Source organism: Bradyrhizobium sp. USDA 326 (assembly GCF_049739485.1).
Taxonomy (GTDB): Bacteria; Pseudomonadota; Alphaproteobacteria; order Rhizobiales; family Xanthobacteraceae; genus Bradyrhizobium.
Genome location: NZ_JBMGQA010000001.1, coordinates 114,760 through 171,736 on the forward strand (window position 1 = coordinate 114,760; position 56,977 = coordinate 171,736).

Genomic DNA, 56,977 nt, shown 5'->3' on the forward strand with positions numbered 1-56,977 from the left:
GCGGCTTCCGCGAAGGCAGCCGTGCGGTCGATCGGCGGTGCATAGACGTCGGTGTCGACACCGTGCGGAATCACCGTCGCCTTCACCTTCAGGAACGAGGCCGAGATGTCGCTCGTTGCGATGATCGCGTCCATGCGCCGGATCAGCCAGCGCGTGATCCAGCTGTGATGCCGCTGCGCCGCCGAGGTGAACACGAGTTTCAGCGGCCAGCCGAGCGCGCGCAACGCGACGCCGGCGATCATCTCGTTGTTGCGGCGCGCATGCCAGATCACGGGCCGCTTGCGGCGCCACAGCTTCAGCAAATCGGAAGCGCTCAGCCGCGCGATCCCCTCCGGCGCATCCGAGCCGAACCAGGCCGCGCGGTACAGTTTCGCCAGCCGCGGCGCCACCATCCGGTTGGTCGCGGTGACCCCAGAATAGCGCCTGTGCAGATTTGGCACGATCAATTCGAGATCGCCGGGGACACCCGCCACGTTACGCTCCATTTCGCAAAGTCCCTATACGCAACATTAAGCATAGTGACCAGTTCAGCCGCGCCGATACCCCCTCTTCACCACGCAAGCGCTAGTTTGCGCGTTGATCGAGGACGGGTGAGATCATGACTGTGCTAGTCACCGGCGGCGCCGGCTATATCGGAAGTCACACGGTCCTGGCGCTGGCGGAAGCCGGCGAGGACGTCGTCGTGATCGACGATCTCTCCACCGGTTTCTCCGCCTACCTGCCCGAAGGCGTGCCGCTGTTCATCGGCGATGCCGGCGATGAAAACCTGCTCGAAGGCGTGATCGCCCAGCACGACGTCGAGAGCATCATCCATTTCGCCGGCTCGGTCGTCGTGCCGGATTCGATGCGCGATCCGCTCGGCTACTACCGCAACAACTTCACGACCGCGCGCAACCTGCTCAACGTCGCGGTCAAGCGCGGCATCGGCCGCTTCATCTTCTCCTCGACCGCCGCCGTCTACGGCAATCCGGACCAGGTGCCGGTGCCCGAGCACGCGCCGACGCGGCCGCTGTCGCCCTACGGCTCGTCGAAGCTGATGACCGAGATCATGCTGCACGACGTCGCCGCCGCCTACGGCATGCAATACGTGACGCTGCGTTACTTCAACGTCGCCGGCGCCGATCCGCAGGCGCGCATCGGGCTCGCCACGGTCGGCGCCACGCATCTGCTCAAGATCGCGGTGGAGGCCGCGACCGGCCAGCGCGCCAAGATCGACGTGTTCGGCACCGACTATCCGACCCCGGACGGCAGCTGCATCCGCGACTTCATCCACGTCACGGACCTCTCGCAGGCGCATCGCTCGGCGCTCGCCTACCTGCGCAACGGCGGTGCCTCGACGACGCTGAATTGCGGCTACGGCCGCGGCTATTCCGTGCTGGAGACCATCGACGCGGTGCGGCGGGTTTCGGGCCGCAGCTTCGCCGTGCAATACGCCCCGCGCCGCCCCGGCGACATCATGACGATGGTCGCCGACACCAGCCGCATCCGCAGCCTGCTCGACTGGCGCCCGCAATACGACGACCTCGAGACCATCGCAGCCCATGCGCTGGCCTGGGAGGACAAGCTGTTCCGCGAGCGCGATGGCGACCTCCGCCACGCCGTCTCGGCCTAGAATCATCCCAAGCGCAAGCCCTTAATTGGGCTTGAAAAACCCGGCTTGAGCGGGCACAGAGGCCCATCGATCCCTGACGCGCAGGCAGGTCTTGTCCCGCGCCGTCAATGGACACCGGATGGCCCAGTTTCCAAAGAAAATCACCGACGATCCCTACGCGGCTGCGGTCCTGATTCGCCGCCTGGTCACGGAACAGGGCATCGTCTACTGGCGACGCTACCTCGTCGCCTTCGCGCTGATGGCGCTCGCCGCTGGCGCGACCGCGGGCGCGACCTATGTGCTCGGCCAGGTCATCAACCAGGCCTATGTCGACAAGAACATCCCGGGCATCGCGATGTTCTCAGGGCTGACGGTCGCGTTGCTGTTCATCAAGGGCGTGGCGACCTACGGCCACATGGTGATCCTGACCAAGATCAGCAACGCGATTCTTGCCACCAACCAGCGCCAGCTGTTCGCCAAGCTGATGCGCGAGAGCGTCGGCTTCTTCTCCGAGCGGCATTCGTCCGAGTTCCTGGCCCGGCTGACGGCAGGCGCCAAAGCCATCACCGACGTGCTCAACATGCTGGTCAACGCCATCGGGCGCGACCTCATGATGCTGCTCGCCATGATCGGCGTGATGGTGTGGCAGGATCCGCTGATGTCGTTCATCGGCCTCGTTGCGGTGCCGCCGGCAATGCTGGTGCTGCGCAAGCTGGTCAAGCGCATCAAGGGGCTCGCCTTCAACCAGTTCACCGGCACCGCCGACATCATGGAGACGATGCAGGAATCGCTGCAAGGCATCCGCACCGTCAAGGCGTTCACGCTCGAAGAGACCATGCAGAAGCGCATCGACGAGAACATCGCGGTCGTCGAGCGCAATGCCAACAAGATGGCCCGCGTCGCCAACCGCTCCAACCCGCTGATGGAAATGCTCGGCGGCTTCGCGGTCGCCGGCTGCCTGATGTACGGCGGCTATGCCGTGGTCGCGCTCAACGCCACGCCCGGCGCGTTCTTTTCCTTCATGACCGCGTTCCTGATGGCGACCGAGCCGGCCAAGCGGCTGGCGCGGCTCAACATCGACCTCAACAGCCAGCTGGTCGGCGCGCGCATGCTGCTCGAAGTCGTCGACAGCCCGGCGAGCGAGCGGTCCGACGACGACAAGCCGTCGCTGAAGCTCTCCGATGCCAGGATCGAGCTGCGTGACGTCAGCTTCTCCTATCGCGATGGCGAGACCGTGCTCAACCGCATGAGCTTCACGGCCGAGCCGGGCAAGGTCACCGCGTTGGTCGGTCCCTCCGGCGGCGGCAAGTCGACCGTGCTGGCGCTGCTCTTGCGCTTCTACGAGGTGACGCAAGGCGACATCGTGATCGACGGCCAGTCGATCGGCGCGGTCTCGCGCAAATCGCTGCGGGCACAGACCGCCTATGTCGGCCAGGACGTCTATCTGTTCCGCGACACCATCCGCAGCAACATCGCCTTCGGCCGGCCGGGCGCGAGCGAGGACGAGATCGTCGACGCCGCCAAGGCCGCCTGCGCGCACGACTTCATCATGGGCTTCCCGCTCGGCTACGACACGCCGGTCGGCGAGCACGGCACGCAGCTCTCCGGCGGCCAGCGCCAGCGCATCGCGGTGGCCCGCGCGCTGATCAAGAACGCGCCGATCATCCTGTTGGACGAAGCCACCGCCGCGCTCGATTCCGAATCCGAGCGGCAGGTGCAGGAGGCGATCGAGCACCTCTGCCGGAACCGCACCACCATCGTGATCGCACACCGCCTGCACACCATCATGCACGCCGACGCCATCCTGGTGGTCGAGGGTGGCGAGATCGTCGAGCAGGGCCGCCACGACGAGCTGCTCCGCCGCGGCGGGCGCTATGCATCGTTCTTCCGGTTGCAGCACAGGGACACGGAGGCTGCGCCTGTGCTGGCCTACTCCGCCAACTCCTGATCCATCAGGACGGCGCCAGCCCTGCGCGGATCACGCGCAGGACGTTGCCGCCCATTACCTTGCGGATGTCCTCTTCGGAGAAGCCTGAACTGAGCAGGGCCTGCGTAATTGCAGCAACCTGGCTCGCATCGAAGCCGGTCGTGGTCGAGCCATCGAAGTCCGAGCCGAGGCCGACGTGATCGATGCCCGCGAGATCACGCACATAGGCAATCGCCCGCGCTGCAGCCTCCGGCTTGGTCGAGCAGACCGCCCCTTCCCAGTAACCGATTCCAATCACGCCACCGGTCCTGGCAATACCTTTGATCTCCTCGTCGGAGAGGTTGCGGTTGACTTTGCAGGTGGCCTGAACGCCGCCGTGACTGGAGACCACGGGTCTCTTCGCCATCGCCAGCACCTCGGCAACGGTCGTATGGCTGGAATGCGCGAGATCGACGATCATCCCAAGTGCCTCCATACGCTGCACCACCTGCCGACCGAGTTGTGTCAGCCCGCCCTTCTGCATCCCGTGCATTGACCCGGCCACGTCATTGTCGAAGAAATGCGTAAGGCCAGCCATGCGAAATCCCGCGGCATAGAGGACATCGAGGTTTTCGATGCGACCCTCGAGATTCTGCAGCCCCTCAATTGAAAGCATTCCGCCCACAGCGGCGGATCCGCCCTTCCTGTCCGCGAGCAGCCGGTCGACTTCCGCGGGCGTCGTGATCAGCCGAAGCCGGCCGCTCGACCTCGCGGCGAAGTCCCGCAGCTTCTCGGCATGCCAGAGCGAGCGCTGCAATAGTGAATTCCAGGTTCTTATCGGCTGCAGATCAACGATGGCCAACGAGGTTATCGTATCGCTGTCGGCACTGTTGGCGTTGTAGTTCTGGCCCTTCGGCGATTTGGTCACAGACGAGAAAACCTGGAGCGCGTAGTGCGCTTGGACGAGGCGCGGAACGTCCACATGTCCGCGATCGGATCGCTCCAGCAGGTCGCGCTTCCAGAGCAGGCTGTCGGCATGCATGTCGGCGACATCGAGCGTTGCATGCAGGGCTTGCGCTGCCGGCGTTACGTTCGACGCGACTGGAACGATCCGGTTCTGCCCCTGTTCGATGCGTCCCGGTGCGACCATGAAGAAACGAACGACAAGACCGAAGACCATGATCACGACGACGGCAGTACCCGCCAGTATCCATTTCTTCACGGCCGCCCCCTTACTTACATTTGCGCCGCTGTATCCAATCGGCAATGGCGCGGGTAGTGCTCCTTTTTCCGCCCGGCACCACTAGCCTCGCCCTCTGCAACCGCGTAAATACGACAGCGCCCTTTCTTTGCAACCCGCCGAGACCCTACATGAACGCCGCCTCCTACGTCATCCCGCTTCCGCCCCAGGCTTCGCTTCCCGTCGTCGGGGAGAGCGGTCGTTATCCGGTGCGCCGCATCTGGTGCGTCGGCCGCAATTATCTCGAGCACATCCGCGAGATGGGCAATGACGAGCGCGCCCCGCCGTTCTTCTTCGCCAAGCACGCCGACATGCTGGTGCCCGATGGCGCCACCATTCCCTATCCGCCGCTGACCAAGGACCTGCACCACGAGGTCGAACTGATCGTCGCGATGAAGAGCGGCGGCCTCAACATCCCCGCGGACAAGGCGCTGGACCACGTCTACGGCTACGCCGTCGGTATCGATCTCACCCGGCGCGATCTCCAGATCGCCTCGCGCAAGAAGGAGCGTCCCTGGGAGATCGGCAAGTCGTTCGACTATTCGGCGCCCTGCTCCGCGATTCAGCCGGCCTCGAAAATCGGCCATCCTTCCAAGGGCAAGATCTGGCTGACGGTCAACGGCAAGGAAGCACAGAAGGGCGATCTCACCGAGCTGATCTGGAACGTGCCCGAAATCATCTGGCAACTCTCGCAGCAGGTGAAGCTCGCCGCCGGCGACATCATCATGACCGGCACGCCCGCCGGCGTGTCGCAGCTCCAACCCGGCGACAAGCTCGAATGCGGCGTCGACGGCGTCGGAACGCTGAAGGTGAACATCGGCCAGCCGGAGTAGCCGCGGCGAATGGAACAAAGCAAAAGCCCCGGAGCATGCTCCGGGGCTTTCCATTTCGCGAAGGCGCATCGCCGCCCGATCACCGTAGCGCCGACCACACGATGAGGCCGAGGATCAGCGCCGTCAGCGAGTATTTCAGGGTGTAGTAGACGTTGCGGTTCCACTCCTTGACCTTGCGGCTGGCGAGATGGATCTCGTAGAGCTTGCCGAACACCTTGTTGAGCACGCCGACATTCTCGCCATCGACGTTCTGTGTTGCCGATGCCTTGACGATGTGGTGGCTGACCCAGCGGTTGATGGCGGTCATGAAGCCGTACTTCATCGGGCGCTCGACGTCGCAGAACAGGATGATGCGATTGACGTCGGTCGTATTCTCGGCGCTGTGGATGAAGGTCTCGTCGAACATGAAGGCCTCGCCGTCGCGCCAGACGCATTCGACTCCGTCGACGAGAATCCGGCACTTGTTCGAGTTCGGGGTGACCAAGCCGAGATGGTAGCGCAGCGAGCCCGCGAAGGGATCGCGGTGGGCACCGAGCTTGCCGCCCGGGGGCAGCATCGCGAACATCGCGCCGTGCACGCTCGGGATCGAGTTCAGGAGCTCCACCGTCTTCGGGCACAGCGTGCGAGCCGAGGGCAGGAAGTCGTCGTACCATTTCAGGTAAAACCGTTTCCAGCCGCTCTTGAAGAACGAGTAGAAGCCCCAATCGTTGTTCTTCGCGGCGGCGCGAATGAAACCTTCGTCGAACAGTCGCACCGCCTCGTCGCGGATGGTCTCCCAATTCTCGCTGAGGGGCTTCAGCTCGGGGAATTGATCGACGGAGATCACCGGCTTGTTCGGCACGGCCGAGCCCGCATACATCAGCACGTTATAGGGCGCGAGATAGGTCGAGTGATCGCCGAGCTGGCGCGCGAAGCGCAGCCGCTGCTTGCCGCGGAAGTGAACGTAAATCGTCGAGGCCGCCAGCACGTAGAGGATGACAAGTTGCGGCGCAAAAAGCTGTTTCAGCATTTCCCCAGTTCCCGAGTGACCCAGCCGGGACGTCATCTACTCCGGCCGGGCCCGGGCGACAAGATATTCACGGCTGGGTTGCAATCACGCTGGGGAGAACGTCCGGACGGAACTCGGGGCCAAAAGGACCGAAACCGTCCGAATCAAGCCCGTGACAGCGCCTGCAACCCCTTGAAGGTCAGCCGCTTGGGATCGGTGACGCCGGCCAGATAAAGTCGTCGGATGAAGGCGATAACGGCGTCGCGGTCGCAATCGGTCAGCGCGACGACAGCGTCGACCGCGATCTTCTGGGCTTCCATTGGGCTCACCTCGGCTTTGCGAGTAACCCCGGCCGAATCAGGCTAGGACTCATCCGTTAAATCGGCGTTAACCGTTCTGGAACCGTCGCCGATTCAGCTGGGCTGCCGTATACGCAAAACAACGCATTGCAGCAGCGCGAAGCAACTCAGCGCGCCTTGATGCTCTTCTTCAGCAGCGCAAACTGCTTCTTCAGCCGGGGCACCGCGAAGTCGGTGAAGGCCCGCACCTTCGGCACCGAGAGCCGGCCCTGCGGGCAGATCAAATGCGCGGGCATCTCCGGGTCCTCGTCGCCGGCCAGCACGATCTCGAGCTCGCCGCGCGCGACCTGCTCGGCGACCTGGTACGAATACATCCGCGCCACGCCGCGCCCGGCGACGGCAGAGGCCACTGCCGCATAGGTGCTGTTGACGACGAGCCGTGGGGTGAACTGCACCGGACGCGGCACCGATGAACCCGCCTGCGGGGCGAAGGTCCAGGAATTGGGCAGATGCGCCATGGCGACGATCTGGTGCTTGGCGAGATCGCCGGGCTCGGCGATGCGCGGATGCTGCTTCAGATAGCGCGGCGCTGCCACCACGACACGGCTGATCTCGCCGACCCGCATGGCAATCATCGCCGAATCCGCCAAGGGACCGATGCGAAGCGCGACGTCGACGCCCTCCTCGATCAGATTGACCGCGCGGTCGAACAGCAGGAGCTTTGCCGACACGGTGGGATAGGCATCGAGAAACGCATCGAGAATCGGCCGCAAGACCATCTCCCCCGAGACCACGGGAGCCGTGATCGTGAGCAGGCCGCGCGGCGCCGTACGCGGTCCGGCCGCGATGTCGTCGGCTTCCTCGAGCTCGGCGAGCACACGGCGGCAGATCGCGGCATAGCGCTCCCCCTCCTCGCTCAGCTTGATCGAGCGCGTCGTCCGGTGCAGCAGCTCGGCGCCGACGCGTTCTTCCAGAAAGGCGATGGCCCGGCTCACCGCCGCGGGCGAGCGGCCGAGCTTGCGCCCTGCGGCAGCCAAGCTGCCCTCGTCCACCGCAAGGACAAAAACCTTCATCGCATCCAGACGATCCATTCCCGTCCCGTCGCTCCCTGAGCTTCCGCTCGCAGGCTAGGCGTTCGCCGCAACCGCGACAACTCTCGCCGGGCGCCGACCCCGCATTCGTTCGCGCGGCGAAAGAGTGTCTGCCGGACAGCGGATCTTCGCACCCGGGCCACCGCGGCGTACCTCAGCAGGCAAGCCAGCACCTGCTGGCGCAGGTTCTCACAACCAACAACAGGAGCCCGTCATGGGTATCGAGCAGAAGGTCGCCATCATCACCGGTGCATCGCAGGGTATCGGCGCCGCCCTGGTCCAGGGTTTTCGCGATCGCAACTATCGCGTCGTCGCCACGGCGCGCTCCATCAAGCCGTCGGGCGACGATGATGCCCTCGCCATTCCGGGCGATATCGCCGACCGTTCCACTGCCGAGCGCGTAGTCGCGCAGGCGATCGCCCGCTTCGGCCGGGTCGACACGCTGGTCAACAACGCCGGCATCTTCGTCGCAAAGCCGTTCACGCAATACACGGCCGAGGACTATGCGGCGGTGATGGGAACGAACGTCGCGGGCTTCTTCAACATCACGCAGCTCGCCATCGCCGAGATGGAGAAGCAGGGGTCCGGCCACGTGGTGCAAATCACGACCACGCTGGCGGATCAGGCCAACTCCAACGTGCCGTCCGTGCTGGCCTCGCTGAGCAAGGGCGGGCTGAACGCTGCAACCAGATCGCTCGCGATCGAATACGCCAGGCGCGGCATCCGCGTGAACGCTGTCTCACCGGGCATCATCAAGTCGCCAATGCATCCGGTCGCGACACATGCACAGCTCGATGCGCTGCATCCGGTCGGTCACATGGGCGAGATGTCCGACATCGTCGACGCCGTGCTCTATCTCGAGGGAGCGTCCTTCATCACCGGCGAGATCCTGCATGTCGACGGCGGCCAGAGCGCCGGCCACTGAGACGAGGAGAAGCACGATGCCCATCGTCACCATTCAAGTCACCCGCGAGGGAACGACGCCAGGAGCGGCGTCGCTCACTGCGGAGGAGAAGGCCGCGCTGATCAAGGGTTCGAGCCAGCTCCTGCTCGACGTGCTCGGCAAGCCGCTCGATTCCACCTTTGTAGTGATCGAGGAAGTGGACACCGACAATTGGGGCTGGGGCGGCCTGCCGGTGCAGGAATTCAGGCGCCGCCGCGCCGCCCGGACAGGATGATCCGCACACCCTTGTGCGCAGGGAGGATGACATGACCAACGCGGACACGAAGCGACACTCCGAGATCGGTCCGCAAGCGCGGCCGGGCTCGGCCTCACGAACAACCTGGCGGTATGCCGTGGCGGGTTTGTCCGCATCGCTGGTCGGGCTTGGCCTCGCCCGCTTCTCCTACACGCCGCTGATCCCGGCCTTGATCGCCGCAAAATGGTTCAGCGCATCCGACGTCGTCTATCTCGGCGCCGCGAACCTCGCCGGCTATCTCGCCGGCGCGCTCGCGGCGCGAGCGCTTGCCACTCGCATCGGCGCAGTCCGCGCGCTACGGGCGATGATGCTGCTCGCCACCCTCTCCTTCTTCGCCAGCTCGGCCCCGGTGTCGTTCAGCTGGTTTTTCGCGTGGCGCTTCCTCGCCGGCCTCACGGGCGGCATCATCATGGTGCTGGCTGCGTCCGTCATCCTGCCGCATACCTTGGCCGCGCGACGCGGTATCGTCGGCGGTGTGATCTTCGCAGGCGTCGGCGTCGGCGTCGCGGCATCGGGCACGCTGGTGCCATTGTTGCTGCAACAGGGTTTGCAGCAGAGCTGGTACGGCCTCGGCATGCTGTCCGCCCTGCTCACGCTCGCGAGTTGGTGGAACTGGCCGGCTGAGATCAAGGCCGATGCTGCGCCTTCCCATCCAGCCAAACCTCATCGCGTCTCGCCGGCCGCCCGCGCGCTGCTGGTTCAGTACGGCCTCAATGCGGCGGCGCTGGTGCCGCATATGGTCTTCATCGTCGACTTCGTGGCGCGCGGCCTTGGCCAGGGCATTGCCGCGGGATCGCACTATTGGGTGCTGTACGGCCTCGCCGCGATCGTCGGCCCGCTGATCACTGGTCATCTCGGTGACCGCTCGGGTTTCGGTCCGGCCCTGCGCGCGGCCTTCCTGATCGAGGCGGCAGCCGTGCTGCTGCTAACCGTCAGCACTGCGCCGGTTTCATTGATCGTGTCGAGCGTCGTGGTCGGCGGCTTCACGCCGGGCATCGTACCGCTGGTGCTGGGTCGCATTCATGAGCTCGTGCCTCACTCCAGCCAACAGCAACGCGCGATATGGAGCCATGCCACCACCAGCTTTGCGCTGTTCCAGGCCGCCGCCGCTTACGGCTTCTCCTGGATCTACGCCGAGACGGGCGGCGACTACCTGTTGCTGTTCGGCCTCGGCGGCGGGGCCGCGGTGCTGGCGCTCGCGATCGATCTTGGGTTCGCGCTCACCACACGCAAGGCATAGAGGCGAGCGGCGGCGGGATCAGGAATATTGCATCACACCGTCGTCGATCCGGCCGAAGCGCAGGGAGACGATGTCGAGCGCGTAGTTCTGGTGCAGCCGCCACGGCCGCTTGGAACCCTGCTTCGGCAGCTTTGCGACCGAGCGCTGCACGTAGCCCGAGGTGAAATCGAGCGAGGGCTGCGCGGTGATCTCGGGGTCGTCATTGTGCGGCATGCATTGGCGGAAATTATGCCGGTCCATGTAGTTGATGAGCCGACAGACATATTCGCAGGTGAGATCGCATTTCAGCGTCCAGGATGCATTGGTGTAGCCGAGCGCCGAGGCCATGTTGGGCACGTCGGCATACATCATGCCCTTGTAGGTCAGCGTATTGGCGAAATCGACGACACGGCCGTCGACACTGACCTCGAGACCGCCGACAACCTGGAGCACCAGCCCGGTCGCCGTCACGATGATGTCCGCCGCAAGCTCGCGGCCGTCCTTCAGACGGATGCCGTCGCGCGTGAACGTGTCGATCTCGCTGGTGACGACGGAGGCGCGCTGCTCGCGGATCGCCTTGAAGAGATCGCCGTCGGGAACGAGGCATAGCCGCTGGTCCCACGGATTGTAGCGGGGCGTGAAATGGGTGGCGACGTCATAGCCGGGGCCGAGCGCCATTTGCACGCCTTTGAGGATGAGGTCCTTCACCTTGGCCGGACGGCGCCGGCTGAGCTGGAAGAAGAACATCCCCCACATCACGTTGCGCCAGCGGATCAGGTGATAGGCGAGCCGCGCCGGCAGATTGCGGCGCAGTTTGTTGGCGAGGGGATCCTGCGCAGGGCGCGACACCACATAGGTCGGCGAACGCTGCAGCATGGTGACCTGCGCCGCTTTCTTGGCGAGCTCCGGCACCAGCGTCACCGCCGTGGCGCCCGAGCCGATCACGACGACGCGCTTGCCCGCGTAGTCGATGTCCTCGGTCCACTTCTGCGGATGCACGATACGGCCGGCGAATTCCGCGGTGCCCTTGAACTCCGGCGTGTAGCCCGCCTCGTATTTGTAATAGCCCGAGCACAGAAACAAGAAATTGCAGGTGAGGCGCACGAGCTCGGTCGCGCCCTCGCCCGAGATGCGCTCGGCTTCAACCGTCCAGTGCGCGTCCGGTGTCGACCACGTCGCGCGCTTGACGCGATGATGATAGCGGATGTGCCTGTCGATGCCGTTCTCGGCTGCGGTCTCGCGGACATAGTTCAGGATCTGCGGCCCGTCGGCGATCGCCTTCGGATCGGTCCACGGCTTGAACGAATAGCCGAGCGTGAACATGTCGCTGTCGGAGCGGATGCCGGGGTAGCGGAACAGGTCCCAGGTGCCGCCGATGCAGTCGCGCCCCTCGAGGATGACGTAGCTCTTGGTCGGACACCTGGTCTGCAGATGATAGCCCGCGCCGATGCCCGACAGGCCGGCACCGACGATCAGGACGTCGACATGTTCTGGTTGCATGGTTTCCTCCGCCGCCGGCGAGTGTCCGCCCGCCGCCGTCGGCCGTCAATCGGCAATCAGCCGTGCAGCAACTCAAAAGCGAACCGAATTCCATGTGCCGAAACAACGAAGCCCCGGATCGCTCCGGGGCTTCGCGTCGAAATCGATCGAACCAGCAGATCAGTACCGGTAGTGGTCGGACTTGTACGGGCCTTCCTGCTTGACGCCAATGTAGTCGGCCTGATCCTTGCGCAGCTCGGTGAGCTTGACGCCGATCTTGGCGAGATGCAGGCGCGCGACCTTCTCGTCGAGCGTCTTCGGCAGCACGTAGACCTTCTTCTCGTACTTGCCGTCCTTGTTGTTGGCGAACAGCTCGATCTGCGCCAGCGTCTGGTTGGTGAAGGACGCCGACATCACGAAGGACGGATGGCCCATGGCGTTGCCGAGGTTCACGAGGCGGCCTTCCGAGAGCATGATGATGCGGTGCTTGTCGGGGAACTCGATCTCGTCGACCTGCGGCTTGATGTTGGTCCACTTCAGGTTGCGGAGCGCCGCGATCTGGATCTCGTTGTCGAAGTGACCGATGTTGCAGACGATGGCGCGATCCTTCATCGCGCGCATGTGCTCGATGGTGATGATGTCCTTGTTGCCGGTGGCGGTGACGAAGATGTCGGCGCGGGGCGCGGCGTCTTCCATCGTCACGACCTCGTAGCCCTCCATCGCGGCCTGCAGCGCGCAGATCGGATCGACTTCCGAGACCATGACGCGGCAGCCGGCCTGGCGCAGCGAGGCCGCCGAGCCCTTGCCGACGTCGCCGAAGCCGGCGACCATCGCCACCTTGCCCGACAGCATGACGTCGGTGCCGCGGCGGATGCCGTCGACCAGCGATTCACGGCAGCCATAGAGGTTGTCGAACTTGGACTTGGTGACGCTGTCGTTGACGTTGATGGCGGGGAACAGGAGCGTGCCCTTGTTGGCCATCTCGTAGAGGCGATGCACGCCCGTGGTGGTCTCTTCGGAGACGCCCTTGATGTTCTTGGCGATCTCGCCGAAATAGCCCTTCGGCTTCTCTTTCAGCAGGCGCTTGACCAGAGCGTAGAAGATCTCTTCTTCCTCCGATCCCGGCTTGTCGAGGAAGGCGGTGTCGCCCTTCTCGGCGCGGACGCCGGCATGCACCAGCATGGTGGCATCGCCGCCGTCATCGAGGATCATGTTCGGCGTGCCGCCGCCATGCCAGTCGAACAGCTTTGCGGTGTAGTCCCAGTATTCGGTCAGCGTCTCGCCCTTGACGGCGAACACGGGAATGCCGGCGGCGGCGATCGCGGCCGCGGCGTGATCCTGCGTCGAATAGATGTTGCAGGAGACCCAGCGGATGTCTGCGCCGAGCGCTGCCAGCGTCTCGATCAGGACCGCGGTCTGGATCGTCATGTGCAGCGAGCCGGCGATGCGCGCGCCCTTCAGCGGCTGCTTCGGCCCGTACTCCTCGCGGGTGGCCATCAGGCCGGGCATCTCAGTCTCGGCGAGCGAGATCTCCTTGCGACCGAAATCAGCGAGCGAAATGTCCTTGACGATGTAATCGGTGAAGCCGGCCTTCGCGTTCATGGGGGGTTCCTGTTTGTTGGCTGGCCATTCCGGGACGCTCTTAAAACGAGCGAACCCGGAATGAAGCAAGAGAACTAGAGCGCGCGCTTGAGCGGCTCGACGAGGTCGGTCTTCTCCCAGGAGAAGCCGCCCTCATTGTCGGGCGTACGGCCGAAATGACCATAGGCCGAGGTGCGCGCGTAGATCGGACGGTTGAGGTCGAGATGGCTGCGGATGCCGCGCGGCGTGAGATCCATCGCCTGCGCCGCCGCCTTCTCGAGCTGATCCTCCGACACCTTACCGGTGCCGTGGGTGTTGATGTAGATCGACAGTGGACGCGCCACGCCGATGGCATAGGCGAGCTGGAGCGTGCAGCGGTCGGCAAGACCGGCCGCGACGATGTTCTTGGCGACGTAGCGCGCCGCGTAGGCCGCCGAACGGTCGACCTTGGTCGGATCCTTGCCGGAGAACGCGCCGCCGCCGTGCGGGGCCGCGCCGCCATAGGTGTCGACGATGATCTTGCGGCCGGTCAGGCCGGTGTCGCCGTCGGGGCCGCCGATGAAGAACTTGCCGGTCGGATTGATGTGCCAGATCGTCTTCGGCGTGATCCAGTCCCTCGGCAGCGCTTCGCGCACATAGGGCTCGACGATGTCGCGGATTTGCTTGGAGGTGAGGTCCTCGACCAGATGCTGGTGCGAGACCACGATCTCGCGCACGCCGACCGGCTTGCCGTTCTCGTACTGCACGGTGACCTGGCTCTTGGAATCCGGGCCCAGCACCTTCTCCTTGCCGGAGTGACGGGCTTCGGAGATCAGGCGGAGGATCTTGTGGGCGTAGAAGATCGGCGCCGGCATCAGGTCGGGCGTCTCGTTGGTGGCGTAACCGAACATGATGCCCTGGTCGCCCGCGCCCTCTTCCTTGACCTCGCCCGGCTGAAGCGCATCGACGCCCTGGGCGATGTCGGCCGACTGCGGATGCAGGAGGATCTCGATATCGCAGGTCTTCCAGTGGAAGCCCTCCTGCTCGTAGCCGATGTCCTTGATCGCGCCCCGGACGACGCTCTCGATCTGCTCGTTGGTCACCGACTCCGGACCGCGGGTCTCGCCGGCGATCACCACCTTGTTGGTGGTCGCGAGCGTCTCGCAGGCGGCGCGGATGGCCCACGGATCGATGCCCGCCTTCGGCCCTTCACGATAGAACAGGTCGACGATCTCGTCGGAGATCCGGTCACAGACCTTGTCCGGATGGCCCTCGGACACGGACTCGCTGGTGAAGAGATAGGACGCGCGCATCAGTAACCCCTTGTTCCGCCGCTAGCCGGCGGGCGTTTGCGATGTTTACCTTTGATGATGTCAATCACGCCGGCGCGAGATGACGTAGGATTCGTCGAGAAACCAGAGACCATTATACTTTCGCAGCACGTCCCTGGCGGCATCCAGGGTCCGGCCGTTTTGAGTCATTTCCGTCAATCGGTCGTCCTCAATCTGAGCGACATACACCGCCGCATTCCACGCTGCAAAGGCTGTCGAGGTTCCGATAGTGCCGGTGACCTCGTTGGGCAGCGCTTCCATATCATACCTGAAGATCGAACGGTTGTCCGCGTATGCATTAAAATTTAAGTCGCGGCCCACCGATCCAAGTTCATATTTAACTGCGCGCAATAGCTCATGACGGCTCACTGAGAAAGGATTTTCTCCCGGCCAGATCGCCTGGATCATTTCCATGCCGGGATCCTGGCCATGGGAGTGGATTCCGATCAGCCGCCCCCCCGGCCGCAGCGCGCGCGCCAGGGGTGCAATGATGCGCTTGGCCCGGAAATTGACCGAGGACAGGGCGCGGTAAGGCTGGGAAGCGATGACGAGGTCGAAATTGGCCTCGGCCTGTCCCGGCCGCGGAATGGTCGAATCCAAAAGGAATCTGTGGTCCTCGCGATAGAGCACGAGGACGACGGGCCGCTCGTAGAGCGGCATGGCGGTGCGGGGGCTGATCGCGGCACGCCAGTTCTGCTCCAGGAAAGGCCTCAGCTCCGCGATCTGCTGCTCGAACTCGCCCGACGAAGCGCCACGGAGCGGCACTTCGTGCCAGACGGTGGCGGCCGCCGCAGCAGGCGATGCCGGCGTGAGCCAGGGCGCCTCCGCGTAAAACATGTTGGTGAAGACGAATACCGACGCGGGATGCTCGAAAATGCGATCCGGCACCTTCTCCAGCGTCAGGCGCAGGTCCTCCAGACTGAGCTCCTTGCCGGCGACATAGAACGGCATGTTTGGAAAGCGCTGGTGCGTTGCGCGCAGCACCCGCGCCAGCACCGTGCCGTCGCCGACGCCGGCGTCGAACAGGCGCAAGGCCGGCGGGCGCGGATGGATGGAGGCCAGTTCCAGCGCGACCCTGTCTGCGATCACCCGCTTTTCGCTGCAGGTGTGGACGAACAGCAGGTATTTCTGCCGGTTCTCGAAGAACCGGAAATTGCCGCGTGGATCGCGCTTTTCGGGCGGGACCTGAAGTCCGCGCGGCGGCGGCATGCCGCCGGCCATCGATGCGGCCATATAGGCCTGGATCCGCTCCAGCGTGTCGATGGTGATCCGCTTTCCCTCGCGCAGGCGATGCACCAGCTTCCCATCGTTCACCGCGCGTCGGCCGAACGTCGATTCCGCCATGTCCGCCTTGCGGCAGAACTCCGTGATCTGGCTCAGGATTTCGTCGTTCTTCATGGGGTGGGACGCAGTGGGCAGACAGGTTGGGATCCGTGTCTTAGCAAATTCTGCCCACTTAGGGAATAGGCGCATAGGTCCGGCGTCTCGATCGCTCCGCGGCGAGCCGCAGCTGATCGGGTACGCGACCGCGCCGGGCGAGATCCCACCCGACGGCGAAGGCGCGACCTCGCCTTGCTCCGCCGCTCTCGCGCCATGTCGGCACGCCGGGCGTGGCGGCGCAGGAGAATGCTGGCGCGGGTGCGGGCTGAGGTTGGTGTCGGCCGAAGAACAATCAGGTGCCGTGGTCGAACTCGCCGCTGCTTGGGGAGGTCTATCTGGCGGAGAGGTGAGATGCTCTCATGCCCCGGACGCAGCGCAGCGCTACTTCAGCGGTGCGCTGCAGAGCCGGGGCCCATATCTCCAAAGAGCAAGTCGAGCAGCATGGGTCCCGGCTCTGCGCAGTAACGCAAGAGCGTTGCAGCGCGTCCGGGCCACGCGTGAGCCTTGGCCGCGAGGACTTACTAGCCCCACACTTCCTTCGCGATCTCGACCGCAAGGCTGAGCTTGGCCCATTGCTCCTCCTCGGAGAGGACGTTGCCCTCTTCCGTCGAGGCAAAGCCGCATTGCGGCGACAGCGCGAGCTGCTCCAGGGGCGCGAACTTGGCGGCTTCTTCCAGGCGGCGCTTGATGTCGTCCTTCTTCTCGAGCTCACCGAACTTCGAGGTGATGACGCCGACCACGACGACCTTGTTGCCCTTGGGCAGGAAGCGCAGCGGCTCGAAGCCGCCGGCGCGGTCGCTGTCGTATTCGAGGAAGTAACCGTCGTAATTGGTGCCGGCAAGCATGGTCTCGGCCACCGGCTCGTAGCCGCCGGAGGAGATCCAGGTGGAGCGGAAATTGCCGCGGCAGACATGCGTCGTCACCACCATGTCGGCGGGCTTCTCGGCCAGCGCGTAGTTGATGATGCGCGCATAGATCTGCTGGAGGCCGTCGGGATTGTCGCCGCGCTCACGCGCCTTCTGCAATTCGTCCTGCGAACAGAGATAGGCCCAGACGGTATCGTCGAACTGGAGATAGCGGCAGCCGGCATCGTAGAACGCCTTCACCGCCTTGCGGTAGGTCTTGCCCAGGTCCTCGTAGAAGGCGTCGAGATCGGGATAGACGTCTTTGGAGATCGACTTGCGGCCGCCGCGGAAGTGCAGCACCGCCGGCGACGGGATCGTCATCTTCGCGGTGACGTGGGCCTGGTCGGCGTACTTCTTCAGGAAGCGGAAGTGATCCAGCATCGGATGGTTGTCGGGGAAGTCGAGCTTGCCGATGACGCGGACGGCATCATGACGAGTCTGCACGCCCGCGAACTGGATGCCAGTCTCGGGGTGGAACAGCTCGCAGCCGGTGAGCTTGGCCAGAAAGTCGAAATGCCACCAGGAGCGGCGGAATTCGCCGTCGGTCGCGAGCTTCAGGCCAATCGAGGCCTGCTTGTGCACGACCTTTTCGATCTCCATATCTTCGATCTTGCGCAGATCGTCGGCCGAGATCTCGCCCTTCTCGAGCCTGGCGCGCGCCTCCTTGATCTTGGCCGGACGCAAGAGACTGCCGACCTCGTCGGCGCGGAAGGGGGCTTTGGTTCGCTGCATGTGTTACTCCCTGGACATCTTAGTGGGCCGCCGCCCCGGCGACGCCGAGATGGCGCTCCAGGACGGAGGGGTCGGTCTTCAGCGCGGCGCTCGGGGCATCGTGGACGATCGTTCCGCGCTCCAATATCACAACGCGGTCGGCCAGCCCCAGAATCTTTTGGGCATTCTGCTCGACGATGATGGAGCAGATGCCTCCGGATCGCGTGATGGTCCCGATCGCCTTCAGCAGTTCCTCGACGATGATGGGCGCAAGCCCCTCGGTCGGCTCGTCCAGCAGCAGGACTTTCGGGTTCAGGGTCAGTGCGCGGCCGATCGCCAGCATCTGCTGCTCGCCACCGGAGAGCTGGTTGCCAAAGTTGCTGCGCCGCTCCTTCAGTCGCGGGAACATCTCGTAGACCTTCTCGACGGTCCAGGGACCGGGCTGCGCCACCGCGGTCATGTTCTCCTCCACCGTGAGCGAGCGGAAAATGTTGCGCTCCTGCGGCACCCAGCCGATGCCGGCGCGCGCCCGCTGGTCGGATCGAAGCAAGGTGATATCAGTGCCGGCGAGCGCGATGCTGCCTGCGAAACGGCGCGTGACGCCGACGATGGAATTGATCAACGTGGTCTTGCCGGTGCCGTTGCGTCCGAGCAGCGCCAGCACCTGGCCCTCGGCGAGGCGCAAGCTCATCTTCGGCAGCACCACGGCCTCGCCGTAGCCGGCGCGCAAGGAATCGATCGCGAGCAGGTCAGACATTGACCGCCTCCTCGCCGAGATAGACGGCCTTCACCTGCGGATCGCGCGCGACTTGCTCGGGTGGCCCCTCCGTCAGCAACGCACCGGAGACCAGCACGGAGATGCGGTCGGCGAAGGAGAATACGAGGTCCATGTCGTGCTCGATCAAGAGCACGGTGACGTCGCGCGGCAGGCTGCCTACGACGGCGAGAATGTCATGGCGCTCGCTCTCGGGTACGCCGGCGGCGGGCTCGTCGAGCAGCAGCACGCGCGGCTTGGCTGCAATGGCGACCGCGATCTCGAGCAGGCGCTGCTTGCCATAGGGCAGCGTCACGGTCTGCTCGTTCATGACGTCGAGCAGGTGGAAGCGCGCCAGCAGTTCGGCAATCTCGTCATTGACATCGCTGCGCGTGCCCATCCGCCGCCACCAGTCGCCGCCATGGCCGAGACGCTCGGAAACGGCAAGGCCGATGGTCTCGAGCGGGGTCAGGTCGGGATAGAGCTGGTTGATCTGGAAGGTGCGCGACAGGCCGCGCAGCACGCGCCTGTGCACGGGCAGGTCGGTGATGTCCTGGCCTTCGAGCAGGATGCGGCCCGAATTCGGCTTGAGCACCCCGGTGAGCTGGTTGATGACGGTGGTCTTGCCGGCGCCGTTCGGCCCGATCAGCGCGTGGCGGGCGCCCTGCTCGATCTTCAAGGAGAGGTCGCGGGTGACGCGCAGGCCGCCGAACTGCTTTTCGAGATTCTTCGTTTCGAGCGCGATGGTCATGCGTCGCTCTCCGGCACGGCAACGACGGCCTTGCGCCCGGCGACCTGCTTGATGATCAGGTTGGGCACGTAGAGCACCCAGCGATGCAGCCGCTGGCGACCGATCAGCACGATCACGACCAGCACGAGGCCGATCCAGAACTGCCAGTATTGCGGCGTGATGGTCGAGAACAATTCCTGGAGCATGCGGAACACCACCGCGCCGATCAGGCCGCCATAGAGATAGCCGGTGCCGCCGATGACGAGCACCAGCATCAGATCGGCGGAACGCTCGAAGGCGAACACGTCGAGCGAGGCGATCGCGGTGGTCTGGGTGAACAGCGCGCCCGCGATACCGGCATAGAACGCAGCCAGCGTGTAGATCGCGATCAGGCGGCGGTTGACAGGAATGCCGATGGCGGCGGCCCGGAGCGGATTGTTCTTGATCGCGCGCAGCGACAGGCCGAACGGCGAATGCACGACGCGGCGGGCGAACAGGAACAGTAGGAACAGGACAGCCAGCGAATAGAAGAAGCCGGCCTTGCCGAACATGTCGAAGGGGATCACGCCGAAGATCGGCTGCATCTCGATGCCCTGCAGGCCGTCGGTGCCGCCGGTGATGTTGGAGAAGCGCTCGGCGAGCGCCTCCAGCAGCAGGGCGATTCCAAGCGTGACCATCAGGCGCGTCAGGTCGACGCCGCGGATCACCAGGAAACTGGTGGCAAAGCCGAGCACCATCGCCGCAAGACCGGCGACGATCAGCGCCAGCACGGGCTCGTTGACGATGCCATGAAGCGCAAGAAGCCCCGCGGCATAGGCGCCGACGCCGAAGAACGCGGCATGGCCGAGCGAGACGATGCCGGCATAGCCGAGGACCAGGTCGAGCGACATCGTGAACAGCGCGAGCCGCAGGATGTCGGTCATGATCAGGTATCGGTTGGGAAAGGCGAAGCCGCAGGCCAGCACGATCAGCCAGAAGGCGATTTCGCCGTAGTGCCACCGCGCCTGGCGCTGGGCGTGATAACCGACGTCGGACGAAGCGCTCATCGGCGAACTCAACGCGCGGCCGTGCGTCCGAACAGGCCGTTCGGGCGCCAGATCAGGATCACGATCATCATGGTGTAGATCACGAAGGGGCCCATCTTCGGCACGTAATACTTGCCGGCGACGTCGCCGATGCCGAGCAGGAGCGAGGCCAGGAACGGGCCCGTGATCGAAGAGGAGCCGCCCACGGTGACCACGATCAGGAAGTAGATCATGAATTTCAGCGGGAAATATGGGTCGAGGCCGAGGATCTCCGCGCTGAGCGCGCCGCCGAGGCCGGCGAGCCCGCATCCGAATGCGAAGGTAAAGGCGAACACCTGCGGCACGTTGATGCCGAGGCCACTGGCGGCGCGCGGGTCATCGACCGCGGCGCGCAGGCGGCTGCCGAAGCGGGTCTTGGCCAGCACCATCTGAAGCGCGATGGTGAGCAGGCCGCAGATCACGATGATCATCAGCCGGTAGCGGCCGATGCCGATGCCGAACAGGTCGAACTGGCCCTGGAGCGCGGCCGGCAAATTGATGAAGACGCGCGAGGAGCCCTGGATGTAGTCGACGGCCGCCACCGACATGAAAGTCAGGCCGATGGTGAACAGGACCTGGTCGAGATGGCTGCGCGCATAAAGGTGGCGGTACAGCGTGCGTTCGAGCAGGATGCCGATTGCGGCTGCGGAGACGAAGGCGAGCGGCAGGGCGGCGAAGAACGGCCAGCCCATCCGGTTGACCAGCACCATGCAGACATAACCGCCGGCCATGGCGAAGGCGCCGTGGGCGAGATTGACGAAGTTCATCAGGCCGAGCGTGACCGCGAGCCCGCAGGCGAGCACGAACAGCAGCATGCCGTAGGCAACGCCATCGAACAGGTTGGTGAGGATTGCGGTCATCGGGGGCCGGGAATTATTTCAGGTTTAGCCAAGTGCCTTACTGCGCTCCCTCCCCCGCTTGCGGGGGAGGGTTGGGGAGAGGGTGCTTCAACGACGAAGACTCCCCCAGAGGAGACAACCCTCACCCGGCGCTTTGCGCCGACCTCTCCCGCAAGCGGGAGAGGTAAGAGGCGCGCCCCGGGATGACGCGCTCTCGCGCGTCACTTCTTGGTCTTACCGAGGTCCTTGACGGCTTCGAAGGTCGCGAACTCGACATTGTAGAGCTCGCCATCGACCTTCTCGACCTTGCGGATGTAGATGTTCTGCACGATGTCACGGGTCTCGGGATCGATCGAGATCGGGCCGCGCGGGCTCTCCCACTTCTGGCCCTTCATGGCTTCGATCAGCTTGTCGCCGTTGGTATCGCCGCCTGTCTTCTTCAGCGCCTCGTAGATCAGATGGATGCCGTCATAGCCGCCCACGGCCATGAAGCCGGGACGGTTGCCAAAGGCCTTCTTGTAGGCTGCGACGAAATCCTTGTTCATCTGCGAGGGATGCGCCGCGGAATAGAGGTGCGCGGTGACGGTGCCGAGCACGGCATCGCCCATGTTGTTGAGCAGGTCGTCATCGGTGACGTCGCCGGGCCCGATCACCTTGATGCCGGCCTTGTCGAGGCCGCGCTCGGCATATTGCTTCATGAAGTTGCCACCCTGGCCCGCCGGCACGAATACGAAGATCGCATCGGGCTTGGCGTCCTTCATGCGCTGCAGGAACGGCGCGAAGTCGGGGTTTTGCAGCGGCACCTTGACCTCTTCGACCACCTCGCCGCCGCCGGCCGTGAAATGCTGCTTGAAGAAGTTCAGCGCGTCATTGCCCGGCGCGTAGTCCGAAGTCAGGGTCGCAACCTTCTTGATGCCGTTCTTCACCGCCCAGTCGCCGATGATGGTCGAGGACTGCGCCAGCGTGAAGCTGGTGCGCACGATATAGGGCGAGCGCTCGGTGATGATGGAAGTGCCGGCTGCCATCACAACTTCCGGAATCTTGGCCTGCGTGGCGAGCGGCGCAGCAGCGAGCGCGGCCGGCGTCACGCCAAAGCCGGCGATGAAATTGACCTTGTCGTTGACGATCAGCTCCTGCGCGGCGGTCTTGGTCTTGTCCGGGATCGCAGCATCGTCCTTGACGATGATCTCGATCTTCTTGCCGGCGACAGTGTCGCCCTTCTGCTGGATGTAGAGCTTGATCGCGTTCTCGATCTGCTTGCCGGTCGAGGCCTGGCCGCCCGTCATCGGCAGGATCAGACCGATCTTGACGCTGTCCTGGGCCTTCGCAGGCGCGATGCCGGCAAGGCCTGCAATGGCCGCAACCGCGGCGGCCCAAGTCGCCTTATGCGACAGTTGTTTGCGTTCGAACATCAGATGTCCCTCCCCTTCATTCCTGACTCTTGTGCCCTGGACCGAGTGCCCGGCCCTTGCCTTCACCTTAGCTGCCGCAAGTGCTCTGGCGGCGCCACATGGGCGTCTTTCGCGCCGTGCTTGTCAATCGGACGTTCGGCGGCCCTTCGGCACAGCCCGAGTGCCCTGAAGACCGATCGACTGGACGCGGTGCCACCGCATCGGAGCAGCTCGAGCACCGCCTTCATTTGTACGAATGTACAAACAAAATGGACTTGTCAACGAAAACCCCTGCCGCGGGCTAAGCCATGTTGTCGCGAGCCTGGCACCAAGTCCAGAAATGCGAAGGATCGCGTGCATGGAGGATTTCGTCTTTCTTTTGCAGAATCTGTACATCCGCCCGCGTCAGCCGAGCACAACTCGGTAGTAAATTACCTACCTCGAATAAGTCTATTTTACCTTGTTGAAGGCTACTCCTCTCCTCGCCGGCCCGAGCCGGCGTCCAGTGACCGAACGCGCGCGCCCACACAATGCCCAAGTCTCTTCGTTCCGCCCTCGTCCTCGTTGCGCTCGCCGCAGCGCTATCCGGCTGCGGGACGGTCAACGAGAAACTCTCCGCCGGCATGGGCGACTACGTCCCGCAATGGGCCGGCGGCCTGCCCGCCGATGCTCCGCCGCGACCGGGCACGCCGCAATACGACGCCTACATGAAGGAGCGCGAACGCAAGCGCCTGCTGCCGGCGGCAGATCGCGAGAAGGAAGAGCAGGCCCAGAAGGCCGCAACGGGAACGGCGTCGGCTGGCGCGGGGCGCTGAGGAAGCGAATGGCGAATAGGGAATAGCGAATAGGACGCCCCCCGCTCCACTCGCTATTGGCCACTCACTGTTTGCTAGTCCACGAACACCACCGTCTTGCGGCCGTTGAGGATGACGCGATCGTCGAGATGATAGCGGATGGCCCGTGCCAGCACGCGGCGCTCGATGTCCCGGCCCTTGCGGACCAGATCTTCCGGCGTGTCGCGATGGCTGATGCGCTCGACGTCCTGATCGATGATCGGACCCTCGTCGAGATCGCGCGTGACGTAATGCGCGGTAGCGCCGATCAGCTTGACGCCGCGCTCATGGGCCTGGTGATAGGGCTTGGCGCCCTTGAAGCCCGGCAGGAACGAGTGGTGGATGTTGATGCAGCGCCCCGACAGCTTTGCCGATAGATCGTCCGACAGGATCTGCATATAGCGTGCGAGCACCACCAGATCGGTCTTCGTCTTGCCGACGAGGTCGATGATCTGCGCCTCTTGCTCGCGCTTGGTCTCCTTGGTCACGGGCAGATGGTGGAACGGGATGCCGCCGAAATCGAGCCCGGCATAGACTTCGCGCGGATGGTTGGAGACGATCGCCGTCGGGATCATCGGCAATTCGCCGGTGCGCCAGCGATAGAGGATGTCGACCAGGCAGTGGTCGGATTTCGACACCAGCAGCATCACCTTGCGATGCGCAGCGCGATCGCGCATCTGCCACTCCATGCCGAAACGTTCGGCGATCGCGGCAAAGCCGGTCTGCAGCGCCGACAGTTCCACGGCAAGATCGGCTGCTGTGAACACCACCCGCATGAAAAACTTCTCGGTCTCGACGTCATCGAACTGCTGGGCGTCGAGGATGTTCTGTCCGTTGTGGGCAAGGAACGTCGACACCGCCGAGACGATGCCGGGGCGATCCGGACAGGACAGGGTCAGGACATATTGATGGTCGGGCATGTTGATGAACGGGCTTGGCTCGTGATGAAGGTTTGTGCAGCGGAACTACCCGCGATTTGCGTCCTGCTCTAGCACCGACCCCGCCCTTGCGCCAATCCCAAGACTTGCTTCAACATGAAGCGCAGAGTCAGGATGAACGGACGATTGCGATTCATGACCGGAGCATACCCATGGCCGACCGTTTGAACGGCTACCGCATATTGATCCTGGAAACGCGCGAGGAGGCGCAGTTTTCGAAGCTTCTGGTCGAGCAAGGCGCCGATGTCGTGCAATGCCCGATGTTCACCATCCATGATGCTCCGGACCCTGCTCCGGTGGAGGCCTGGATTCGCCGTGCCATCGACAAGCCCTTCGACGATCTCGTGCTGATGACGGGCGAAGGCCTGCGCCGGATCATGAAGCTCGCTGGCGCCCGCGGGCTCGACACCACCCTTGTCGCGGCACTCGCCAAAGCGCGAAAATTCACCCGCGGCCCGAAGCCCGGCAAGGCGCTACGCGAGATCGGTCTCGAGGCAGAGCAGACAACGGAGAAGCCGACCACCGAGGGCGTGATTGAGATGCTGGCCAGGCTCGACCTGAAAGGACGACGCCTCGGTCTCCAGCTCTATCCAGACAAGGACCACGGCGCGCTGACCGGCGCGCTGACCGCGCAGGGCGCCGCCGTCGATACCGTGCTTCCCTATGTCTACGATTCCAAGGCGGCGGATGCCAACATCGTCGCCGCCATCGACGCCATGGCCGAGGGGCGGATCGATTCGATTGCCCTGACCAATCTCGGCCAGGTTCGTCGCCTGATCGAGGCCGCGAAGGCGCATGGCGTCGAGGCGCGTCTTCGCGCCGGGCTTGAGCGCACGCTGATCGCCTCGGTCGGCCCGGCAGTCTCCGGTGAACTCGCCGCGCATGGTCTGCGCACTGACATCTCGCCGCCAGAGGACGCCTATTTCATGCGTCCATTAATTTCGGCAATGGCCGCGGCGCTGGCCGAGCGGAAGCCGACGACCGCCAGATAGGAGCCAAGCGCGGGAGCGGCATGCGGCGGTTCAGATTGACACGCGCGGCGTCGGCCCTAGGTTGCGGGAAATGAAAAGAAATTCACACGGGCAGGGAATCGCCGTGACACGAGCCATCGCGCCTTGAGCACAGCACGACCTTCTGCGCTCGCGCCGTTCCGCATTCGCAATTATCGCTTTCAATGGCCATCCGATCTGCTCACCTCCTGGGCCTTCGAGGTGGAGACGTTGGTGCTCGGCTGGTACATCATGGTCGAGACAGGATCGGTGCTGCTGCTCACCGTGCTTGCCTCGCTCCAGTTCGTCGGGACACTGGTCGCGCCGGTGTTCGGCATGATCGGCGACCGCATGGGTCATCGCGATCTCCTGGTCGTGATGCGTCTTGCCTATACGGCGCTATCGTCGACCATCATGGTCCTGGCACTGACCGGTCATTTGTCGCCGCTGAGCGTCATGATCATCGTCGCGATCATGGGGCTGATTCGTCCCTCCGATCTCGGCGTCCGGGGTGCGCTGCTTGCCGAGATCATGCCGGCCGAGCAACTGGTCGGCGCCATCAGTGTTGCGCGCACGACCCAGGACAGTGCGCGCATCGCGGGAGCATTGACGGGCGCCGGGCTGTTCACCGTCCTTGGAATTGGGCTCGTGTATGTGGCGATTGCCGGACTCTACCTCATGGCCGCTCTTCTGATGCTTTGTCTGACACGGCCGAAAAGGTCCATCACCACGAGCGATCTCCCGCCGAACAGTCACGCCGTTTCGAGATTGCTGGGCGATCTGAAGGAAGGCATCGTCTATGCCTGGAATGGCCCGGGAATGCGCGCGGCGCTGTGCGTCGCCTTCCTGGCCAATCTCACCGCTTTTCCCTTCACGGGCGGATTGTTGCCCTACATCGCGCGAGAGATCTTTCATACCGACCAGACCGGCCTCGGTTATCTCTCGGCGAGCTTCGCCGTCGGCTCGCTGATCGGCTCCATCACGCTCAGCCTGGTCAGTGGCGTGCGCATTGCCCGGCTCCTGATCGGCGCGACGCTGGCCTGGTACGCCATGCTGCTGGTATTCGTCGAGGTCAGGACCTTGCCGGTGGCGATGGCCTGCCTCGTTCTCGCCGGCATCGCCCAGAGCATGTCGATGATATCGGCGGCGGTGATCCTGATGCGCACCGCGAGCGCACATCTGCGAGGCCGCGTCATGGGCGTGCGCATGATGGTGATCTATGGCTTGCCGATCGGACTGCTCGCGGCCGGCAGTCTGATCGACGTCATCGGCTATTCCGCGACGGGCTCGCTCTATGCCGCCGCGGGCTTCTTCGCGATGCTGGCGATCGCGGTGCGTTGGCGCGCCGACCTCTGGCCGGTCCATGCCCCCGCCAATGCGCGGTGACGAATATCCGCCCTAATCCCCATACCCGCGCAGCCGCTCGATATCGAGGATGGTGACGCCGCCATATTCCAGCCGCAGCAGCCCCTCTTTCTCCAGTCGGTTCAGCGCACGGTTGGCGTTCTGCCTGGACATGCCGGAAAGCGCCCCGATCTCCTCCTGGGTGATCTCCAGATGCGCGGTCGATTCGGGATAGAGGATCGGGTTGAACAGCGAAGCAATGCTGCGGGCGAGGCGCGCGGTGGCGTCGAGCGTCCGGTTGACCTCGAGCATGCCGATGAACTGGCCCAGCCGCTCATTGAGCTGGCGCACCAGAAAGCGGTTGAAGCCGACGCTGTTCTCGAACAGCCACATGAAGGCACTGCGCTCCATCAGTGCGACGCGGCTGTCGCGCAGTGCGACCACGTCATAGCGGCGCGGCTCGTTCTTGAGCACGCTGCCCTCGCCAAACCAGGCCCCTGCCGTCAACCCGGCAAGGCTGGTCTCCTTGCCGTCGCGCGAGACCCCGCCCATGCGGGCCAGGCCGCTCACCATGCCGGCCCAGTAAGCAAAAATGTCCCCGCGCATGAACACGGTCTCGCCGGTGCCGTAGGACCGTTCCGTGATTCCGGCACGCGCGACCTCGATCTCCGCTTGCGTGAGCTCGCGCGACCAGGCGGCGACGCGCTTCAGATGATCTTCTGAAATCATGATCTCGCGGCCAGCCGCACGGTTTCGTCACTCCGCCCTCTGCTGCATTGCAACATGATGATTTCGACCGCCATTCGACCAAAGATGAACGCCGCTGCCGTCCGGCAAACTTTGTCGCAGAATTGTCAGCCGGGAGACATTTCAAAATAGCGCTTTCCCCTATTGAGGACCACCTCGGGCGATACGGCTTTCGATCCCAAACGGGAACGAGAGTGCGGGGCTCCGGTCGAGACCATCTGCTGCATGGCCTCACCGTCACCGCCGTACTAGGATCGCCCGACAGAACGGACGAAGAGCGCCGCTAAAATGCGCCATGACCGGGAGGGATTCGTTTGGTGGCTACCAGTCTTGAAGTGCGCGGCGTGTCCTTGCGATTCGGCGGCGTCCGAGCGCTGACCGACGTCGGCTTCGCCATTAGAGAGGGCGAGCTGTTCTCGATCATCGGCCCCAACGGCGCTGGCAAGACCTCGATCGTGAACTGTATTTCCGGTCGCTACAAGCCCACCGAAGGCCAGCTCTTCTACCTAGGCCGCGACATCACTGGTTTGACGCCGAATGCCCGCGCCTCGCTCGGCATCGGCCGCACCTTCCAGAACCTGGCGCTGTTCCACCATATGAGCGTGCTCGACAACATCATGGTCGGCCGCCATCACCTCCTGAAGAACAATTTCCTGACGGGCTCGCTATACTGGCTCACCGGCGCGCGCAAGGAAGAGCTCGAGCACCGCCGCAAGGTCGAGGAGATCATCGATTTCCTCGACCTGCAGTCGGTGCGCAAGGCGACCGCGGGCACTCTCTCCTACGGCCTGCGCAAGCGCGTGGAGCTCGCCCGCGCCATGGCGCTGGAGCCGCGTCTCATTCTCCTCGACGAGCCCATGGCTGGCATGAACTTCGAGGAGAAGGAGGACATGGCCCGCTACATCGTCGATCTCAACGAGGAGTTCGGGATGACGGTGGTGATGATCGAGCACGACATGGGCGTGGTGATGGACATCTCCCATCGCGTCATGGTGCTGGATTTCGGCAAGAAGATCGCCGAAGGCGATCCGGTTACCGTGCTCGCCGATCCCCACGTCAGGCGCGCCTATCTCGGCGAGGAGGACGAGGTGCTGGTCGATCCCGACGACGCTCCGCCGGCGCAGGAGAGCGCGGCATGATGGATTATGCAGGGCGCGTCGCGCAGGCCGACACCTATCCGAAAATGCTCCGGCTCAATGCCAGGGAGCACGGCAACGAGATCGCGCTGCGCGAGAAGGATCTCGGGCTCTGGCGCATCTTCACCTGGAACGACTACCAGACACGGGTGCGCGATTTCGCGCTCGGCCTGGTCGAACTCGGTCTTGGTCGCGGTGATGTCATCGGCATCATCGGCGACAACCGGCCGGACTGGGTCGCGGCGGAAGTCGCGACGCATGCGATCGGCGGCCTCAGCCTCGGACTTTATCGCGACGTGCTCGACGAGGAGGCCTCATATCTCCTCAACTATGGTGAGGCGCAGCTGGTTTTCGCCGAGGACGAGGAGCAGGTCGACAAGCTGCTCACGCTCGCCGAGCGCGTGCCCAGGCTGAAGCACATCATCTATTCCGATCCGCGCGGGATGCGGAAATACGACGACCCCCGGCTGATGGCGGCGGAGAAGTTTGCCGAGCTCGGCCGGGCACGTGCTGCGCGGGAGCCGGAGCTTTACGACAGGCTGGTCGATGCCACCAAGGGCGAGGACGTCGCAATCCTCTGCACGACGTCAGGCACCACCTCGCATCCAAAACTTGCGATGCTCGCCGCCGGCCGCGTGCTCGGCCATTGCGCGACCTATCTCGCCTTCGACCCCAAGGGGCCCGATGACGAATACGTCTCGGTGCTGCCGCTGCCCTGGATCATGGAGCAGGTCTACGTGCTCGGCAAAGGCCTCTTGTGCCGGATGAAGGTCAACTTCGTCGAAGAGCCCGACACGATGATGAACGATTTGCGCGAGATTGCGCCGACCTTCGTGCTGTTCGCGCCACGGGTCTGGGAATCGATCGCGGCCGACGTCCGTGCCAAGGTGATGGACGCAACGCCCTTCAAGCAGCGCCTGTTCGACATCGGCATGAAGTCGGGTCTTGCCGCGCTTGAACAGGGCAAGCGCTCGGGCTTTGCCGACGCGATCCTGTTCCGCGCGCTGCGCGACCGCCTCGGCTTCACCCGCCTGCGGTCGGCCGCCACCGGCGGCGCAGCGCTCGGCCCCGAAACCTTCAAATTCTTCCAGGCCATGGGCGTGCCGCTGCGCACGCTGTACGGCCAGACCGAGCTGCTGGGGGCCTATACGCTGCATCCCGAGGGCAAGGTCGACCCTGATACGACCGGCGTGCCGATGGCCGACAGCATCGAGATCCGAATCGACAATGCCGACGTCCACGGCGTCGGTGAGATCGTGGTGCGGCACCCCAACATGTTCCTCGGCTACTACAAGAATCCCGAGGCGAGCGTCGCCGACATCAAGGACGGCTGGATGTGCTCCGGCGACGCCGGCTATTTCAACGCCGACCAGCAGCTCGTCGTCATCGACCGCATCAAGGATCTCGCGGAGACCTCGCGCGGCGAGCGCTTCTCGCCGCAATTCATCGAGAACAAGCTGAAATTCTCGCCCTATATCGCGGAGGCCGTCGTGCTGGGCGCCGGCCGCGACGCGCTCGCGGCGATGATCTGTATCCGTTACTCCATCATCTCGAAATGGGCGGAAAAGAACCGGCTCTCATTCACCACTTACAGCGACCTCGCCTCGCGGCCCGAGGTTTACGCCCTGCTGCAGAAGGAGGTCGAGACCGTCAACGCCACGCTGCCGCCGGCCCAGCGCATCTCGCGCTTCCTGCTGCTCTACAAGGAGCTCGATGCCGACGACGGCGAGCTCACTCGCACCAGAAAGGTCCGCCGCAGCGTCATCAACGAGAAGTATGAAGGGATTATCGACGCCATCTACCGCGGCGTCGCGGATATTCCCGTCGACACCGTGATCCGCTTCCAGGATGGCACCACGCAGCGGGTGCGTACCACGCTACGCGTGGTGGATCTCGGCGGGCATGGGCACATGGCGGAGGCCGCGGAGTGACACAAGAAGTCGCCATGCGCGGGCTTGACCCGCGCATCCATCCACTTCCGAACACGCTTTCCTCCGCATCGATGGATTGCCGGGCCAAGCCCGGCAATGACGAACTGGGTCAATCGGCATGAACACCGCCTTCCTCATCCAACTCCTGGTCAACGGCCTCGTGGTCGGCACGCTCTACGGCGTAGTCGCGATGTCGTTCGTGCTGATCTACAAGGCGACGCAGGTCGTCAATTTCGCGCAAGGGGAGTTGCTGCTGGTCGGCGCCTGGGTGTGCTGGGCTCTGCTGGCGAAATATCAGGTGCCGTTCTGGATCGGGATGCCGATCACGCTGGTGTTCATGTTCGTATTCGGCATCGCGATCCAGGTCCTGATCCTGCGGCCGATGATTGGCGAGCCCATCATCTCGGTGATCATGGTGACGATCGGCCTATCGACGGTGTTGCAGGCGACGCTGAAGTGGATGTTCGGAGTCAATCCGCAGCCGTTCCCGCGCGTGTTCGAGAGCCAGTCGGTCAGCCTGTTCGGGCTCCAGATCCAGACCGTCTATGTCATGAGTCTCGTCGTCTCGGTCGCGATGATGATCGGCATGGCCTGGTTCTTCCGCGCCTCCAAATACGGCCTCGCGATGCGCGCCACCGCATTCAACCAGCAGGTCGCGCAATCGCTCGGCATTTCCGTCAAGAGCGTGTTCGCGATGGCCTGGGCGATCTCGGCGACGGTATCGGCGGTCGCCGGCGTCGTCGTTGCAGTCGTGAACGGCGTATCCTCGGGCCTTGCCGCCTACGGCATCAAGGTGTTCCCGGCGGCGATCCTCGGCGGGCTCGATTCCGTCGGCGGCGCGGTGCTCGGCGGCATCATCATCGGGCTGCTCGAGAACGTCGCGCAATATGTCGACAGCGAATACCTGCATTGGGGCAATCTCTACGAGATCGCACCGTTCTACGTCCTCATCATCGTGCTGATGATCAAGCCCTACGGGCTGTTCGGCACCCACGACATCGAGCGGATCTGACCCATGGCCGGCCCTGCCCTCATTCCTGCTGGTGATTTCCGCACCTCCTACGCGGCCGACACCACGATCTTCCCGACCGCGACGAGTCGCAACTTCGCCGTCGCTGGCGTGCTGCTGCTGTGTCTGGCGCCGCAATTCTTCAGCGGCTATTGGCTCAGCATCCTGATCCAGATCGGCATCTTCTCGATCGCGGCGCTCGGCCTCAATATCCTGGTCGGCTTCACCGGGCAGATCTCGATCGGCCATGCCGCCTTTTTCCTGCTCGGCGCCTTCACCTCGGCCTACATTTCCAACAACGCGCCGATCCCGGTGTTCTTCGCAATCCCGCTCGCCGGCATCGTCACCGCGCTGGTCGGGTTGATCTTCGGCATTCCGGCGGCGCGGCTGAAAGGTCTTTACCTCGTCATCGCGACGCTGGCCGCGCAATACATCCTGCTCGACTTCTTCTCACGCGCCGAATGGTTCTCCGGCGGCTCGGTGCCGGCGAGCGCCGCTCCCTTCTCGATCTTCGGCTATACGCTGCGCGGCGACCGACAGTACTTCTACGTCGTGCTGGCCTATGTGCTCGTGAGCTATGTCCTCGTCACCAATCTGATGCGCACCCGGGACGGCCGCGCGCTGGTGGCGATCCGGGACCATTATCTCTCCGCCGAGATCATGGGCATCAACCTCACCAAGTACCGGACGCTGTCGTTCGGGCTTGCCGCCTTCTTCGCCGGGATCGCCGGCGCGCTCTACGCGCATTACCAGCTCGTGGTCTCGCAGGAGGGCTTCGGCATCGAGCGTTCGATCCTGTTCCTCGCCATGATCATCATCGGCGGCACCGGCTCGATCATGGGCACGCTGATGGGTACCGCCTTCGTGGTGCTGCTGCCGGAATCGATGGAGTGGCTGAGCCATCATCTGAAGGGCGGCGCGATCGACCAGGCGCTTTCGCTCAACAACAACATCACCTTCCTGCGCGAGATCGCGATCGGGGTGATCATCATCGCGTTCCTGATGTTCGAGCCTGACGGGCTCGCGCATCGCTGGCGACAGATCAAGGCGTATTGGAAACTCTACCCGTTCTCGCATTGAGGGCGGGCAACTTCACTTAAACAATAAAACAGGAGGAACCGACCCATGACGACAAAGTCCCTTTTGAGCACCGCATCGCTCGTGCTTGCGATCGCCGCATTCTCGGCGAGCGCGCAGGCGCAGATCGCGATCGGGCATCTCGCCGACTATTCCGGCGGCACCTCGGACGTCGGCACGCCCTATGGCCAGGCTGTCGCCGACACCTTCGCCTGGGTCAACAAGAACGGCGGCATCGGCGGCAAGCAGGTCAATCTCGACACCAACGATTACGGCTATCAGGTGCCGCGCGCGATTGCGCTTTACAAGAAGTGGTCGGCGCCCGACAACAAGGTCGCCGCGATCATGGGCTGGGGCACAGCCGACACGGAGGCGCTGACCGGCTTCCTCGCGCAGGACAAGATCCCCGACATGTCCGGCTCCTATGCCGCCGCCCTCACCGATCCCGAAGGCGTCAGCGGCAAGGCGAAGCCCGCTCCTTACAATTTCTTCTATGGTCCGAGCTATTCGGACGCACTGCGCGCGATGTTGATGTGGGCGGCCGAGGACTGGAAGGCCAAGGGCAAGCCCGGCAAGCCGAAATTCGTGCACATGGGCGCCAACCATCCCTATCCGAACGCGCCGAAGGCCGCCGGCGAAGCCATGGCGCAGGAGCTCGGCTTCGAGGTGCTGCCGCCCCTGGTGTTCGCGCTCGCGCCGGGTGACTACAGCGCACAGTGCCTGAGCCTGAAATCCTCGGGCGCCAACTATGCCTATCTCGGCAACACCGCTGCATCCAACATTTCGGTGATGAAGGCCTGCAAGACCGCCGGCCTCGAGATCCAGTTCCTCGGCAATGTCTGGGGCATGGACGAGAACGCGGCCAAGACCGCGGGCGATGCGGCCAATGGCGTGATCTTCCCGCTCCGCACCGCGGTGAGCTGGGGCGGCGATGCGCCCGGCATGAAGACGGTGATGGAGATCTCGAAGATGTCCGATCCCACCGGCAAGGTCTATCGCCCCGTGCATTACGTCGCGGCCGTCTGCTCGTCGCTCTACATGAAGGAGGCGATCGAGTGGGCCGCCAAGAACGGCGGCGCCACCGGCGAGAACGTCGCCAAGGGCTTCCACCAGAAGAAAGACTGGGTGCCGGCCGGGATGGAAGGCGTCTGCAATGCTTCGACCTGGACCGGCAAGGACCATCGCGGCACGCTCAAGGTCGACCTCTATCGCACCAAAGTGTCAGGTGCGACCGATGGCGACCTCAACGACCTCATGGCCAAGGGAACGATCAAGCTCGAGAAGGTCAAGACCGTCGAGCTGCCACGCAAGCCGGAATTGCTGGGGTGGTGAGGCCCTAATGCGTCGTTCCGGGACGATGCGAAGCATCGGACTATGGTGCGCAATTGCGCACCTGGGAACCTCGAGATTCCGGGTTCGGTCCTGCGGACCGTCCCGGAATGACAGGATCGAGCAGCGACGACACCGAGAGAGTAACTGACCATGAGTGAAACGGCTCAAATCGAGCGTCCCTCCCCCAGCATCGTCCCCGCGCCTCCCCTCCTCGCCGTGCGCAACATCGAGGTCGTCTACGACGACGTCATCCTGGTGCTGCGCGGCCTCAGCCTCGACGTGCCAAAAGGTGCGATCGTGGCTCTCCTGGGCGCCAACGGCGCCGGCAAGTCGACGACGCTGAAGGCGATTTCCGGGTTGCTCAAGACGGAAGACGGCGAGGTTACGCGCGGCGAGATCCTGTTCGAAGGCGAGCGGATCAACGGCATCGACCCCGACAAGATCGTGCGCCGCGGCATCTTCCAGGTGATGGAGGGCCGGCGCATCGTCGCCGACATGACGTCGCTGGAGAACCTCAAGCTCGGCGCCTTCACCCGCAGGGACCGCGAGGTCGATTCCGACCTCGACATGGTCTTCAACTACTTTCCGCGCCTGAAGGAACGCACTGGCCTTGCCGGCTATCTCTCCGGCGGTGAGCAGCAGATGCTCGCGATCGGCCGCGCCCTGATGGCGCGCCCGAAGATGATCTTGATGGACGAACCTTCGATGGGCTTGTCGCCGCTGCTGGTGAAGGAGGTGTTCTCGATCATCCAGAAGATCAACCGCGACCTCGGCGTCACCATCCTGCTGGTCGAGCAGAACGCGCGCGCTGCGCTCTCGGTCGCGAGCCACGGCTACATCATGGAACAGGGCAAGGTCGTGCTCGACGGCAGCGCGGACGAATTGCGCGACAACGAGGACGTCAAGGAATTCTATCTCGGCGGCGCCGGCGACCAGCGCAAGAGCTTCAAGAACCTCAAAAGCTTCAAGCGGCGCAAGCGCTGGCTGTAGCGTTTTCAAACGGAGTAGGAACCGGTTCGCGTGAAGAAAACGCGTCGATGCAAAAGAGTTTCAATTTTCAAGCACCTGTTCCGCTTCCGTGACTGCGCAGAGAACATGATAGAACGACGACGCAGGAATGATGTCGATCAGCGATTTGCCGTCGCGATCGAACTGGTCGTACCAGCCACCCTTCACGGGATGGCTGAGATAGTGCCGTTCGAGCCGCACCAGCGCCGCGCGCGCCTCATCCGCCGCCCCCACCTCGCCGGACTCGGCTTGCGCAATCCACGCCTTCGCGATCTCGGTCTGCGGCCACAGCCGACGCGTGCTGCGGCGGACGTTGCCGACGTCGTCCCCCTCGTCGATCAGGCAGCCGGTGGCCTCGTCGCGATAGCGCAGCGCGGTCGACAGCAGTTCGGCACGCCGCGGCGCAGTCGGGCAGCCCGTGATGCGCTCGAACCCCTTCAGCAGCCAGACCCATTCCGCCTGGTGACCGGGCTCGACGCTGACGGGCTCGATCTTCGACCAGTCTTCCTCGAAGTACTCGGTCAGGATGCGCTTCTGCTTGTCGTAGAGATTGGCCAGGAACAGTGCGAAGAATTCTCCGGCACGGTTCTGGAACGACAGATCGTGGGTCGCCTCGAAGCACGCGATCATGGCCTCGAACAGATGCATGTGCGGGTTCTGCCGGCGCGGCAGCGAGACCGGAAGACCTTCGTGAACGCCACCATGCGGCGAGCGCAGATGGCCGTCGAGGAAGGCGAGCAGCGCATCGATCTCGCCGCGGACCTGCGCATCCTGGTCAAGGGCGTAGACGGCCGCGAGCGCAAAGAGGATGAAGGCGTGGTCATAGGCATCGCGCCGGGCATCCAGCACCGATCCTTCCGGCGTCAGCCGGTGCACATAGCCGGGCCGGCCGTCGGGCGCCTTCGCTTTGGCCAGCAGATGCTCCAGCCCCTTCAACGCAATGGCGTGCCCCTGGGGGTACCAGCCCATTTGTGCGGCCTTGGCATAGCACCAGATCTGACGGGCCTGCACGAACACGCGCCGGGGCGCGGCCGCGTCCGCCGCGCCGTCGCGGTGCAGCCTGTCGATGAAGCCGCCCGCGGCGTGATCCCAACCGACCGTCGACCACAGCGGCAGCGCCTCGTCGACCATGCGGCGCTTCAGGCGCGCGACGACGTTCGACACCTCGTCCGCCGCAATGATTCCTTCGTCCGCCATCGGGTCCCCTTCAAGCCTAGCCAGTGGCGGTCTGATAGCCATGACGGTGGCGGCGCGCAACGGATGCCAACACGGAAAGAACAGCCATGACCGCCCATTACGACGCCCGCGAGACGCGTGAGCAAGCCGCGCGCGAGGCCGACCTGTTCTCCCGCCTGTCAGGGGTGCTGCGAGCCGCAATGGCCGCCCCGGCCTATGCCGAGCGGCTCAAAGGCTTCGATCCCGCCGCCGTGACCTCCAGGACGGCGCTGGCGGGCCTGCCGGTGTTGCGCAAATCGGAGCTGCCCGCCCTGCATAGGGCCTCTGCGCCCTTCGGAGGCCTTGTGGCGGCCCCCCCCGCCTCGTTCGCCCGCCTCTTCACCTCCCCCGGCCCGATCTTCGAGCCGGAAGGGCGGCAGGCCGATCCTTGGCGCGGCGCAAGGGCGCTGTTCGCGGCGGGGTTCCGGCCTGACGATATCGTCCTCAATACCTTCAGCTACCATCTCACCCCCGGCGGCTTCATCTTCGACGCCTCCGCGCGCGCGCTCGGCTGTGCGGTAATCCCGGCCGGCCCCGGCAATACCGAGCAGCAATTCGAGCTGATCGAGGCCTACCGGCCGGTTGGCTACAGCGGCACGCCGGATTTCCTGAAGATCCTGCTGGACGCCGCAGCAAGCTCCGGGCGCGACATCTCCTCGATCAAGCGCGCGCTGGTCTCGGGCGCTGCGTTCCCGCCCTCGCTCCAGGCCGAGATCAAAGCGCGCGGCATCGACGCCTACCAGGCCTTCGGCACCGCCGATCTCGGCCTCATCGCGTTCGAGACCGAGGCGCGCGAGGGCATGGTCGTGAACGAGGACCTGATCCTGGAGATCGTCAATCCCGGCACCGGAAATCCGGTGGCGCCAGGCGACGTCGGCGAGATCGTCGTGACCTCGCTCGATCCGCACCATCCCTGGATCCGGCTCGCACTCGGCGACCTCACCGCGGCCCTGCCCGGCACGAGCCCTTGCGGGCGCACCAACATGCGCATCAAGGGCTGGATGGGCCGCGCCGACCAGACTACCAAGATCAAGGGCATGTTCGTCCGGCCCGAGCAGATCGCCGAGATCGGCAAGCGCCATTCCGCACTCGGAAGACTGCGCCTCGTCGTCACGCGCCAGGGCGAAGCCGACGCGATGACGCTGAGAGCGGAAACGGCGGCCGCGAACAACGCCCTGCGTGAAGAGATCGCGGCCAGCTTGCGCGCCGTGACGAAACTCGGTGGAAGCGTCGAGCTGGTCAGTCCCGGCACCCTGCCGAACGACGGCAAGGTGATCGCGGACGAGCGGTAAGACCTGAGGCGAGGCGGCTATTTCGTACCGATCGCCGCCCACGACATCTGGTTGACCCATTCGGTCCGCACATTCTTCAGCCCGGCCTCTTCCATCAGGCTCTGAACCGTTTCGCGGCGCCAGTAATGCGCGATGCGCGGCAGCATCTGGTCGAATACGATCGAACGGATGTGCCGGAATGAGAACGTCCGCAACAGGTCGAAATAGGCCAGCCGCCCGACGCCAAGGCGAAGCAGCAGCCACAGCACCGCGCTCGGATAGAGCGAGAGATGGTGCACGAGGCCGATCGGCAAGCGCGAGAACAGCGCCTTGCGCAACGGATCGGCGAAGCGGACGATCCACTCGTTGTTCTCGTAGCCGTAGACCCAGATCAGGACGCGCCCGCCAGGCTTCGCCGCCTTCACCATCTGTCGCAGCGCCAGCTCAGGGCTCTCGAGGTGATGAATGACGCCGATCGAGAAGGCGACGTCGAAACGATCTTCGAAGCCGATGTCGAATGCGCTCCGCTTCAGCACGGTTGCGTTGGGATATTGCGCGAGGTTGCGGCGCGCGACTGCGAGCGAGCCGTCATCGATATCGATCGCGGTGGCCTCGCGCACGCCGTATTTCAGCGGCCACAGCGAATTGCGCCCGGTGCCGCAGCCGACGTCGAGCACACTCATGCCGTTCCAGTCGTCCGGCCCGAGGAACGGCGTCCATTTCCGGAACTGCGTCTCGTAGTCGGCTCGGATCTCGTTGTAATGGCTCCATTCGTAGCCGAAACGCTCGGATGAGCCGGTCTGCTTGCTCATGCCCGTGCTGTTCTCGCTCATCAAAATCTTCCGGTCGGGGCGACGTGCGCCTTGAGCCGCGCGAGGCTGTCGCGAATCGCGGGCGGCAGCACCCTGACGACGCGCTTGCGCAGGCGGAACCAGGACGGGGACACATCAGCAATCGCAACGCCCTCGGGCACGCGTGTGGCGCGGATCGCCGGATCGAGCGTGGCCTGATGCTCGCGGCGGACATAGAGGACGATGTTGTAGCGATACCAGAACGAAATGCGGTGATCGCTCACAACCTGAGGCCGGACAAAGTCGTAGGCGTCGAAGCCGTGCCGCGTCAGCCGCTCCCGCCAGAAATCGAGCGGCTGTTCGTTAACGTGATATTCGCCGCCCTGCCCCGGCACGGCCGCGGAGAACAGCAAGTACTTGTCCGCGTGGATCACGAGATTCTGCACGAACTGGTCGGCGAATTGCACCTGGATGTGTTCGGCGACTTCCAGCGATTGCACCAGATCGAATCGACGGGACAGATCGAGCGGCCGCGACAGATCCGCGGGCGTGAACAACTCGCGCGGAATCTCCAAACCGTCCTGATCGACATAGTCGCCGTCGACGCCCCTTATGTCGCTAACGCCGGACGCGCGCCAGACGCTCAGCCAGCCGCCGCCGGCGCAGCCGATGTCCGCGACGCTCGCAATCGGCAAAACGCGTAACAGTAGCGGAATGATCTCCGAGGCGGCGTAGTGGGACGAGATGGACGCGTAATCCATGAACTTCTCGTCGTACTGGCGCTGAGCGGCTTTCTCCGTCATGGGCCAACCACCCTGAGATAGGCGACATCGTGCATCGGGCCGTTCAACACCCGCGTCCGCGCAACGTCGGCCGCGCGTGACACGGTCGACACGAGATCCTCCAGCTTGCGCGGAAACCGGCCGCGATCCATGCGGAAGAACATCGCCTTTGCACGGTCGCGCGGATTAACCGGCAGGATGGCATCGACGATGTGAAGCGCCCCGCCCGGCCTGACCACACGCAGCGCCTCCAGCGCCATCGCCTGGAGCTGCTCGCCGTCGAGATGATGCGTGGTCGCGACCGAGATGACCTGATCGAACGAGGCATCCGGAAAAGAGAGCTTTGTCGCGTCCATCGCAATGAACTCGCCGCCGGAGCGAATTCGCTTTGCGGACGCGATGTAGTGGGGATTGATGTCGATACCGACATAGCGGCCGGGAATGAGCCTGCGTGTCGCGCCCGTGCCGCAGCCAAGATCGAGCACGTCGCCGCCTGCACTCAACGGCACCTCCTCGACCAGCAACTGCGTGTAGCGGCGCACGGTCGGCTGACCGATGAACTGGTTGAGATCGTAGACGGCGGGCAGTTCCAGAACCCGCTCCAGCGCTTTCCGCAACATCCGGTCCTATCCCATGGCTACAGGGCGACGAAAGGCCTGGAGGCCGAGCCAGATCCACAGGGCCATGGCATGGTTCGAACGCCTGTTGCGGTGTTGTTGCCACAAATCGGCGACCTCGGCGAGGTCAATGCCGGCGATTTTTTCCAGCGGTATGCGCTGCGGAATTTCCCGGAGCCAGGCAGCGAGCGGGATTCCGAACCCCTTCTTGGGTCGGGATACAAGGTCCGCGGGCACTTTTCGCGCCAGCAATTTCTTCAACAAATATTTCCCCACGCCATTGCGATATTTGAACGCGGTCGGCAGCCTCGCACTGAAATCGACGAGATCGTTGTCGAGGAAGATCGCGCGGGCCTCCAGCGAATTCATCATCGCGGCACGGTCGACCTTGGTTAAGATGCCGTCCTGGAGATAGAACTGGGTATAGAACTCCAGCGTCTTCTCGACGAGACTGAGTCTCGGGGATGCGTTCCACAGAGCCAGCGCCTCCTCGTAGAGTTCCTCGGTGTCGATCCTCTCGTCGAACAGTCGTTCTATGTCGGGCGGCGCCAGCGGGCCGAGCCAGGTCGGGTTCCACAACTCCGGACCATAGGAAAGGCCGGTCAACGTGCGCTTGAGCTTGAAATCCAGGCTCATGTTGCGGGTCGACACCGGCAATCTCCCGGCCACGCTGCGAATGATGCCGTGTAGCACGTTTGGGACGCGGCCCTTGTAGATCGAAGCGACGCGCAGTGCGTGGAACGGGTCGTAACCGGCAAAGAGTTCGTCGGCCCCGTCGCCCGACAGCGTCACTGTCACCTTGCGTCGCGCGAACTCGCACAAGAGATAAGTCGGCAGCAGCGAGGAATCGCCGAGCGGCTCGCCGACCTTGTCCAAGAGCGCCGGAATGAGGTCGCGGGCTCGCGCCAAATCGAGCTTCTCCTCGTTGTGAAGAGACCGGAAGATCTGCGCCACGCGGCCGGCATGCGCGGACTCATCGAACGAACGCTCGTTGAAGCCGATCGTAAACGTCTCGAGCCGCTCCTTGCCGACGATGTCGGTTGCGGCGGCCAGCACCGCGCTGGAATCGATACCGCCGCTCAAAAAGACTCCGAGGGGCACGTCACTGATCAGGCGGCGGCGCACCGCCTGTGTGACGAGATGATCGAGCTCGTCGACGAGATCGTCCTCCTTGCGCGAGGACATCGCCTCGTCGGGCGCGAGCGAAAACTGCCAGTATCGCTGAGTGGTGACGGCGCCCGAGCGAAGATCGAAACGCAGCCAGGAGCCGCCGGGTAATTTCGCCGCATGACGATAGGGCGTCCGCGGCGCCGGGAAGAAGCCGTAAGCGAACAGCTTTTGTAAGGAGCGAATGTCGAGCGAGGCGTCGAAACCGCGATGACTCTCGAGCGAACGCAACTCGCTCGAGAACGCAAAGAAGCCTACGCCCGTGGCGTAGAACAGCGGCTTCTCGCCGAACCGGTCCCGCGCCAGGAAGAGCTGGGCTTTCTCGCTGTCCCACACCGCGAAGGCGAACATGCCGTTCAGCCGCCGTGGCAGGTCGTTGCCCCATTCCTCGTAGCCGTGCACTAGAACTTCGGTGTCGGAATGATCGGAGACGAAACGATGGCCACATCGCTCCAGCTCGGTACGAAGCTCGATGTGATTGTAGATCTCGCCGTTGAAGATGACCGCGATCGTCGCAGTCTCGTTCCACATCGGCTGCGCGCCACCGCCGATATCGAGAATGGCGAGCCGCCGATGTCCCAGGAACACGCGATGCGTCTCGTCGGCATGATAGCCGAAGCCGTCTGGACCACGATGCGCGAGCGCATTCGTCATCGCACGGATGTCGCCGACGTCCCCTGCACCGCAAAATCCAGCTATGCCGCACATCGCGTCAAATATTCCTTTGACCGGTGCTCGTGGTCGCCTCGCCCTGGAAATTGATCAGCTCGCGCACGAGATAGGCACGGGCTCCTTGCGATTCGTAATAGGTGCGCACCAGCATCTCGGCGACGAGACCGAGCAGGATGCTGATCATGCCAACCAGGAACAATAGCGCAGCCAGCAGCGGCAGTGGCGTCTGGATCAGCGAGATTTGGGCACCGAAGCGCAGCAAGATGGCGAGCGCGATGGTGGCGAAGGCGGCGATGATCGAGACCAGCCCGAAGCCGCCAAACAGATAGATCGGCTTGGCGAAATAGCGTCGCAGGAACATCACCACGAGAAGATCGAGCACGACCTTGAAGACGCGCTCGAGGCCGTAATTCGAGGCGCCGAACTGCCGCGCATGGTGGGCGACGGGGAGCTCGGTGATGCGTGCGCCCTGCCACTCGGCATAGATCGGGATGAAGCGGTGCATCTCGCCGTAGAGACGAACGCCGCTCACCATGCTACGGCGGTAGACTTTCAGCGTGCAGCCGTAATCATGCAGCTTCACGCCCGACATGCGCGAGATGAAGCGGTTGGCGACCCGGCTCACCCAGTTCCGCCTGAGCTCGGAATCCTTGCGCTCCCTGCGCCAGCCGGAGACGACATCGTAGCCCTCGTCGAGTCTCGCCAGCAGGCGCGGGATGTCGGCAGGATCATTCTGAAGGTCAGCGTCGATCATCACGACGATATCGTTCGTGGCGTGGTCGATACCTGCCATCAGCGCGGCGGTTTGGCCGTAATTCCTGCGGAAGTCGACGACCTTGACCTCGGGATGCGCCTGCGACAGCGAACGCAGAAGCGCAAGCGAGCCATCCTGGCTGCCGTCGTTGACGAGCACGATTTCGAAGCGGTTGGGCAGCCCGCGCAGAACAGCCATCAGCTTCTCCACCAGAAAAGGAAGCGACTGCTCTTCGTTGTAGACGGGCACGATGACGGAAAGGCCTGGGGGAGTTCGATCAGTCATGGTTTATCGCGCTCAACTGTTCCGCCGCGGTAAGACGGCGCGGCAGCGACGACGACGTCAGCTCTTGGCGAAATACTCGTCAAGACCCTTGCCTCCGAGATACGCGCGCCTGAGCATCAGATAATACCACGGGGTCTCTGTTCTGGAGAAAGAGCCCTCGTCCGGCACATAGTGTCGACCCAGGACCGTCTCGTAAGCCTGGGCGTCGGCGACCAACGCCGCAGTCGGAATCCACGGCCGCCTCCATTGCACCACGGCCAGAACAAGCATGAGGCAAGAGACCAGCGCCAGCGCCTCGCGCGTCGCGGTCTTCCGCTTCGTCAGGACCCAGGGCCACACCGCGTAGATCAAGCCGACGAACACAGGCAGCTGGAACAGTCCAATGTAGCGCGGGAAGAGTTCCGACCAGAGATAGATCACGCGGAACACCTGATCGATACGCGAAATGGCGAAGCAGAAGATCACGACTGCAACCCATCCGAGCAAGATGACGACAGTATCCGCCACAGGAAGGGCCAGACGCTCCAACCAGTTCGTCCTAACGCGGCTGACGATCAACCCGAGCGAGGTGACGGCAGAGCGCAGCTTCGGCACGGCTAAGACCAGAAGCGCAAGCCCGATCGAAACGGCCAGAACGATGGCTGTCCCCAACAAGGAAAAACCCATGATCGACAGCATGCGTTCGCGCAGCACCGTGAGGACGACCGTGAGCAGGATCGGAACCATGTAAGCCGGGCGTAACAACTCCTTGGGCCGCGAAGCGAGATCGCAGGCGATCATAACAGCGAGCAGGATCGGCGCTTCACTCTGGTGCACGAAGCTCACGACGATCGGCGCCCAATAGGCCAGCCCGCCCCGTCCCGACCAGCGCAGGGCAAATGCTGCGAAGGCGATCATGGCACAAAGGCAGCGGGGGAAAACCGAGAATGGCGAGAACGCCGCCCCCGGGTTGATCCAGGCGTAGAGACCAAGCCAGAGCGTATGATGCAGGCTGACGCGTGGCGCGGGCGGTGCCGGCGTCACCTGATATAGCGACCAAGATAGGCTGGGCGGCGGCACTGTGAGATAGAACAGCGCGGCAAGCGCGATGGCGGCAAATAGCGGAAACACCAACGGACCTCTGGCCGCCCAGAATACAATGAGCAGGCACAAAATGCCGACAAGCGCGCCCGAGAGGATCATGCCCCACCACAACGAGAGGTACAGAAACTCGGGAAAATCCCTCGCGGGATCGGTCATGCCGAGCGACTGCTGCATCCTTCCGACGAAATACATCGCGAGCGACGTGAACGGATAATTGTTGCAATAGGCAGCGCGCATCTTCGCCCGATAGATCAAGTGATCGCTCGCCGAGACCGCGATGAGGTGCTCGACGAGCTTGTCCTGCTGGTCATGCGAGACCTGTCCGGCCTGTTCGACCCCGCAAAGATACAGATACAGGAGATCCTTGTCGAAGCGGATGTCATGCTCGCCGATACGCCCATTGATCCCGACCCAGACCACCAAGGACAACAACACCGCGATCAGAGAAGTGAGCGTAAAACGCCGCATCGAAACCACCGCACCTACCGTCATTGGCGCCGAGTTCCTCTCGCCCTGGTTGCAAGCCAGACAATATAGACGCTCCCCCCGCACATTCAACCGACATTCTTTCGCGTGTAGACACGGGGCAGGAACCGCATGCTACGCCTGCTCCGGCTGTGTCGCGGCTGATACGGCGGCTCGGCTGCGCTGGGAAGCGAACTTCCCGCTGATTGTCTTCTTGGTCGGCGCGCCGCTCACGAGGCCAACTCCGTGGATCGCCGCGCGCAGTTGCGGTCGGGATCGAGTTCGTAATTGACACCGCAGGGACGCAGGAGCTTGGCGAACTTGTCGAGATAGTCCGGGCTGCCATAGGAGGACAGGCCCATGACCTTGTGCTCGTCGTTGATCATCTGATAGCCGAGATATTGAGTCAGCACCCCGGAATAGAGACCAAGACTGTTATGGCGATCAAATCGTGTCGGCACGCGGAAGTCGTTGCCCCGCGCATGAGCGACGAGGCCGGACCTGGAATCGCCTGAGAAATCGAAGCAGGCGAAGGTCGCCTCCGGAAAACCGGAGCCGTAGAACGAACTCGCGACAAGACAGAGGTGATGGTCGTAGACTTTGATCTTCGGGCAATGGCCGAACTGACATTTGAAATATTCGGTGAGGCGCTGCGCGTAGTTCGTGGAGGTCTTCAGCGGCGAGCAGATCCAGTCGACCTTGCGCATGTTGATGCCGGCCTGCTTCAGGCAGAATTCGATTGCTCATGCGGCAGCTCGCCGCGCGCATGTTTCGCAAACGTGAAGCGCTCCTCCTCCGCGGCTGCGATCAACTAGCAGCACCGCCGCACCATCGTGGTGCCCGTGCTTGTTCCGATCACATACACGTCGCGTAGACCCCTTGCGAAGCCTTCTATCGAAACCGCCGCCGATGTAAATCGGGGCGGCCCGAACGGAACGCTTGACGGCAGCCATATTGGCGCAATGCCCCGGGGACGCAGGAGCCTTGCATCGTCCCTGCGGCTCCCGTATTACCAACCCCTGCTCCAATATGACCTCGAATTGGCCCTTTCTGGACCCAAAACGTGCTTGAACGAACCCTCGTCACCATTGCCGAAACCGAGACCATTGAGGAAGCCTTCCGGCGCCTGAATGCGAACATGCTCGGCATCCTGTTCGCGCAGGACGCGAGCGGACGAATCGTCGGCGCCGTGACGGACGGTGACATCCGCAGGCGCATGCTGACCGGCATCACGATTCAGGACCGGGTTGCGTCCTGCATCAATCGCAACTTCGTCTGGGCGCCGACCGGCGGGCCACGCGAGCAGATCCTCAAGCTGCTCGACCAGCGCGTCCATGTGGTGCCGATCCTCGATGGCGAGGGACGGCTGGTCGACGTATTCAGCCGCGAGCTGTTCAACCTGTCGGAAGAGAGCGAGGTGTTCGCGCGTGCCCGCTCGCCGGTGCGGATCAGCTTCTCCGGCGGCGGCACCGACCTGACGCATTACTTCGTGGCGAATGACGGTGGCGCGGTTATCAGCGCCACGATCAAGATGTACGCGCACGCGACGCTGCGGCGCCGGAGCGATCCCAGCATCCGGATCTACTCGCACGATTTCCGCCGCACGGTTGAGGCCGACAATCTCGCGGAACTCGGAACGGGCGGAGATCTCGCGCTGATCAAATCGGTCGTGCGCCTGATCAAGCCGACTTATGGATTCGAGCTCGAGGTATCCGCCGACTTCCCGGTCGGTTCCGGCCTCGGCGGCTCCGCGGTGGTCTCGTCCGCGATCATCGGTTGCTTCAACGAATTCCGTGGGGATCAGTGGGACCGCCACGAGATCGCGGAAATGGCGTTCCAGGCCGAGCGGCTGATGCTCAATATTCCCGGCGGCTGGCAGGATCAGTACGCCACCGTGTTCGGCGGCTTCAATCACATGGAGTTCTTCTCCGACCAGAACACCATCGTGCCGCTTCGCCTGGATCCCAACATCATCGCCGAGCTCGAGGAGAGCCTGGTGCTCTGCTACGCCGGCTCCGGCCGCGATTCCGGCGCCATTCACCGCGACCAGAAGGCTCAGCACGAGACCAGCGACGCCGTCGCCGCCGCAGCCAAGCAGAAGGAAGTGACGCGCGACATAAGGCGGCATCTGCTGCGCGGCCAGCTCCTGGAATGCGGCCGGCTGATCGACGAGGCCTGGCACGCCAAACGGAAGCTGAGCTCGAAGATCTCGTCGGAAGCGATCGACGCGATCTACGATTTCGCCAAGCAGCACGGTGCGGTCGGCGGAAAGCTCCTGGGCGCCGGCGGCGGCGGTTACTTCCTGTTCTTCGTGCGTCCGTTCGAGCGTTACCAGCTCATCGCGGCGCTGGAACAGCAGGGGCATCGCTGTTCGCGCATCATGTTCGAGGAGAACGGGCTGCGGACGTGGAAGTCGCGCGTTCCCGCGCGGCTCGCCTGACGCATATGAGACGAGAGTGTTGATGACATCGCCCAAACAGTCTGCTCCGGTCCGCATCGGCAACCGTCTTCTGGGCGATGACGAAGCCTGTTACGTCATCGCCGAAATCGGCAACAACCACAATGGCGACTTCGACCGCGCCATCGCGCTGGTCGATGCCGCGGTTGCGGCGGGCGCCGACTGCGCCAAATTCCAGATGCGCAAACTCGACGAGGTCTATCGTGCCTCGAGCCTGTCCGGGAAGGACGACGATCTCGCCGTCGAATATACGCTCGATCTCCTGCGCCGCTTCGAGCTGCCCATCGCGCAGCAAAAGAAGATCGCCGAGTACTGCGCAGCCAAGGGTATCGAGTACCTCTGCACGCCCTGGGACGCGAAGAGCGTCGCCGTGCTCGAAGGCTTCGGCGTGCAGGCCTACAAGGTCGCGTCGGCCGACCTCACCAACCTGCCGCTGCTCGCTCGCCTCACAGCAACCGGCAAGACGCTGATCGTCTCGACCGGCATGAGCACGACGGACGAGATCAAGGCGGCGGCGAAGTTCCTCGACGACCGCAATGCCAGCTACGTGCTCCTACATTGCCAGAGCACCTATCCGGCCGCGCTCCACAACATCCATTTGCGTTTCATGGAAACGCTGCGCGAAATCCATCCGGTCGTCGGCTATTCCGGCCACGAGCGCGGCATTGCCGTTTCCACAGCCGCCGTCGCGCTCGGCGCCGTGGTCATCGAACGCCACATCACGCTCGATCGCGAGATGGAAGGTCCGGACCATGCCGCGAGCCTGGAGCCTGAGGAATTCAAGGCACTGGTCTCCGGCATCCGCGAGGTCGAGGCGGCGCGCGGAGAGAAGCTCGCGGAGCGCGCGCTGAGCCAGGGTGAGCTGATCAACCGCGAAAACCTCGCCAAGAGCTTGGTGGCCGCGCGCGACCTTCCGGCCGGTACGATGATCTCCGAAAACGACATCGCCGTGAAGAGCCCGGGACAGGGCCTGTCGCCACTGAAGATGCCGGCGCTGCTCGGCCGCAGGTTGAGGCGAACGATGGCGGCGGACGACTATTTCTTCCAGAGCGACCTCGACGAGGGCGTCGCGAAGGCACGGCGCTACCGTTTCGACCGGCCCTGGGGGGTGCCGGTGCGCTATCACGATACCGCGCGCTTCCTTGAGATCTGCGAGCCCGACATCATCGAATTCCATCTCAGCTACAGCGACATGGAACGCGATCCAGCGGCCTATCTCTCCGGCACCTATGATCTCAGCTTCGTCGTGCATGCGCCGGAGCTGTTTGCTGGCTCCAAGCTGATGGACCTCGCAACCCCCGACGAGGCGCTGCGGCGCTATTCGCTGGAGCAGACGCAAGCGGTGATCGACATCACCCGCGGCCTGAAAAAGTTCTTTCCCAAGACCAAGCGCCCGCCCATCGTCGCGAACATCGGCGGCTTCACCATGGATGAGCCGCTGCCACCGGAGGAAAAAGCCGAGCGCTATCGCATTTTTGCGCAGAGCTTGAGCGAGCTCGACATGGACGGCGTCGAGCTGACGCCGCAGACCATGGCACCGTTCCCCTGGCATTTCGGCGGCCAACGTCATCAGAACATCTTCATCTTCCCGGAGGAGTCGGCCGCATTCTGCGCCAGGCATGATCTGCGCATGTGCGTCGACATCTCCCACACCAAGCTCGCCGCCAATCATTTTGGCTTCGACTTCGCGCAAGGCCTCGCCCAGCTCGGGCCGCACACCGCGCATCTGCATTTCGGCGACGCCAAAGGGCTGGACGGCGAAGGACTCCAAATCGGCGAAGGCGAGATCGATTTCGACGAGATCGGACAGGTGCTGCGCAAGCATGCACCGACGGCGTCGTTCATTCCCGAGATATGGCAGGGCCACAAGAACATGGGCGAAGGTTTCTGGACCGCGCTCGAGCGCCTCGAGGGACACATCTGATGGCGCGCAAGACGCTGGCCGTGATCGCCGCGCGCGGCGGCTCCAAGGGTATCCCGCACAAAAACCTGCTCGATCTCTGCGGCAAGCCGCTGATCGCCTGGACGGTCGAGCAGGCGCGCGCCGCACGTGGCGTCGACGTGGTGGCGGTCTCGTCGGACAGTGACAATATCCTGGCCGCGGCCGAGGCCGCCGGCGCGGTCGGCGTGCGGCGTCCGGACGACATTTCGGGCGACCTCGCCTCCTCCGAATCCGCCTGGTTGCATGCCCTCGATGCGATCGAGGCGAGCATGGGACGGTTCGAGCGCATCGTCGCACTTCAGGCCACATCGCCGATCCGCGAGCCCGGCGACATCGAGAACGCGCTTGCGACCTTCGACCGCGACCGTCTCGACAGCCTGCTTTCGGTCTGCGAGGTCGAGGATTACTTCAACTGGCGGATCGGCGCGAGCGGACCGGAGCCGATCAATTACGACTATCGCAACCGCCGCATGCGGCAGCAGATCGAGAAGCGCTACCTCGAGAACGGCTCGTTCTACGTCCTGATCCCATCCCTCCTGCGCGAGCAGAACAATCGTCTCGGCGGCAAGATCGGCTTCCACGTGATGGAGCGTCACAAGATGTTCCAGATCGATCGTCCCGAGGACGTCAAGCTTTGCGCCGCCATCATGCGCAGTTACGGCTATGCCTGATCTCAGCGCCTTCTCTCTCGCAGGCAAGATCGCCGTGGTCACCGGCGCTTCGCGCGGCATCGGCGCCGCGATCGCGAGCGGCCTGAAGAATGCGGGGGCCACGGTGTTCGGCCTCAGCCGGTCCGGAACCGCGCCGCAGGGCGTCATCGCGATTGCCTGCGACCTCTCAGACGACGGAGCCATCGAAAGCGCGTTCCGCACCATTGCGGCAAAAGGCGATCGCATCGACGCACTCGTGAATGCCGCCGGCATCAGCCTTCCCGCCCAAAGCAGCGAAAGCGAGCTCGCACGCTTCCGCAGCACGGTCGCAACCGATCTCACCGGCGTCTACGCCACCATCCTCGCCGCCTACCCGCTGCTGAAGAACGCGGGCTCGGCGGCGATCGTCAACGTCACCAGCATCAATTCGGTGCGGGGCTTCCCCGGCAATCCCGGCTACGTGGCAGCGAAGGCGGGTCTGGCCGGGCTGACACGCGCGCTCGCCGCCGACTACGCACCCGACGCCATCCGCGTCAACGCGCTTGCGCCCGGATACGTCGCAACGGAGATGACCGCGAGGAGTTACGCCGATCCCATCATGCACGAGGATCGACGCCGCCATACGATGCTCGGCCGCTGGGGACAGCCCGCCGACATGGTGGGCGCCGCCATCTTCCTGGCCTCGGAAGCCTCCGCCTACGTGACCGGCCAGGAAATCTTCGTCGATGGGGGCTGGACCACCAAGGGTCTCGCCATCAGCTCGGATAACACATCGTGACCGCAACACTGCAACGCATCGGCTTCATGCAGGGACGCCTGTCGGCACTGGTCGACGGCAAGATCCAGGCTTTCCCGTGGAATGAATGGCGCGATGAACTTCCCCGTGCCAAGGCGCTCGGCCTGACGCGAATGGAATGGACCATCGATCAGGAGCGGCTGCGGGAGAACCCGCTCACGACCGAGGCGGGACAACAGGAGATTCTGACGCTGTCGCGCGAGAACGGCGTCCGCATCCCGAGCCTGACAGGCGATTGCTTCATGCAGGCGCCGTTCTGGAAGGTCGATGCTGTGGTACGCGACGCGCTCGTCACCGACCTCGACCTCCTGATCGCGGCCTGCAGCCGGATCGGCATCGAATTCGTGGTGATCCCGCTGGTCGACAACGGCAAGATCGAGCGCCTGAGCGAGACCGATACGTTGAAGCGCGTGCTTCTCGCGCGCTCCGAGCAGCTCGCAAGACGGAACGTCAGGATCGTCTTCGAATCCGATCTGCCGCCGCATGAGCTCGCCCGGTTCATAGAGGCGTTTCCGGCGGACGTCTTCGGCATCAACTACGACAGCGGCAACAGCGCTTCGCTCGGCTATGACAGCGGCGAGGAGATTGACGCTTATGCGCCGCGCATTCTCAATGTCCATGTGAAGGACCGCATTCGGGGCGGCACCACCGTGCCGCTTGGCACGGGCAATGCCGACTTGGCGAAGACGATCCGTCTGATCGAACGCTCCGGCTACAAGGGGCAGTACATCCTGCAAACTGCGCGAGCCAGCGACGGCGATCACGCCGGCGCGTTGGCGAAGTATCGCGACATGACGGTTCGCTGGATCGAGGATGCCGCGCGATGAAACTCGAGCTGAACGATCGCGTCGTGCTCGTCACAGGGGCCAGCCGCGGCATCGGGCTTGCGATCGCAACGACGCTCGCCGCGGAAGGTGCCAAGGTCGCGCTCGCCGCACGCGGCGCCGATGCGCTCGATGCCGCACGGGCCGCGGCCCGCGGCAGCACGTCGGTACACGTGGCCGATGTCGCCGATCCGGCTGCCGCTGCGACGTTGGTGCAGGAGGTCGAACGGCAGTGGGGCCGCCTCGACATTCTCGTCTGTAACGTCGGCAGCGGCGCTTCCGTACCTCCTGGGAAGGAAACCGCCGCGGAGTGGTCGCGGGTGATGGACCTCAATCTCTTTGCCACGACCAACATGATCGAGGCCGCACGGCCGCTGATGGCGCGCGGCAGCGGCGACCGGTCCATCGTCTGCATCTCCTCGATCGCCGGCATGGCGGCGCTTGGCGCGCCCGTAACTTACTATGCCGCGAAGGCGGCGCTGAACGCCACCGTGCGCGGGCTGGCGCGCCCGCTGGCGCTTGAGGGCATCCGCATCAATGCGGTCGCACCCGGCAACATCCTCGCCGCCGACGGCACCTGGGCGCGCAAGCTCGCCGAGAACAGGGCCGCAGTCGAGGACATGCTTGTTCGCGAGGTGGCACTGCGCCGGCTGGGCAAGCCGGAAGAGGTCGCCGACCTCGTCGCGTTCCTCGTTTCGCCGCGCGCGGCGTTCATCACCGGCAGCGTCATGGTCGCCGACGGCGGCCAATTGCGCAGCTGAACAGGAGCTCCCGATGGCAAGCCCGTCCTCACGCTATGACCTGACCGGCCGCACCGCTCTCGTGACCGGTGCAGGCGGCCTGCTCGGCCGGCAGCATGTCGCGGCGCTCTCCGAGGCTGGCGCGCGCGTCGTCGTCACCGACGTCGGGCTTGCGCAGGCCGAAGCCGCCGTTGCCGCGCTCAAGCAGAACGCGCCGTCCGCCGACCTGATTGCGCTTGCGATCGACGTCACCACACTCGATTCGGTGCGCGCTGCGCACGAGCAGCTTTCCAGCCGTGCCGTCTCCATCGACATCCTCGTCAACAACGCTGCAATCGATCCCAAGGTGACCTCCGCACCCGGCGTGATGCATTCCTCCCGCTTCGAGGCGTTTCCGGTGCCGCAATGGCAGACCGAGATCGCCGTGGGCCTGACCGGCGCGATGCTGTGCGCGCAGGTGTTTGGCGGCGCGATGGCCAAACGTGGTCGCGGCGTGATCCTCAACATCGCCTCCGATCTCGGCGTGATCGCACCGGACCAGCGGCTTTACCGCCAGCCGCAGGTGACACGCGAGGAAGAGCAGCCGGTGAAGCCGGTGACTTATTCGGTGATCAAGCACGGCCTGATCGGGCTGACGAAATATCTGGCGACCTATTGGGCCGACCATGGCGTCCGCGTCAACGCGATCTCTCCCGGCGGCGTCTTCAACAACCAGGATCCCGCTTTCGTCGAACGACTGACGCGCCTGATCCCCATGGGCCGCATGGCCGAGGTCGACGAATACCGCGCTGCGGTGCAGTTCCTCTGCTCGGATGCCTCCAGCTACATGACCGGGCAGAACCTAGTGATCGACGGCGGCAGAAGCGTGTGGTAGCGGCGCAAGCGCCCACGCGCGACGGCTTTCCGGCCCGAGGGCGTCCCCTCATGAGAATTCTCGATCCACGGTCACCATTTCTGAGATACACGTCCGCGGGACATTGATCACGGCCGACCTCTGACGGGTTTGTCGGATTCAGGCCGGACGAGAACATCCATCTCTGACTGCCCTCCGCTTGGAGGCGCGAGAGCCGGCTCCGCTCCTGCGGAAACTCGGTCCGCCATGAGCACGATCAGCAGCTTGGAGGGCAACCTGCGGCCGGCGACGTAGTAGGAAAAGAGGCACTTCGACCTCGATCGGATTTGCTTCCGAGTCCGCCCCCGCAACCTTGCGTTGCGCCTGCGCCCCCCCTATAATCAAAGCTGGCTATGCGATTTGGTATCCGCCTGAACAGCCGGATCAGGGCCCATCCTGGACATCCACCACGACGACCGTTCGTCAGCACCATGCCAACCACGACGTCCATTCAACCGAGGAATCGCTGACGTGCGTTGGCAGACAAAGGCGCGAGCGTTCTTGGTGCTGTCGAACATCCCCTTTGGCGAAGACATCCACTACGCCCTGCAGCGCTACGTTACACGACGGCTGCCCCGGCCCGAGAAGCAGGTCAAATCCGTCTACACGCTCGCGCGGCGGCTGCTGGGCGTTCACCAAGCGTACAGTCTACGGCCGCTACGGGATTCGACCTGCTTCGAGCTCGGCACCGGGCGCGATCTGATCATTCCGCTCGCCTTCAGCGCGCATGGAGCGCAGCGCTTCATCACGGTCGACATCGCGCGCTTGGCCAAGCTGGAGCTGATCCGCTCCAATGCCGCCATCATTTCCAGACTCAGCGGCACCAGCCACCCCGATATCAATTCCCTTGACGACCTCAAACGTTCCTGGAGGATCGACTATCGCGCGCCAGCCGATGCCCGGACGACAGGCCTTCCGGCCGGTTCGATCGACTGCGCGGTCTCCGTCGAAACGCTCGAACACATTCCCAAGGATAACATCGCGGCGATCTTGAAGGAGCTGCGACGCATCATTCGTCCTGACGGACTGGTCCTCATGCAGATCGACTATGGCGACCACTTCAAAGGCTTCGATCCGTCCATCAGCTCGTTCAACTTTCTGACCTATTCCGAGGAGGATTGGGCGCCTTTCCAGTCGCGCTTCCAGTACGTCAATCGTTTGCGCCACAGCGAGTATCTGAAACTATTTAGAGAGGCCGGGTTTGAGCTACTCAGCGATCAGCCCGATCGTCGGCCGCCGGAGCGGCATATTCTGGAACGATTGGCACCATGCTTCACAGGCTTCTCCGAAGAGGATCTGTTCACGCTTGGCGCCCTGATCATCTGTCGTCCGGCCGATCCATCGAACCAAAATTGAAGTCGCGATTTGCTCGTTGCTGTGCAGAAGTGCGGGCTGTGTCAGGGCAATTGCGGACGTCGCACCACAAAGCGGCGAAACAATCGAGTCCTGTCGGCCAGCACCAACGGAAGAATGGGGGCCCGCTCCTCGACAATGATTGCCGCAAACAGCGCAGCAATCTTCACCCAATATGTCGGCGTCGCGACAAAGTTCAGCATGCCGCCGATGTACATTACGTAGATGCCGTACAGCACGTAGAAAGATAGAGCCGCCGTCAGATATCGTTCGACGATGATTGACCGGATCATGACAGCTGAGAGGAGCGCAGTGAGCCAACCGGCCCCCAGCAGAAAGATCCAGCCGAAATAGGGACCAAACAGTTCGAAGAAAATTTCGGGAAACCCGCCGGCGAATTGAAAACCGCCTGTGATGTGTTCGGTCGTCCGCGGCTCGCCAATGGTTTCGGACATCAGAAGTTGCGGGGTCGTGTTCCGTCCCGCAACGATGGGACGGTCGAACAGAAAATCGAAGACGTGGCGCGCATCCCAATCTCCGTGAACCAGAACGCGTTGATAGGACGCCCATCCTATCTCCGAGGGCTGCACCAGAACGCGCTCCACGAAAGCATCCAGCGCCGCATGACCTTCGAACCCTCGAACCCTGGTCAGATTCCAATAGAGCGCGAATGCAATCATCGTGGCCGTCAACACAATGACGCCAATGCCGGCCAGCACGATGCGACGGTCGGTAATGCGGGGCAGCAAGCTGAACAAACTTGCGCTCCCGAGACCTCGCGCCTGAACGATCAGCACCGCGGAAAACGGTATGACAAAGAACGAGCAAAATCGGTAAAAGGGCGAGAAGCGTCCGCCTACGAGAAATATGTAGAAGACGAGGACGGCCAGCAATCCCACAAAGCGGTAATCGTATCGCTGGCGTCGCAGTCGCTCGGCCGCAAACATGGTCCCCCACCAGAAGCAGAGCATGTCGCCTCGCTCGATCACCAGACGATGGAGAAAATTGGCCTGTTCGTTGAAGGTCCAACGCTCGATCTTGGCAAACAGCGGAATGACACCTCCTTGAAGGAGGGCAGCGAAAAGCAGGATCAAGAAGAGGATGGACGCGTAGAACGTGACGTCGGAAAGGGTCAGCTGGGATCGGGGCGCAGGCAGTCCGGGAATCGGAGCCGAGCGCGCCCATTCATCGAGCGAACGGGAGTTAAAGACCCAAAGGAAGGGAAGAAGCGTCAGAAAATACGCAATCGACTGGAACACCGACATGACGCCGGGTCCAATGAACATCTGCAGTTGGGACGAGAACAAGGGCCCCGCCAGATCGATGTAGAGCGACGAAATCGTCCGCCATGCGAAAGTGAACAAAAGGAAAACAAGACAAACAAAGATGGTCGACCTGAACAGTCCCAACCAAACGATGAAGAGTAGTATGGAGGCTCCAGCCAGAAGGGTCATTGCCGAAGTCCTACCCGAGACGAGCGGGCCGCCTCAGAAAAAAGGTCAAAAGACCGACGAAGAGCAGAATGCCCAAGCCCGCCAGGATGGCTCTTTGCACGAGATTGACTTCCCTCGGCCCTTCCGTCGCGGGAGGCGATCCATCCTGTGGACCCGTCATCCTCACGGTGCGTTCAAGGTAAGCCAGTAGAGCAATGCGCGTATCGATGTTGAGCATCCTGTCGACCGAAGTCCCAGGACTCTCCACGAGGGTAGAGCCGATGGAAATCCCGTCCGGCCGAGCCGGCGTGAATTCCATCTTCTTCAATGCATCGCTGAGCACCGCTCTTGCATCTTGCAGGCGCGCGCGCATCGAACGCAACAACTCCATTCTCGGTTCGAGCAACCTTTGGTGCGCAGCCTGGATCGCAAGAACAGCTTGTTGAAGCAGGGTCACCGCCTCCTCCTTCGAGGCGGAACTCGCCTCCAGGCGGATCGACGAATCGCCAATAACGATCCCGCGCAATGAGGCTCCACCGAACGCCCGACGCGAGTCGGGAAAGGCCTTCCGAGCATCGGCCAGAACAGTGCTCTGAAATTGGACCGTCCCGATTCGCGTCACCAGATCGCGGGCACTTTCCACGGGTTCAACTCCTGCTCCAGCGGGCCCGAGAATACTTTGAAGGGAGGGCACTGTACCAATCGCGATCGTCGAGGTCGCGGTCCAGGATTCCACCCTCTGCCCGACGGCAAGGGAGCCAAGAGCAGCCAACAGGATTGCCCCGATCATGAGCGAAAGGACCCAATGTATCCGCACTATTCGGACAGCACCATGGAACCATCTCGCGAGCTGCTGAAACGCTGGAGCTCGCGACGTACGCTCGGCCATAGGCATGTGACTCTTGTCCCCGGCAACCCCCACAACACGGATGGGGAACCAATCACTTATCATACTGAGCTATCTCTGGTTGATCAATCGGCCCATGGCAAGGACTCTCGATGAACGATCTCCGTATGAGCGCCCGCCTGCGCTCCGCGCCGCCGGTTCGTTCAACAGGAGAGTCCACGACTTCTCCCTTGCTCGTTGCCTCCGAGCGTCGCTACGCGTAAACAGAGAACACAACGGTTTCTGAGGCAGCGAGCAGTGCGCCATTGACAAGCGTTGGTGCGGGGTCTTTGTCACTCAGTGTCGCTCCACCAGGCCCTTTATCAACGCTCGACCGACGTTGTGGGAATATCCGGCCACCACAGCTCAATTCAACGAGAGCCAGAACCTTGAGACAGACATTTGTTGCTCACCTTCGACGGAGGTGCCGAGGGGGAGAGCCGTCATGCTGAGACAGGCCGTCGTCCTCGTCGGGGGGCTCGGCACCCGCCTCGGCGAACGCACCAAAACCGTGCCGAAGCCGATGCTCGACATTGGAGGGCGGCCGTTTCTCGACACGCTGATCGACGAGCTCGTACGTTATGGCGTGTTCGATGAAATTCTCCTGCTTGCGGGCCACAAGGCGGAGATCGTCGAGACGCACTACGCCGCGGCCGCCAGGGGATCGACGCGAATCATCGTGTCGCGCGAGACCGAGCCGCTCGGCACCGGCGGTGCGCTCGTGCACGCGCGAGATCTGCTGCATGACCGCTTCCTGCTGCTCAATGGCGATTCGCTGTTCGATTTCAACCTGCTCGACCTGATCGTGCGCGCCCAAGGGGGGCACGTTCACATGGCGTTGCGCGACGGCGTCGTCGGCGACCGCTATGGGCGCGTCCTTCTCGACGGTGACGTAGTGCGTGACTTCATCGCCCCGGGTGTGGGTGCCACGGGACCCGTCAATGCCGGTATCTACATCATCGACAAGTCCGTTCTTGCCGGCATCACAAAGCTTCCCGCCTCGCTCGAGCAGGACGTATTCCCTGGCCTAGCCAATTCTGGCGCGCT

The 56,977-nt window shown here is 63.6% G+C and carries 52 protein-coding genes and 1 pseudogene (2 of these 53 running past the window's edge); 26 read left to right on the forward strand and 27 right to left on the reverse strand.

All coding sequences use genetic code 11. The features are described from left to right. Positions 1-473 carry the 5' end (the start) of a glycosyltransferase family 4 protein gene (locus ABIG06_RS00485; RefSeq protein WP_370140618.1) on the reverse strand. The gene continues 565 nt to the left of window position 1, outside the view, so the window shows 473 of its 1,038 coding nt (coding positions 1-473); its start codon is at positions 471-473; its stop codon lies beyond the left edge, outside the window. Between the two features lie 125 nt (positions 474-598). On the opposite strand from ABIG06_RS00485, the gene galE reads away from it, so the two are divergent. Together galE and ABIG06_RS00495 are read left to right on the forward strand one after the other, a co-directional pair. Then, positions 599-1,612 carry a UDP-glucose 4-epimerase GalE gene (galE, locus tag ABIG06_RS00490; RefSeq protein WP_370140619.1) on the forward strand — a complete coding sequence of 338 codons (1,014 nt, stop codon included), beginning with the start codon at positions 599-601 and terminating at the stop codon, positions 1,610-1,612. 118 nt (positions 1,613-1,730) lie between these two features. After that, the gene (locus tag ABIG06_RS00495; RefSeq protein ID WP_370140620.1) at positions 1,731-3,539 is read left to right on the forward strand and encodes an ABC transporter ATP-binding protein; all 1,809 of its coding nucleotides are present in this window, start codon (positions 1,731-1,733) and stop codon (positions 3,537-3,539) included. A gap of 4 nt (positions 3,540-3,543) precedes the next feature. Here ABIG06_RS00495 and ABIG06_RS00500 read toward each other — a convergent pair whose 3' ends face one another. Then, positions 3,544-4,719, reverse strand: a complete 1,176-nt coding sequence (locus tag ABIG06_RS00500; RefSeq protein ID WP_370140621.1) for a dipeptidase — start codon at positions 4,717-4,719, stop codon at positions 3,544-3,546. A 149-nt stretch (positions 4,720-4,868) separates the two neighbouring features. Between ABIG06_RS00500 and ABIG06_RS00505 the strand changes: the two genes are divergently transcribed. Beyond that, positions 4,869-5,570 carry a fumarylacetoacetate hydrolase family protein gene (locus tag ABIG06_RS00505; protein WP_370140622.1) on the forward strand — a complete coding sequence of 234 codons (702 nt, stop codon included), beginning with the start codon at positions 4,869-4,871 and terminating at the stop codon, positions 5,568-5,570. A gap of 79 nt (positions 5,571-5,649) precedes the next feature. On the opposite strand, the gene ABIG06_RS00510 is transcribed toward ABIG06_RS00505, so the two are convergent. The 3 genes from ABIG06_RS00510 to ABIG06_RS00520 form a co-directional block, all read right to left on the reverse strand. Further along, on the reverse strand, positions 5,650-6,579 hold the full coding sequence (locus ABIG06_RS00510; RefSeq protein ID WP_370140623.1) for an aspartyl/asparaginyl beta-hydroxylase domain-containing protein: 930 nt from the start codon (positions 6,577-6,579) through the stop codon (positions 5,650-5,652). A gap of 143 nt (positions 6,580-6,722) precedes the next feature. Then, complete coding sequence (locus ABIG06_RS00515) at positions 6,723-6,878, reverse strand: hypothetical protein (protein ID WP_014493894.1); 156 nt, start codon at positions 6,876-6,878, stop codon at positions 6,723-6,725. Between the two features lie 146 nt (positions 6,879-7,024). Continuing rightward, entirely contained in the window at positions 7,025-7,948 is a 924-nt protein-coding gene (locus tag ABIG06_RS00520; protein WP_370140624.1) for a LysR family transcriptional regulator, read from the reverse strand. Between the two features lie 214 nt (positions 7,949-8,162). Between ABIG06_RS00520 and ABIG06_RS00525 the strand changes: the two genes are divergently transcribed. From ABIG06_RS00525 to ABIG06_RS00535, 3 genes are read left to right on the forward strand one after another with little or no spacing between them, the layout of a single operon-like run. Then, the gene (locus ABIG06_RS00525; RefSeq protein ID WP_370140625.1) at positions 8,163-8,873 is read left to right on the forward strand and encodes an SDR family NAD(P)-dependent oxidoreductase; all 711 of its coding nucleotides are present in this window, start codon (positions 8,163-8,165) and stop codon (positions 8,871-8,873) included. A 16-nt stretch (positions 8,874-8,889) separates the two neighbouring features. Continuing rightward, a complete protein-coding gene (locus tag ABIG06_RS00530) occupies positions 8,890-9,126 on the forward strand; it encodes a tautomerase family protein (RefSeq protein ID WP_193374348.1) in 237 nt (78 codons plus the stop codon). Between the two features lie 31 nt (positions 9,127-9,157). Then, the gene (locus ABIG06_RS00535) at positions 9,158-10,387 is read left to right on the forward strand and encodes a YbfB/YjiJ family MFS transporter (RefSeq protein ID WP_370140626.1); all 1,230 of its coding nucleotides are present in this window, start codon (positions 9,158-9,160) and stop codon (positions 10,385-10,387) included. Between the two features lie 18 nt (positions 10,388-10,405). Here ABIG06_RS00535 and ABIG06_RS00540 read toward each other — a convergent pair whose 3' ends face one another. The 4 genes from ABIG06_RS00540 to ABIG06_RS00555 all read right to left on the reverse strand — a co-directional run bounded on the left by ABIG06_RS00540 (position 10,406) and on the right by ABIG06_RS00555 (position 16,134). Next, entirely contained in the window at positions 10,406-11,866 is a 1,461-nt protein-coding gene (locus ABIG06_RS00540) for a flavin-containing monooxygenase (protein WP_424578056.1), read from the reverse strand. A gap of 159 nt (positions 11,867-12,025) precedes the next feature. Further along, positions 12,026-13,447, reverse strand: a complete 1,422-nt coding sequence (ahcY, locus tag ABIG06_RS00545) for an adenosylhomocysteinase (protein WP_370140628.1) — start codon at positions 13,445-13,447, stop codon at positions 12,026-12,028. Positions 13,448-13,521: 74 nt separating this feature from the next. Further along, entirely contained in the window at positions 13,522-14,718 is a 1,197-nt protein-coding gene (gene metK / locus ABIG06_RS00550; protein WP_370140629.1) for a methionine adenosyltransferase, read from the reverse strand. 60 nt (positions 14,719-14,778) lie between these two features. Continuing rightward, positions 14,779-16,134, reverse strand: coding sequence for a hypothetical protein (locus ABIG06_RS00555; RefSeq protein ID WP_370140630.1), 1,356 nt, complete (start codon positions 16,132-16,134; stop codon positions 14,779-14,781). Positions 16,135-16,234: 100 nt separating this feature from the next. On the opposite strand from ABIG06_RS00555, the pseudogene ABIG06_RS00560 reads away from it, so the two are divergent. Next, positions 16,235-16,466: pseudogene (locus ABIG06_RS00560) on the forward strand (caspase family protein); the annotation flags it as partial. A 171-nt stretch (positions 16,467-16,637) separates the two neighbouring features. On the opposite strand, the gene ABIG06_RS00565 reads toward ABIG06_RS00560, so the two are convergent. The 6 genes from ABIG06_RS00565 to ABIG06_RS00590 form a co-directional block, all read right to left on the reverse strand. After that, complete coding sequence (locus tag ABIG06_RS00565; RefSeq protein ID WP_370140631.1) at positions 16,638-17,753, reverse strand: cobalamin-independent methionine synthase II family protein; 1,116 nt, start codon at positions 17,751-17,753, stop codon at positions 16,638-16,640. A gap of 19 nt (positions 17,754-17,772) precedes the next feature. Continuing rightward, positions 17,773-18,489 carry an ABC transporter ATP-binding protein gene (locus ABIG06_RS00570; protein WP_370140632.1) on the reverse strand — a complete coding sequence of 239 codons (717 nt, stop codon included), beginning with the start codon at positions 18,487-18,489 and terminating at the stop codon, positions 17,773-17,775. Beyond that, complete coding sequence (locus tag ABIG06_RS00575; RefSeq protein WP_370140633.1) at positions 18,482-19,237, reverse strand: ABC transporter ATP-binding protein; 756 nt, start codon at positions 19,235-19,237, stop codon at positions 18,482-18,484. The genes ABIG06_RS00570 and ABIG06_RS00575 overlap by 8 nt, the downstream gene beginning before the upstream one ends. Next, complete coding sequence (locus ABIG06_RS00580) at positions 19,234-20,262, reverse strand: branched-chain amino acid ABC transporter permease (RefSeq protein ID WP_370140634.1); 1,029 nt, start codon at positions 20,260-20,262, stop codon at positions 19,234-19,236. The genes ABIG06_RS00575 and ABIG06_RS00580 overlap by 4 nt, the downstream gene beginning before the upstream one ends. Before the next feature lie 8 nt (positions 20,263-20,270). Further along, positions 20,271-21,140, reverse strand: coding sequence for a branched-chain amino acid ABC transporter permease (locus ABIG06_RS00585; protein WP_370140635.1), 870 nt, complete (start codon positions 21,138-21,140; stop codon positions 20,271-20,273). A 200-nt stretch (positions 21,141-21,340) separates the two neighbouring features. Beyond that, positions 21,341-22,531: an ABC transporter substrate-binding protein gene (locus tag ABIG06_RS00590; RefSeq protein ID WP_370140636.1), complete on the reverse strand. Its 1,191-nt coding sequence runs from the start codon at positions 22,529-22,531 to the stop codon at positions 21,341-21,343. A gap of 509 nt (positions 22,532-23,040) precedes the next feature. Between ABIG06_RS00590 and ABIG06_RS00595 the strand changes: the two genes are divergently transcribed. Next, on the forward strand, positions 23,041-23,325 hold the full coding sequence (locus ABIG06_RS00595; protein WP_370140637.1) for a hypothetical protein: 285 nt from the start codon (positions 23,041-23,043) through the stop codon (positions 23,323-23,325). A gap of 74 nt (positions 23,326-23,399) precedes the next feature. On the opposite strand, the gene purU is transcribed toward ABIG06_RS00595, so the two are convergent. Beyond that, positions 23,400-24,263, reverse strand: coding sequence for a formyltetrahydrofolate deformylase (gene purU / locus ABIG06_RS00600; protein ID WP_370140638.1), 864 nt, complete (start codon positions 24,261-24,263; stop codon positions 23,400-23,402). A gap of 170 nt (positions 24,264-24,433) precedes the next feature. On the opposite strand from purU, the gene ABIG06_RS00605 reads away from it, so the two are divergent. Next, positions 24,434-25,273 carry a uroporphyrinogen-III synthase gene (locus ABIG06_RS00605; protein ID WP_370140639.1) on the forward strand — a complete coding sequence of 280 codons (840 nt, stop codon included), beginning with the start codon at positions 24,434-24,436 and terminating at the stop codon, positions 25,271-25,273. A gap of 123 nt (positions 25,274-25,396) precedes the next feature. After that, positions 25,397-26,656, forward strand: a complete 1,260-nt coding sequence (locus ABIG06_RS00610; protein ID WP_370140640.1) for an MFS transporter — start codon at positions 25,397-25,399, stop codon at positions 26,654-26,656. A 12-nt stretch (positions 26,657-26,668) separates the two neighbouring features. Here the strand turns inward: ABIG06_RS00610 and ABIG06_RS00615 are convergent, their stop codons facing one another. Beyond that, the gene (locus tag ABIG06_RS00615) at positions 26,669-27,343 is read right to left on the reverse strand and encodes a Crp/Fnr family transcriptional regulator (RefSeq protein WP_028137580.1); all 675 of its coding nucleotides are present in this window, start codon (positions 27,341-27,343) and stop codon (positions 26,669-26,671) included. Positions 27,344-27,678: 335 nt separating this feature from the next. Here ABIG06_RS00615 and ABIG06_RS00620 point away from each other — a divergent pair, with 335 nt between their 5' ends. From ABIG06_RS00620 to ABIG06_RS00645, 6 genes are all read left to right on the forward strand, one after another. Continuing rightward, positions 27,679-28,500 (forward strand): ABC transporter ATP-binding protein, encoded by an 822-nt coding sequence (locus tag ABIG06_RS00620; RefSeq protein ID WP_370140641.1) that lies wholly within the window; start codon positions 27,679-27,681, stop codon positions 28,498-28,500. Further along, the gene (locus tag ABIG06_RS00625) at positions 28,497-30,428 is read left to right on the forward strand and encodes a long-chain fatty acid--CoA ligase (RefSeq protein ID WP_370140642.1); all 1,932 of its coding nucleotides are present in this window, start codon (positions 28,497-28,499) and stop codon (positions 30,426-30,428) included. The genes ABIG06_RS00620 and ABIG06_RS00625 overlap by 4 nt, the downstream gene beginning before the upstream one ends. Before the next feature lie 118 nt (positions 30,429-30,546). Next, positions 30,547-31,440 carry a branched-chain amino acid ABC transporter permease gene (locus ABIG06_RS00630; protein ID WP_028181436.1) on the forward strand — a complete coding sequence of 298 codons (894 nt, stop codon included), beginning with the start codon at positions 30,547-30,549 and terminating at the stop codon, positions 31,438-31,440. A gap of 3 nt (positions 31,441-31,443) precedes the next feature. Then, complete coding sequence (locus tag ABIG06_RS00635) at positions 31,444-32,517, forward strand: branched-chain amino acid ABC transporter permease (RefSeq protein ID WP_124163477.1); 1,074 nt, start codon at positions 31,444-31,446, stop codon at positions 32,515-32,517. Positions 32,518-32,562: 45 nt separating this feature from the next. Beyond that, positions 32,563-33,846: an ABC transporter substrate-binding protein gene (locus ABIG06_RS00640; RefSeq protein ID WP_370140643.1), complete on the forward strand. Its 1,284-nt coding sequence runs from the start codon at positions 32,563-32,565 to the stop codon at positions 33,844-33,846. Positions 33,847-33,996: 150 nt separating this feature from the next. After that, positions 33,997-34,836 (forward strand): ABC transporter ATP-binding protein, encoded by an 840-nt coding sequence (locus tag ABIG06_RS00645; protein ID WP_124163475.1) that lies wholly within the window; start codon positions 33,997-33,999, stop codon positions 34,834-34,836. A 60-nt stretch (positions 34,837-34,896) separates the two neighbouring features. Here the strand turns inward: ABIG06_RS00645 and ABIG06_RS00650 are convergent, their stop codons facing one another. After that, a complete protein-coding gene (locus ABIG06_RS00650) occupies positions 34,897-36,051 on the reverse strand; it encodes an AGE family epimerase/isomerase (protein ID WP_370140644.1) in 1,155 nt (384 codons plus the stop codon). Positions 36,052-36,137: 86 nt separating this feature from the next. Between ABIG06_RS00650 and ABIG06_RS00655 the strand changes: the two genes are divergently transcribed. Then, positions 36,138-37,361 (forward strand): phenylacetate--CoA ligase family protein, encoded by a 1,224-nt coding sequence (locus ABIG06_RS00655; protein WP_370140645.1) that lies wholly within the window; start codon positions 36,138-36,140, stop codon positions 37,359-37,361. Between the two features lie 17 nt (positions 37,362-37,378). Here the strand turns inward: ABIG06_RS00655 and ABIG06_RS00660 are convergent, their stop codons facing one another. From ABIG06_RS00660 to ABIG06_RS00690, 7 genes are all read right to left on the reverse strand, one after another. Beyond that, positions 37,379-38,173, reverse strand: a complete 795-nt coding sequence (locus tag ABIG06_RS00660) for a class I SAM-dependent methyltransferase (protein WP_370140646.1) — start codon at positions 38,171-38,173, stop codon at positions 37,379-37,381. After that, complete coding sequence (locus ABIG06_RS00665) at positions 38,173-38,934, reverse strand: methyltransferase domain-containing protein (protein WP_124163472.1); 762 nt, start codon at positions 38,932-38,934, stop codon at positions 38,173-38,175. The genes ABIG06_RS00660 and ABIG06_RS00665 overlap by 1 nt, the downstream gene beginning before the upstream one ends. Beyond that, positions 38,931-39,533: a class I SAM-dependent methyltransferase gene (locus ABIG06_RS00670; RefSeq protein WP_370140647.1), complete on the reverse strand. Its 603-nt coding sequence runs from the start codon at positions 39,531-39,533 to the stop codon at positions 38,931-38,933. The genes ABIG06_RS00665 and ABIG06_RS00670 overlap by 4 nt, the downstream gene beginning before the upstream one ends. Positions 39,534-39,539: 6 nt before the next feature. Beyond that, entirely contained in the window at positions 39,540-41,405 is a 1,866-nt protein-coding gene (asnB, locus tag ABIG06_RS00675; RefSeq protein ID WP_370140648.1) for an asparagine synthase (glutamine-hydrolyzing), read from the reverse strand. A 4-nt stretch (positions 41,406-41,409) separates the two neighbouring features. Continuing rightward, positions 41,410-42,408, reverse strand: coding sequence for a glycosyltransferase family 2 protein (locus ABIG06_RS00680; RefSeq protein WP_370140649.1), 999 nt, complete (start codon positions 42,406-42,408; stop codon positions 41,410-41,412). Between the two features lie 57 nt (positions 42,409-42,465). Next, positions 42,466-43,959, reverse strand: a complete 1,494-nt coding sequence (locus ABIG06_RS00685; RefSeq protein ID WP_370140650.1) for a hypothetical protein — start codon at positions 43,957-43,959, stop codon at positions 42,466-42,468. 227 nt (positions 43,960-44,186) lie between these two features. After that, on the reverse strand, positions 44,187-44,663 hold the full coding sequence (locus ABIG06_RS00690; RefSeq protein ID WP_370140651.1) for a carbamoyltransferase N-terminal domain-containing protein: 477 nt from the start codon (positions 44,661-44,663) through the stop codon (positions 44,187-44,189). Between the two features lie 356 nt (positions 44,664-45,019). On the opposite strand from ABIG06_RS00690, the gene ABIG06_RS00695 reads away from it, so the two are divergent. The 8 genes from ABIG06_RS00695 to ABIG06_RS00730 all read left to right on the forward strand — a co-directional run bounded on the left by ABIG06_RS00695 (position 45,020) and on the right by ABIG06_RS00730 (position 53,614). After that, positions 45,020-46,396 carry a CBS domain-containing protein gene (locus tag ABIG06_RS00695; protein ID WP_124163467.1) on the forward strand — a complete coding sequence of 459 codons (1,377 nt, stop codon included), beginning with the start codon at positions 45,020-45,022 and terminating at the stop codon, positions 46,394-46,396. 22 nt (positions 46,397-46,418) lie between these two features. Next, positions 46,419-48,338 (forward strand): N-acetylneuraminate synthase family protein, encoded by a 1,920-nt coding sequence (locus tag ABIG06_RS00700; protein ID WP_370140652.1) that lies wholly within the window; start codon positions 46,419-46,421, stop codon positions 48,336-48,338. After that, complete coding sequence (locus ABIG06_RS00705) at positions 48,338-49,027, forward strand: acylneuraminate cytidylyltransferase family protein (RefSeq protein ID WP_124163465.1); 690 nt, start codon at positions 48,338-48,340, stop codon at positions 49,025-49,027. Before ABIG06_RS00700 ends, ABIG06_RS00705 begins: the two co-directional genes overlap by 1 nt. Then, entirely contained in the window at positions 49,020-49,784 is a 765-nt protein-coding gene (locus ABIG06_RS00710) for an SDR family oxidoreductase (protein ID WP_370140653.1), read from the forward strand. The genes ABIG06_RS00705 and ABIG06_RS00710 overlap by 8 nt, the downstream gene beginning before the upstream one ends. After that, complete coding sequence (locus ABIG06_RS00715; protein WP_370140654.1) at positions 49,781-50,629, forward strand: sugar phosphate isomerase/epimerase family protein; 849 nt, start codon at positions 49,781-49,783, stop codon at positions 50,627-50,629. The genes ABIG06_RS00710 and ABIG06_RS00715 overlap by 4 nt, the downstream gene beginning before the upstream one ends. Then, positions 50,626-51,387, forward strand: coding sequence for an SDR family NAD(P)-dependent oxidoreductase (locus ABIG06_RS00720; RefSeq protein ID WP_370140655.1), 762 nt, complete (start codon positions 50,626-50,628; stop codon positions 51,385-51,387). Before ABIG06_RS00715 ends, ABIG06_RS00720 begins: the two co-directional genes overlap by 4 nt. Positions 51,388-51,400: 13 nt before the next feature. Continuing rightward, positions 51,401-52,240: an SDR family oxidoreductase gene (locus ABIG06_RS00725; protein ID WP_124163461.1), complete on the forward strand. Its 840-nt coding sequence runs from the start codon at positions 51,401-51,403 to the stop codon at positions 52,238-52,240. A gap of 489 nt (positions 52,241-52,729) precedes the next feature. Beyond that, entirely contained in the window at positions 52,730-53,614 is an 885-nt protein-coding gene (locus tag ABIG06_RS00730; protein ID WP_370140656.1) for a class I SAM-dependent methyltransferase, read from the forward strand. A 41-nt stretch (positions 53,615-53,655) separates the two neighbouring features. Here the strand turns inward: ABIG06_RS00730 and ABIG06_RS00735 are convergent, their stop codons facing one another. Beyond that, positions 53,656-55,065: a DUF6418 domain-containing protein gene (locus ABIG06_RS00735; protein WP_370140658.1), complete on the reverse strand. Its 1,410-nt coding sequence runs from the start codon at positions 55,063-55,065 to the stop codon at positions 53,656-53,658. A gap of 10 nt (positions 55,066-55,075) precedes the next feature. Next, positions 55,076-55,687, reverse strand: a complete 612-nt coding sequence (locus tag ABIG06_RS00740) for a hypothetical protein (protein ID WP_370140659.1) — start codon at positions 55,685-55,687, stop codon at positions 55,076-55,078. A gap of 688 nt (positions 55,688-56,375) precedes the next feature. Between ABIG06_RS00740 and ABIG06_RS00745 the strand changes: the two genes are divergently transcribed. Beyond that, a protein-coding gene (locus tag ABIG06_RS00745) for an HAD-IIIA family hydrolase (protein WP_370140660.1) crosses the window boundary here: on the forward strand, positions 56,376-56,977 show its 5' portion. The gene runs 601 nt beyond the window's last position; 602 of the gene's 1,203 nt are visible here — the first part of the coding sequence; it begins with the start codon at positions 56,376-56,378; the stop codon falls past the right edge of the window.

Bases quoted from the DNA above. Each gene is read 5' to 3' on its own strand.
- galE (WP_370140619.1), top strand. From the start codon at position 599: ATGACTGTGCTAGTCACCGGCGGCGCCGGCTATATCGGAAGTCACACG.
- ABIG06_RS00495 (WP_370140620.1), top strand. From the start codon at position 1,731: ATGGCCCAGTTTCCAAAGAAAATCACCGACGATCCCTACGCGGCTGCG.
- ABIG06_RS00505 (WP_370140622.1), top strand. From the start codon at position 4,869: ATGAACGCCGCCTCCTACGTCATCCCGCTTCCGCCCCAGGCTTCGCTT.
- ABIG06_RS00510 (WP_370140623.1), bottom strand. From the start codon at position 6,579: ATGCTGAAACAGCTTTTTGCGCCGCAACTTGTCATCCTCTACGTGCTG.
- ABIG06_RS00515 (WP_014493894.1), bottom strand. From the start codon at position 6,878: ATGGAAGCCCAGAAGATCGCGGTCGACGCTGTCGTCGCGCTGACCGAT.
- ABIG06_RS00520 (WP_370140624.1), bottom strand. From the start codon at position 7,948: ATGGATCGTCTGGATGCGATGAAGGTTTTTGTCCTTGCGGTGGACGAG.
- ABIG06_RS00525 (WP_370140625.1), top strand. From the start codon at position 8,163: ATGGGTATCGAGCAGAAGGTCGCCATCATCACCGGTGCATCGCAGGGT.
- ABIG06_RS00530 (WP_193374348.1), top strand. From the start codon at position 8,890: ATGCCCATCGTCACCATTCAAGTCACCCGCGAGGGAACGACGCCAGGA.
- ABIG06_RS00535 (WP_370140626.1), top strand. From the start codon at position 9,158: ATGACCAACGCGGACACGAAGCGACACTCCGAGATCGGTCCGCAAGCG.
- ABIG06_RS00540 (WP_424578056.1), bottom strand. From the start codon at position 11,866: ATGCAACCAGAACATGTCGACGTCCTGATCGTCGGTGCCGGCCTGTCG.
- ahcY (WP_370140628.1), bottom strand. From the start codon at position 13,447: ATGAACGCGAAGGCCGGCTTCACCGATTACATCGTCAAGGACATTTCG.
- metK (WP_370140629.1), bottom strand. From the start codon at position 14,718: ATGCGCGCGTCCTATCTCTTCACCAGCGAGTCCGTGTCCGAGGGCCAT.
- ABIG06_RS00555 (WP_370140630.1), bottom strand. From the start codon at position 16,134: ATGAAGAACGACGAAATCCTGAGCCAGATCACGGAGTTCTGCCGCAAG.
- ABIG06_RS00565 (WP_370140631.1), bottom strand. From the start codon at position 17,753: ATGCAGCGAACCAAAGCCCCCTTCCGCGCCGACGAGGTCGGCAGTCTC.
- ABIG06_RS00570 (WP_370140632.1), bottom strand. From the start codon at position 18,489: ATGTCTGACCTGCTCGCGATCGATTCCTTGCGCGCCGGCTACGGCGAG.
- ABIG06_RS00575 (WP_370140633.1), bottom strand. From the start codon at position 19,237: ATGACCATCGCGCTCGAAACGAAGAATCTCGAAAAGCAGTTCGGCGGC.
- ABIG06_RS00580 (WP_370140634.1), bottom strand. From the start codon at position 20,262: ATGAGCGCTTCGTCCGACGTCGGTTATCACGCCCAGCGCCAGGCGCGG.
- ABIG06_RS00585 (WP_370140635.1), bottom strand. From the start codon at position 21,140: ATGACCGCAATCCTCACCAACCTGTTCGATGGCGTTGCCTACGGCATG.
- ABIG06_RS00590 (WP_370140636.1), bottom strand. From the start codon at position 22,531: ATGTTCGAACGCAAACAACTGTCGCATAAGGCGACTTGGGCCGCCGCG.
- ABIG06_RS00595 (WP_370140637.1), top strand. From the start codon at position 23,041: ATGCCCAAGTCTCTTCGTTCCGCCCTCGTCCTCGTTGCGCTCGCCGCA.
- purU (WP_370140638.1), bottom strand. From the start codon at position 24,263: ATGCCCGACCATCAATATGTCCTGACCCTGTCCTGTCCGGATCGCCCC.
- ABIG06_RS00605 (WP_370140639.1), top strand. From the start codon at position 24,434: ATGGCCGACCGTTTGAACGGCTACCGCATATTGATCCTGGAAACGCGC.
- ABIG06_RS00615 (WP_028137580.1), bottom strand. From the start codon at position 27,343: ATGATTTCAGAAGATCATCTGAAGCGCGTCGCCGCCTGGTCGCGCGAG.
- ABIG06_RS00625 (WP_370140642.1), top strand. From the start codon at position 28,497: ATGATGGATTATGCAGGGCGCGTCGCGCAGGCCGACACCTATCCGAAA.
- ABIG06_RS00630 (WP_028181436.1), top strand. From the start codon at position 30,547: ATGAACACCGCCTTCCTCATCCAACTCCTGGTCAACGGCCTCGTGGTC.
- ABIG06_RS00635 (WP_124163477.1), top strand. From the start codon at position 31,444: ATGGCCGGCCCTGCCCTCATTCCTGCTGGTGATTTCCGCACCTCCTAC.
- ABIG06_RS00640 (WP_370140643.1), top strand. From the start codon at position 32,563: ATGACGACAAAGTCCCTTTTGAGCACCGCATCGCTCGTGCTTGCGATC.
- ABIG06_RS00645 (WP_124163475.1), top strand. From the start codon at position 33,997: ATGAGTGAAACGGCTCAAATCGAGCGTCCCTCCCCCAGCATCGTCCCC.
- ABIG06_RS00650 (WP_370140644.1), bottom strand. From the start codon at position 36,051: ATGGCGGACGAAGGAATCATTGCGGCGGACGAGGTGTCGAACGTCGTC.
- ABIG06_RS00655 (WP_370140645.1), top strand. From the start codon at position 36,138: ATGACCGCCCATTACGACGCCCGCGAGACGCGTGAGCAAGCCGCGCGC.
- ABIG06_RS00660 (WP_370140646.1), bottom strand. From the start codon at position 38,173: ATGAGCGAGAACAGCACGGGCATGAGCAAGCAGACCGGCTCATCCGAG.
- ABIG06_RS00665 (WP_124163472.1), bottom strand. From the start codon at position 38,934: ATGACGGAGAAAGCCGCTCAGCGCCAGTACGACGAGAAGTTCATGGAT.
- ABIG06_RS00670 (WP_370140647.1), bottom strand. From the start codon at position 39,533: ATGTTGCGGAAAGCGCTGGAGCGGGTTCTGGAACTGCCCGCCGTCTAC.
- asnB (WP_370140648.1), bottom strand. From the start codon at position 41,405: ATGTGCGGCATAGCTGGATTTTGCGGTGCAGGGGACGTCGGCGACATC.
- ABIG06_RS00680 (WP_370140649.1), bottom strand. From the start codon at position 42,408: ATGACTGATCGAACTCCCCCAGGCCTTTCCGTCATCGTGCCCGTCTAC.
- ABIG06_RS00685 (WP_370140650.1), bottom strand. From the start codon at position 43,959: ATGCGGCGTTTTACGCTCACTTCTCTGATCGCGGTGTTGTTGTCCTTG.
- ABIG06_RS00690 (WP_370140651.1), bottom strand. From the start codon at position 44,663: ATGCGCAAGGTCGACTGGATCTGCTCGCCGCTGAAGACCTCCACGAAC.
- ABIG06_RS00700 (WP_370140652.1), top strand. From the start codon at position 46,419: ATGACATCGCCCAAACAGTCTGCTCCGGTCCGCATCGGCAACCGTCTT.
- ABIG06_RS00705 (WP_124163465.1), top strand. From the start codon at position 48,338: ATGGCGCGCAAGACGCTGGCCGTGATCGCCGCGCGCGGCGGCTCCAAG.
- ABIG06_RS00710 (WP_370140653.1), top strand. From the start codon at position 49,020: ATGCCTGATCTCAGCGCCTTCTCTCTCGCAGGCAAGATCGCCGTGGTC.
- ABIG06_RS00720 (WP_370140655.1), top strand. From the start codon at position 50,626: ATGAAACTCGAGCTGAACGATCGCGTCGTGCTCGTCACAGGGGCCAGC.
- ABIG06_RS00725 (WP_124163461.1), top strand. From the start codon at position 51,401: ATGGCAAGCCCGTCCTCACGCTATGACCTGACCGGCCGCACCGCTCTC.
- ABIG06_RS00735 (WP_370140658.1), bottom strand. From the start codon at position 55,065: ATGACCCTTCTGGCTGGAGCCTCCATACTACTCTTCATCGTTTGGTTG.